This is a genomic window from Blastococcus sp. SYSU DS0510 (genome assembly GCF_054050835.1).
This window is the reverse complement of sequence record NZ_JBJHAC010000002.1, coordinates 226,078-282,319: the sequence shown is the minus strand read 5'-3', so window position 1 is coordinate 282,319 and position 56,242 is coordinate 226,078. Positions and strand designations below refer to the sequence as shown.

54 protein-coding genes, 1 tRNA gene and 1 riboswitch (2 of these 56 running past the window's edge) are annotated in these 56,242 nt (G+C 75.1%); of the genes, 30 read left to right on the top strand and 25 right to left on the bottom strand.

The genetic code is table 11. The annotated features are described in order from the left end of the window. A protein-coding gene (locus ACI79P_RS02935; RefSeq protein ID WP_456579542.1) for a UbiA family prenyltransferase crosses the window boundary here: on the bottom strand, positions 1 to 250 show its 5' end (the start). 599 nt of this gene lie to the left of the window's left edge; only the first 250 of its 849 coding nucleotides appear in the window; its start codon is at positions 248 to 250; its stop codon lies off the left edge, out of view. A gap of 130 nt (positions 251 to 380) precedes the next feature. Between ACI79P_RS02935 and ACI79P_RS02930 the strand changes: the two genes are divergently transcribed. The 6 genes from ACI79P_RS02930 (at position 381) to ACI79P_RS02905 (ending at position 5,055) form a co-directional block, all read left to right on the top strand. Then, a complete protein-coding gene (locus ACI79P_RS02930) occupies positions 381 to 863 on the top strand; it encodes a CarD family transcriptional regulator (RefSeq protein ID WP_306001742.1) in 483 nt (160 codons plus the stop codon). A 38-nt stretch (positions 864 to 901) separates the two neighbouring features. Continuing rightward, positions 902 to 1,600, top strand: a complete 699-nt coding sequence (gene ispD, locus ACI79P_RS02925) for a 2-C-methyl-D-erythritol 4-phosphate cytidylyltransferase (protein WP_456579541.1) — start codon at positions 902 to 904, stop codon at positions 1,598 to 1,600. Then, a complete protein-coding gene (ispF, locus tag ACI79P_RS02920) occupies positions 1,597 to 2,118 on the top strand; it encodes a 2-C-methyl-D-erythritol 2,4-cyclodiphosphate synthase (RefSeq protein WP_456579540.1) in 522 nt (173 codons plus the stop codon). The genes ispD and ispF overlap by 4 nt, the downstream gene beginning before the upstream one ends. Positions 2,119 to 2,160: 42 nt before the next feature. Further along, on the top strand, positions 2,161 to 3,561 hold the full coding sequence (gene cysS / locus ACI79P_RS02915; protein WP_456579539.1) for a cysteine--tRNA ligase: 1,401 nt from the start codon (positions 2,161 to 2,163) through the stop codon (positions 3,559 to 3,561). Further along, the gene (gene rlmB / locus ACI79P_RS02910; protein ID WP_456579538.1) at positions 3,561 to 4,538 is read left to right on the top strand and encodes a 23S rRNA (guanosine(2251)-2'-O)-methyltransferase RlmB; all 978 of its coding nucleotides are present in this window, start codon (positions 3,561 to 3,563) and stop codon (positions 4,536 to 4,538) included. The genes cysS and rlmB overlap by 1 nt, the downstream gene beginning before the upstream one ends. 88 nt (positions 4,539 to 4,626) lie before the next feature. Beyond that, positions 4,627 to 5,055, top strand: a complete 429-nt coding sequence (locus tag ACI79P_RS02905; protein ID WP_456579537.1) for a CBS domain-containing protein — start codon at positions 4,627 to 4,629, stop codon at positions 5,053 to 5,055. A gap of 34 nt (positions 5,056 to 5,089) precedes the next feature. Here ACI79P_RS02905 and ACI79P_RS02900 read toward each other — a convergent pair whose 3' ends face one another. From ACI79P_RS02900 to ACI79P_RS02890, 3 genes are all read right to left on the bottom strand, one after another. Further along, on the bottom strand, positions 5,090 to 6,370 hold the full coding sequence (locus ACI79P_RS02900; RefSeq protein ID WP_456579536.1) for a DUF445 domain-containing protein: 1,281 nt from the start codon (positions 6,368 to 6,370) through the stop codon (positions 5,090 to 5,092). Positions 6,371 to 6,413: 43 nt separating this feature from the next. Then, positions 6,414 to 7,670, bottom strand: a complete 1,257-nt coding sequence (locus ACI79P_RS02895) for a S1C family serine protease (RefSeq protein WP_456579535.1) — start codon at positions 7,668 to 7,670, stop codon at positions 6,414 to 6,416. 108 nt (positions 7,671 to 7,778) lie between these two features. Then, positions 7,779 to 8,552, bottom strand: coding sequence for an ABC transporter permease (locus tag ACI79P_RS02890; protein ID WP_456579534.1), 774 nt, complete (start codon positions 8,550 to 8,552; stop codon positions 7,779 to 7,781). Positions 8,553 to 8,701: 149 nt separating this feature from the next. Here ACI79P_RS02890 and ACI79P_RS02885 point away from each other — a divergent pair, with 149 nt between their 5' ends. After that, positions 8,702 to 9,382, top strand: coding sequence for a hypothetical protein (locus ACI79P_RS02885; RefSeq protein ID WP_456579533.1), 681 nt, complete (start codon positions 8,702 to 8,704; stop codon positions 9,380 to 9,382). An 88-nt stretch (positions 9,383 to 9,470) separates the two neighbouring features. Further along, positions 9,471 to 9,543 (top strand) — tRNA-Thr (locus ACI79P_RS02880). Here ACI79P_RS02880 and ACI79P_RS02875 read toward each other — a convergent pair. Beyond that, a complete protein-coding gene (locus tag ACI79P_RS02875) occupies positions 9,543 to 9,941 on the bottom strand; it encodes a DUF5313 family protein (RefSeq protein ID WP_456579532.1) in 399 nt (132 codons plus the stop codon). The genes ACI79P_RS02880 and ACI79P_RS02875 overlap by 1 nt on opposite strands. A gap of 64 nt (positions 9,942 to 10,005) precedes the next feature. Here ACI79P_RS02875 and rarD point away from each other — a divergent pair, with 64 nt between their 5' ends. The 5 genes from rarD (at position 10,006) to ACI79P_RS02850 (ending at position 16,744) form a co-directional block, all read left to right on the top strand. Continuing rightward, complete coding sequence (gene rarD, locus ACI79P_RS02870) at positions 10,006 to 10,923, top strand: EamA family transporter RarD (RefSeq protein WP_456579531.1); 918 nt, start codon at positions 10,006 to 10,008, stop codon at positions 10,921 to 10,923. A 181-nt stretch (positions 10,924 to 11,104) separates the two neighbouring features. Next, positions 11,105 to 11,380: a DUF3263 domain-containing protein gene (locus ACI79P_RS02865; protein WP_456579530.1), complete on the top strand. Its 276-nt coding sequence runs from the start codon at positions 11,105 to 11,107 to the stop codon at positions 11,378 to 11,380. A gap of 326 nt (positions 11,381 to 11,706) precedes the next feature. Continuing rightward, the gene (locus tag ACI79P_RS02860) at positions 11,707 to 12,849 is read left to right on the top strand and encodes a LytR C-terminal domain-containing protein (RefSeq protein WP_456579529.1); all 1,143 of its coding nucleotides are present in this window, start codon (positions 11,707 to 11,709) and stop codon (positions 12,847 to 12,849) included. A 101-nt stretch (positions 12,850 to 12,950) separates the two neighbouring features. Next, entirely contained in the window at positions 12,951 to 15,791 is a 2,841-nt protein-coding gene (locus ACI79P_RS02855) for an alpha/beta fold hydrolase (RefSeq protein WP_456579528.1), read from the top strand. 86 nt (positions 15,792 to 15,877) lie between these two features. Further along, positions 15,878 to 16,744 (top strand): ABC transporter permease, encoded by an 867-nt coding sequence (locus tag ACI79P_RS02850; protein WP_456579527.1) that lies wholly within the window; start codon positions 15,878 to 15,880, stop codon positions 16,742 to 16,744. A gap of 109 nt (positions 16,745 to 16,853) precedes the next feature. On the opposite strand, the gene ACI79P_RS02845 is transcribed toward ACI79P_RS02850, so the two are convergent. Then, the gene (locus tag ACI79P_RS02845; RefSeq protein ID WP_456579526.1) at positions 16,854 to 17,675 is read right to left on the bottom strand and encodes an HAD family hydrolase; all 822 of its coding nucleotides are present in this window, start codon (positions 17,673 to 17,675) and stop codon (positions 16,854 to 16,856) included. A gap of 102 nt (positions 17,676 to 17,777) precedes the next feature. Then, positions 17,778 to 17,912: riboswitch (SAM riboswitch) on the top strand. Positions 17,913 to 17,924: 12 nt separating this feature from the next. Between ACI79P_RS02845 and thrC the strand changes: the two genes are divergently transcribed. The 3 genes from thrC (at position 17,925) to groL (ending at position 21,463) form a co-directional block, all read left to right on the top strand. Beyond that, the gene (thrC, locus tag ACI79P_RS02840; protein ID WP_456579525.1) at positions 17,925 to 19,226 is read left to right on the top strand and encodes a threonine synthase; all 1,302 of its coding nucleotides are present in this window, start codon (positions 17,925 to 17,927) and stop codon (positions 19,224 to 19,226) included. 173 nt (positions 19,227 to 19,399) lie between these two features. Further along, positions 19,400 to 19,600 (top strand): cold-shock protein, encoded by a 201-nt coding sequence (locus ACI79P_RS02835; protein WP_089306482.1) that lies wholly within the window; start codon positions 19,400 to 19,402, stop codon positions 19,598 to 19,600. A gap of 237 nt (positions 19,601 to 19,837) precedes the next feature. Beyond that, positions 19,838 to 21,463, top strand: a complete 1,626-nt coding sequence (gene groL, locus ACI79P_RS02830; protein WP_456579524.1) for a chaperonin GroEL — start codon at positions 19,838 to 19,840, stop codon at positions 21,461 to 21,463. A gap of 348 nt (positions 21,464 to 21,811) precedes the next feature. Here groL and ACI79P_RS02825 read toward each other — a convergent pair whose 3' ends face one another. Beyond that, positions 21,812 to 23,887: a fibronectin type III domain-containing protein gene (locus tag ACI79P_RS02825; RefSeq protein WP_456579523.1), complete on the bottom strand. Its 2,076-nt coding sequence runs from the start codon at positions 23,885 to 23,887 to the stop codon at positions 21,812 to 21,814. 294 nt (positions 23,888 to 24,181) lie between these two features. Beyond that, on the bottom strand, positions 24,182 to 26,245 hold the full coding sequence (locus ACI79P_RS02820) for a fibronectin type III domain-containing protein (protein ID WP_456579522.1): 2,064 nt from the start codon (positions 26,243 to 26,245) through the stop codon (positions 24,182 to 24,184). 269 nt (positions 26,246 to 26,514) lie between these two features. Here ACI79P_RS02820 and ACI79P_RS02815 point away from each other — a divergent pair, with 269 nt between their 5' ends. Continuing rightward, entirely contained in the window at positions 26,515 to 27,312 is a 798-nt protein-coding gene (locus tag ACI79P_RS02815; RefSeq protein WP_456579521.1) for a DUF72 domain-containing protein, read from the top strand. A gap of 7 nt (positions 27,313 to 27,319) precedes the next feature. Here the strand turns inward: ACI79P_RS02815 and ACI79P_RS02810 are convergent, their stop codons facing one another. The 3 genes from ACI79P_RS02810 to ACI79P_RS02800 all read right to left on the bottom strand — a co-directional run bounded on the left by ACI79P_RS02810 (position 27,320) and on the right by ACI79P_RS02800 (position 29,893). Next, positions 27,320 to 27,961, bottom strand: coding sequence for a hypothetical protein (locus ACI79P_RS02810; protein ID WP_456579520.1), 642 nt, complete (start codon positions 27,959 to 27,961; stop codon positions 27,320 to 27,322). 103 nt (positions 27,962 to 28,064) lie between these two features. After that, on the bottom strand, positions 28,065 to 28,892 hold the full coding sequence (locus tag ACI79P_RS02805; protein WP_456579519.1) for an SDR family oxidoreductase: 828 nt from the start codon (positions 28,890 to 28,892) through the stop codon (positions 28,065 to 28,067). Between the two features lie 5 nt (positions 28,893 to 28,897). After that, complete coding sequence (locus ACI79P_RS02800; RefSeq protein ID WP_456579518.1) at positions 28,898 to 29,893, bottom strand: Gfo/Idh/MocA family protein; 996 nt, start codon at positions 29,891 to 29,893, stop codon at positions 28,898 to 28,900. 38 nt (positions 29,894 to 29,931) lie between these two features. Here ACI79P_RS02800 and ACI79P_RS02795 point away from each other — a divergent pair, with 38 nt between their 5' ends. Beyond that, positions 29,932 to 30,207 (top strand): DUF4031 domain-containing protein, encoded by a 276-nt coding sequence (locus ACI79P_RS02795; protein WP_456579517.1) that lies wholly within the window; start codon positions 29,932 to 29,934, stop codon positions 30,205 to 30,207. Here ACI79P_RS02795 and ACI79P_RS02790 read toward each other — a convergent pair. Together ACI79P_RS02790 and ACI79P_RS02785 are read right to left on the bottom strand one after the other, a co-directional pair. Next, positions 30,173 to 30,805 (bottom strand): HD domain-containing protein, encoded by a 633-nt coding sequence (locus tag ACI79P_RS02790; protein ID WP_456579516.1) that lies wholly within the window; start codon positions 30,803 to 30,805, stop codon positions 30,173 to 30,175. The two genes, ACI79P_RS02795 and ACI79P_RS02790, sit on opposite strands and share 35 nt — an antisense overlap. Next, the gene (locus ACI79P_RS02785) at positions 30,802 to 32,067 is read right to left on the bottom strand and encodes an ArgE/DapE family deacylase (protein ID WP_456579515.1); all 1,266 of its coding nucleotides are present in this window, start codon (positions 32,065 to 32,067) and stop codon (positions 30,802 to 30,804) included. Before ACI79P_RS02785 ends, ACI79P_RS02790 begins: the two co-directional genes overlap by 4 nt. A gap of 50 nt (positions 32,068 to 32,117) precedes the next feature. Between ACI79P_RS02785 and ACI79P_RS02780 the strand changes: the two genes are divergently transcribed. Continuing rightward, positions 32,118 to 32,837 (top strand): LURP-one-related/scramblase family protein, encoded by a 720-nt coding sequence (locus tag ACI79P_RS02780; RefSeq protein ID WP_456579514.1) that lies wholly within the window; start codon positions 32,118 to 32,120, stop codon positions 32,835 to 32,837. Between the two features lie 345 nt (positions 32,838 to 33,182). Here the strand turns inward: ACI79P_RS02780 and ACI79P_RS02775 are convergent, their stop codons facing one another. Beyond that, positions 33,183 to 33,428, bottom strand: a complete 246-nt coding sequence (locus ACI79P_RS02775; protein WP_456579513.1) for a DUF6458 family protein — start codon at positions 33,426 to 33,428, stop codon at positions 33,183 to 33,185. A gap of 422 nt (positions 33,429 to 33,850) precedes the next feature. Between ACI79P_RS02775 and ACI79P_RS02770 the strand changes: the two genes are divergently transcribed. Beyond that, a complete protein-coding gene (locus ACI79P_RS02770) occupies positions 33,851 to 36,841 on the top strand; it encodes a helix-turn-helix transcriptional regulator (protein WP_456579512.1) in 2,991 nt (996 codons plus the stop codon). Positions 36,842 to 36,949: 108 nt separating this feature from the next. Here the strand turns inward: ACI79P_RS02770 and ACI79P_RS02765 are convergent, their stop codons facing one another. Continuing rightward, positions 36,950 to 38,725 carry a DEAD/DEAH box helicase gene (locus tag ACI79P_RS02765; protein ID WP_456579511.1) on the bottom strand — a complete coding sequence of 592 codons (1,776 nt, stop codon included), beginning with the start codon at positions 38,723 to 38,725 and terminating at the stop codon, positions 36,950 to 36,952. A gap of 238 nt (positions 38,726 to 38,963) precedes the next feature. Here ACI79P_RS02765 and ACI79P_RS02760 point away from each other — a divergent pair, with 238 nt between their 5' ends. From ACI79P_RS02760 to ACI79P_RS02750, 3 genes are all read left to right on the top strand, one after another. Further along, complete coding sequence (locus ACI79P_RS02760; protein WP_456579510.1) at positions 38,964 to 39,500, top strand: N-acetyltransferase family protein; 537 nt, start codon at positions 38,964 to 38,966, stop codon at positions 39,498 to 39,500. A gap of 105 nt (positions 39,501 to 39,605) precedes the next feature. Then, the gene (locus ACI79P_RS02755; protein ID WP_456579509.1) at positions 39,606 to 41,657 is read left to right on the top strand and encodes a DUF222 domain-containing protein; all 2,052 of its coding nucleotides are present in this window, start codon (positions 39,606 to 39,608) and stop codon (positions 41,655 to 41,657) included. Positions 41,658 to 41,689: 32 nt separating this feature from the next. Continuing rightward, positions 41,690 to 42,094, top strand: a complete 405-nt coding sequence (locus tag ACI79P_RS02750) for a hypothetical protein (protein ID WP_456579508.1) — start codon at positions 41,690 to 41,692, stop codon at positions 42,092 to 42,094. A gap of 12 nt (positions 42,095 to 42,106) precedes the next feature. On the opposite strand, the gene ACI79P_RS02745 is transcribed toward ACI79P_RS02750, so the two are convergent. From ACI79P_RS02745 to ACI79P_RS02735, 3 genes are all read right to left on the bottom strand, one after another. Beyond that, positions 42,107 to 43,792 (bottom strand): DNA repair helicase XPB, encoded by a 1,686-nt coding sequence (locus tag ACI79P_RS02745; protein WP_456579507.1) that lies wholly within the window; start codon positions 43,790 to 43,792, stop codon positions 42,107 to 42,109. Between the two features lie 133 nt (positions 43,793 to 43,925). Beyond that, positions 43,926 to 44,243 carry a DUF1905 domain-containing protein gene (locus ACI79P_RS02740; RefSeq protein ID WP_456579506.1) on the bottom strand — a complete coding sequence of 106 codons (318 nt, stop codon included), beginning with the start codon at positions 44,241 to 44,243 and terminating at the stop codon, positions 43,926 to 43,928. A gap of 40 nt (positions 44,244 to 44,283) precedes the next feature. Continuing rightward, positions 44,284 to 46,530, bottom strand: a complete 2,247-nt coding sequence (locus tag ACI79P_RS02735; RefSeq protein ID WP_456579505.1) for a helicase-associated domain-containing protein — start codon at positions 46,528 to 46,530, stop codon at positions 44,284 to 44,286. A gap of 52 nt (positions 46,531 to 46,582) precedes the next feature. On the opposite strand from ACI79P_RS02735, the gene ACI79P_RS02730 reads away from it, so the two are divergent. The 3 genes from ACI79P_RS02730 to ACI79P_RS02720 all read left to right on the top strand — a co-directional run bounded on the left by ACI79P_RS02730 (position 46,583) and on the right by ACI79P_RS02720 (position 49,088). After that, positions 46,583 to 47,095: a hypothetical protein gene (locus tag ACI79P_RS02730; RefSeq protein WP_456579504.1), complete on the top strand. Its 513-nt coding sequence runs from the start codon at positions 46,583 to 46,585 to the stop codon at positions 47,093 to 47,095. A gap of 113 nt (positions 47,096 to 47,208) precedes the next feature. Beyond that, positions 47,209 to 47,436 carry a hypothetical protein gene (locus tag ACI79P_RS02725; protein WP_456579503.1) on the top strand — a complete coding sequence of 76 codons (228 nt, stop codon included), beginning with the start codon at positions 47,209 to 47,211 and terminating at the stop codon, positions 47,434 to 47,436. Next, entirely contained in the window at positions 47,433 to 49,088 is a 1,656-nt protein-coding gene (locus ACI79P_RS02720) for an AMP-binding protein (RefSeq protein WP_456579502.1), read from the top strand. Before ACI79P_RS02725 ends, ACI79P_RS02720 begins: the two co-directional genes overlap by 4 nt. Here the strand turns inward: ACI79P_RS02720 and ACI79P_RS02715 are convergent. Together ACI79P_RS02715 and ACI79P_RS02710 are read right to left on the bottom strand one after the other, a co-directional pair. Further along, positions 49,085 to 49,399 carry a hypothetical protein gene (locus ACI79P_RS02715; protein ID WP_456579501.1) on the bottom strand — a complete coding sequence of 105 codons (315 nt, stop codon included), beginning with the start codon at positions 49,397 to 49,399 and terminating at the stop codon, positions 49,085 to 49,087. The two genes, ACI79P_RS02720 and ACI79P_RS02715, sit on opposite strands and share 4 nt — an antisense overlap. A gap of 50 nt (positions 49,400 to 49,449) precedes the next feature. Next, positions 49,450 to 50,217, bottom strand: coding sequence for an endonuclease/exonuclease/phosphatase family protein (locus tag ACI79P_RS02710; RefSeq protein WP_456579500.1), 768 nt, complete (start codon positions 50,215 to 50,217; stop codon positions 49,450 to 49,452). A 76-nt stretch (positions 50,218 to 50,293) separates the two neighbouring features. Between ACI79P_RS02710 and ACI79P_RS02705 the strand changes: the two genes are divergently transcribed. Then, positions 50,294 to 50,860 carry a nucleotidyltransferase family protein gene (locus tag ACI79P_RS02705; RefSeq protein WP_456579499.1) on the top strand — a complete coding sequence of 189 codons (567 nt, stop codon included), beginning with the start codon at positions 50,294 to 50,296 and terminating at the stop codon, positions 50,858 to 50,860. On the opposite strand, the gene ACI79P_RS02700 is transcribed toward ACI79P_RS02705, so the two are convergent. Both ACI79P_RS02700 and ACI79P_RS02695 read right to left on the bottom strand, forming a co-directional pair. Continuing rightward, positions 50,847 to 51,167 (bottom strand): DUF202 domain-containing protein, encoded by a 321-nt coding sequence (locus tag ACI79P_RS02700; protein WP_456579498.1) that lies wholly within the window; start codon positions 51,165 to 51,167, stop codon positions 50,847 to 50,849. The genes ACI79P_RS02705 and ACI79P_RS02700 overlap by 14 nt on opposite strands. Then, positions 51,164 to 51,505 (bottom strand): YidH family protein, encoded by a 342-nt coding sequence (locus tag ACI79P_RS02695; protein ID WP_456579497.1) that lies wholly within the window; start codon positions 51,503 to 51,505, stop codon positions 51,164 to 51,166. The genes ACI79P_RS02700 and ACI79P_RS02695 overlap by 4 nt, the downstream gene beginning before the upstream one ends. A gap of 127 nt (positions 51,506 to 51,632) precedes the next feature. On the opposite strand from ACI79P_RS02695, the gene ACI79P_RS02690 reads away from it, so the two are divergent. Beyond that, the gene (locus ACI79P_RS02690; RefSeq protein WP_456579496.1) at positions 51,633 to 52,025 is read left to right on the top strand and encodes a cold-shock protein; all 393 of its coding nucleotides are present in this window, start codon (positions 51,633 to 51,635) and stop codon (positions 52,023 to 52,025) included. Between the two features lie 6 nt (positions 52,026 to 52,031). Here the strand turns inward: ACI79P_RS02690 and ACI79P_RS02685 are convergent, their stop codons facing one another. Together ACI79P_RS02685 and ACI79P_RS02680 are read right to left on the bottom strand one after the other, a co-directional pair. Then, positions 52,032 to 52,496 carry a DUF2771 family protein gene (locus ACI79P_RS02685; RefSeq protein ID WP_456579495.1) on the bottom strand — a complete coding sequence of 155 codons (465 nt, stop codon included), beginning with the start codon at positions 52,494 to 52,496 and terminating at the stop codon, positions 52,032 to 52,034. Further along, a complete protein-coding gene (locus ACI79P_RS02680) occupies positions 52,493 to 53,983 on the bottom strand; it encodes an MFS transporter (protein WP_456579494.1) in 1,491 nt (496 codons plus the stop codon). The genes ACI79P_RS02685 and ACI79P_RS02680 overlap by 4 nt, the downstream gene beginning before the upstream one ends. Positions 53,984 to 54,048: 65 nt before the next feature. On the opposite strand from ACI79P_RS02680, the gene ACI79P_RS02675 reads away from it, so the two are divergent. Continuing rightward, positions 54,049 to 54,849, top strand: coding sequence for a DUF3027 domain-containing protein (locus tag ACI79P_RS02675; RefSeq protein WP_456579493.1), 801 nt, complete (start codon positions 54,049 to 54,051; stop codon positions 54,847 to 54,849). Positions 54,850 to 54,863: 14 nt separating this feature from the next. Here the strand turns inward: ACI79P_RS02675 and ACI79P_RS02670 are convergent, their stop codons facing one another. Next, positions 54,864 to 55,091 (bottom strand): DUF2530 domain-containing protein, encoded by a 228-nt coding sequence (locus tag ACI79P_RS02670; protein ID WP_456579492.1) that lies wholly within the window; start codon positions 55,089 to 55,091, stop codon positions 54,864 to 54,866. A 105-nt stretch (positions 55,092 to 55,196) separates the two neighbouring features. Here ACI79P_RS02670 and ACI79P_RS02665 point away from each other — a divergent pair, with 105 nt between their 5' ends. Then, on the top strand, positions 55,197 to 56,242 hold the 5' portion of the coding sequence (locus ACI79P_RS02665) for an NCS2 family permease (RefSeq protein WP_456579491.1). It continues 514 nt past the right edge of the window; the window shows 1,046 of its 1,560 coding nt (coding positions 1–1,046); its start codon is at positions 55,197 to 55,199; its stop codon lies off the right edge, out of view.

Here is a 56,242-nt window from a genome sequence, read left to right as displayed (position 1 = left end):
CCTGGACGACGGGCTTGTCGGCCCGCGCGACGGCGCGGTCGCGGTCGGCGTCGAGCCAGTCGTTGCTCCAGCCGATGGACGCCTGACCTGCGAGGACGGCCGCGCAGAGCAGCGCCGTCCGCGCCGGGGGGACGTCCGCCGCCAGGGCGAGCAGGGTGGCCACGGTGGTGACCGCGAGAGCCGGCCCGGGGTGCGTGGCGCGGACCAGCGCGCGGGCCGTCCCACCCCGGGGAGCGGCTCCCGCAGGCACATCAATCACGCTGTGTCAACCCCTCCGACGGACTTGCCCAGGCCGCTGACCTGCAGATTTACTGCCCGGCGCCGATCCGCTGGTCAGTCTGCCGTGCTAACCTTGGGGGAGCGAAAGGGGTCACATCCACATGGGCTTCACTGTCGGCGAGACCGTCGTCTACCCGCACCACGGTGCCGCGCTCATCGAGGCGATCGAGAAGCGCACGATCAAGGGTGAAGAGAAGGCCTACCTCGTGCTGAAGGTCGCCCAGGGCGACCTCACCGTGCGTGTGCCGGCCGACAACGCAGAGATCGTCGGCGTCCGCGACGTCGTCGGTCAGGAGGGGCTCAACCGGGTGTTCGAGGTGCTGCGCGCCCCGCACACCGAGGAGCCGACGAACTGGTCGCGCCGCTACAAGGCCAACCTCGAGAAGCTGGCCTCCGGCGACGTCAACAAGGTGGCCGAGGTCGTCCGCGACCTGTGGCGCCGAGACAAGGACCGTGGCCTCTCGGCCGGCGAGAAGCGGATGCTCTCCAAGGCTCGTCAGATCCTGGTCAGCGAGCTCGCGCTCGCCGAGGGCACCAACGAGGACAAGGCCGAGATCCTGCTCGACGAGGTCCTCGCCAGCTGAGCGCTCCGCGCTTCCGCAGATCCCACCGAACCGCTCCCGTGCACGCTGTCGCCATCGTCGCAGCGGCCGGGAGCGGTTCGCGTCTGGGCGCCGAACGGGACGGGCAGGCGCTGCCGAAGGCGCTGGTCCCGCTGGCCGGGCGGCCCCTGGTCGCCTGGGCGGTCGACGGGCTGCTCGCCGGGGGCGTGGACGAGGTCGTCGTCACCGTGCCTCCCGCCGAGCGCGCCACCTTCGCCGCCGCGCTGCCCCCGGCGGTCCGGCTCGTCGACGGGGGAGCCACCCGCACGGCGTCGGTCCGCGCCGGGCTCGCCGCCGCGGGGGCGGGCGCCGACGTCGTCCTCGTGCACGACGCCGCCCGGCCGCTCACCCCGCCGGACGCCGTCGCCCGGGTGCTCGACGCCCTCGCCGGGGGTGCGCTCGCCGTCGTCCCCGTGCTGCCCGTCGTCGACACCACCGTCCTGGTGGGCGACGACGGCGTGGTCGCCCAGGCGGTGCCCCGCGCCCCGCTGCGCCGGGTGCAGACGCCGCAGGGGTTCGACCGCGTCACCCTGGTCGCCGCCTACGCCGCCCTCGACGACGCGGCCGAGCTCACCGACGACGCCGCCGTCGTCCGGGCCGCGGGCGTGCCGGTGCACACCGTCCCCGGCGACGAGCGCGCCGCGAAGATCACCGTCCCGCACGACCTCGCGCTCGCCGAGCTGAGCGTGGGCCTGGCCGCGAGCGAGGTGCGCCCGTGACCTTGCTGCCACGCGTCGGCATCGGCACCGACGTCCACCCGGTCGTCGCGGGCCGGCCGTGCCGGCTGGCCGGCCTGGACTGGCCCGACACCTACGGCTGCGCCGGGCACTCGGACGGCGACGTGGTCGCCCACGCGCTCACCGACGCCGTGCTGTCCGCCGCCGGGCTCGGTGACATCGGGGGCCTGCTGGGCACCGACGACCCGCGCTGGGCCGGGGCCGCGGGCATCGCCGTCCTCGAGTACGTGCGCGAGGTGGTCACCGGCCTCGGCTGGGAGATCGGCAACGCATCGGTGCAACTCGTCGCGAACACCCCGAAGCTGGGTCCCCGCCGGGCGGAGGCCGAGGCCGCGCTCTCGGCCGCGCTCGGCGCCCCGGTGAGCGTGGCGGCCACCACCACCGACGGTCTCGGGCTGACCGGCCGGGGAGAAGGCCGGGCCGCGGTCGCGACCGCGCTGGTGATCCGCACGGAGGAGGCGGCCTCGCCGCAGGCGGAGGGGCCCGCGGACAGTCCGTAGACTCCCGTCGGTGTCCACGCCGCGCTACGTAAACTTCGCGCGGTGAGCCTCCGCCTGTACGACACGGCCGCCCGCGCGGTCCGCGACTTCACGCCCCTGCGTGCCGGTCACGCGTCGGTCTACGTCTGCGGTCTCACCGTGCAGGGCCCGCCGCACGTCGGGCACGTCCGGGCGGCGGTCTCCTTCGACGTCCTCCGGCGCTGGCTGATCGCGCGCGGCCTCGAGGTGACCTACGTCCGCAACGTCACCGACATCGACGACAAGATCCTCGCCAAGGCCGACGAGCACGGCGTCCCCTGGTGGGCGTGGGCGTTCGACAACGAGCGGGCCAGCACCCGCGCCTACGACGTCCTCGGTGTCCTGCCGCCCACCTACGAGCCGCGCGCCACCGGGCACGTCCCCGAGATGGTCGAGCTCATGCAGCGGCTGATCGAGCGCGGGCACGCCTACGCCGTCGACGGCGACGTCTACTTCGACGTCCGCTCCTTCCCGGGGTACGGGGCGCTCACCGGTCAGCGGCTCGACGCGCTCGAACCCGCCGCCGACACCGACAGCGACGAGCGCAAGCGCGACCCCCGCGACTTCGCGCTGTGGAAGGCCGCCAAGCCCGCGGAGCCGGCGACGGCCTCGTGGCCGACCCCGTGGGGGCGCGGCCGGCCGGGCTGGCACCTGGAGTGCTCGGCGATGGCCGGGAAGTACCTCGGCGCCGAGTTCGACATCCACGGCGGCGGCCTGGACCTGCGCTTCCCGCACCACGAGAACGAGCAGGCGCAGTCCCGGGCCGCCGGCGACGGCTTCGCGCAGTACTGGCTGCACAACGGCTGGGTCACCCTCGGCGGCGAGAAGATGAGCAAGTCGCTGGGCAACACGGCGCTGGTCGACGAGGTCGTCCGGCGGGTGCGGCCGGTCGAGCTGCGCTACTACCTGGTCGCGCCGCACTACCGCTCGATGATCGAGTTCACCGACGCCGCGCTGGAAGAGGCCGGGCAGGCCTACCGCCGGATCGAGTCCTTCGTGAAGCGGGCGGCGGAGCGGGTCGGCGCGGACGCCGGGGCGCCGGTGCTCTGCGCCGACTTCAGCAACGCGCTCGACGACGACCTCGGCACCCCGGCGGCGGTCGCCGCGATCCACGACATGGTGCGCGAGGGGAACACCGCCCTGGCTGCCGGGAACGAGCAGGCGGTCGCCGGCGCGCTGGGCTCGGTGCGCGCCATGCTGGGGGTGCTCGGGCTCGACCCGCTGGACCCGCAGTGGGCCGGCGGCTCCGACGACCGGCTGGCGCAGGCCACCGACGGCCTCGTGGCACTGGCGCTGGAGCAGCGGCAGGCTGCCCGCGCCCGCAAGGACTTCACCGCCGCGGACGCGATCCGCGACCAGCTCGCCGCCCTCGGCGTGCAGGTCGAGGACACCCCGCAGGGACCCCGATGGGAGCTGACCCACTGATGGCCGGCAACAGCCAGCGCCGCGGCCGCACGACCGGTGCGGGCAAGAAGACGGCGACCGCGGGGACCGGCGGCAAGAACCGTCGGTCGCTCGCCGGCCGCGGCGCCACCCCGCCCGCCGAGATGCGCACCGGGCACCCTGCCCAGCGGCGTGCCCAGGCCGAGGCGCGGCAGCGGGCCGACCGCGCCCGCGCCCGCCAGCGCGCCGAGGAGACCCCGGAGCTGCTGCTCGGGCGGAACCCCGTCGTCGAGGCGCTCCGCGCGCAGATCCCGGCGACGGCGCTGTACGTGGTCACCGGGGACACCACGCGCGGCGGGACCGATGAACGGATCACCGAGGCGCTCGCGCTCGCGGCCGACCGCGGGCTGCCGCTCCTCGAGGTGGGCAGGGCCGAGTTCGACCGCATGTCGCAGGGCGCCCTGCACCAGGGCATCGGCCTCCAGGTGCCGCCGTACGACTACGCGCACCCCGACGACCTGCTCGACCTCGCCCGCGACTCCGGCCGGGCGCCGCTCGTCGTGGCGATGGACGGCGTCACCGACCCGCGCAACCTCGGCGCCGTCGTCCGGTCCGCGGCCGCATTCGACGCCCACGGCGTCGTCGTGCCGCAGCGCCGCGCGGTCGGGATGACGGCCTCGGCCTGGCGCACCAGCGCCGGCGCGGCGGCCCGGCTGCGCGTCGCCCGCGCGGTCAACCTGCCGCGGGCGCTCGCCGCCTACCAGGACGCCGGGCTGCAGACCGTCGGGCTGGCCGGTGACGGCGACGTCGACCTGCACCGGTACGACGGCTTCGCCGACCCGGTCGCCCTGGTCGTGGGCGCGGAGGGCACCGGGCTCTCGCGGCTGGTGCGGGAGAAGTGCGACGTCGTCGTCCGCATCCCGATCTCGCGCGACACCGAGTCGCTCAACGTCAGCGTCGCGGCCGGCATCGCGCTGTACCAGGCCGCCATGGTCCGGAGCTCGGGCGTGGCCAGGTAGCTCCCCGGCTCGCGCCGGGCGGTCCGGACACCGTTGCACCAGCGAGGAGGCAGGAGCACACTCCCGGCACCGGCCCGAGGAGGACAGCGTGCGCATCAGCCAACTGCTCCGGCGCAAGGGCTCCGAGGTCGCCACCATCGACGGGTCCGCGAGCATCCGGTCCGCCCTCGCGCTGCTGGCGGAGCAGGGGATCGGTGCGCTCGTCGTCTCCTCCGACGGTCGCCGGATCGACGGCATCATCTCCGAGCGGGACGTCGCGCGGGGGCTCCACGACCGGGGGAGCGAGCTGCTGGCGCAGGCCGTGGAGAGCGTGATGACGACCCAGGTGCACGTCTGCTCGCCCGACGCCACCGTGGACGGTCTCGCGCGGACGATGACCGAGCACCGGGTCCGGCACGTCCCCGTCGTCGCCGACGGGGCGCTGGTCGGGATCGTCTCGATCGGCGACGTCGTCAAGGCGCGGCTGGACGAGCTGGAGGCGGAGCGCCAGCAGCTGGTGGACTACATCCAGCGGTGAGGACGGAGCGCCGGGTGGGGGTCCTAAGCGCGGGTCAGCCGAGCAGCTGCGCCACCGTGTAGATCACCAGGCCGGCCAGGCCGCCGACGACGGTGCCGTTCACCCGGATCCACTGCAGGTCCCGGCCCACCTGCAGCTCGATCCGCCGGCTGGTCTCGTCGGTGTCCCAGCGGGCGACGGTGGTGCTGACCAGGTCGGCGAGGTCGCCGGAGAAGCGCTCGGCGAGGTAGCCCGCCACCTGGCCGCTGTGCCGCTGCACGAGCTCGCGCACGGTCGGGTCGGTCTGCAGCATCCGCGCGCCGTCGAGGATCAGCGCCGTCACGCGGGCGCGCAGCGGCGACGTCGGGTCGCCCGCGGCGGACAGCAGCGCGTCCTTCGCCGTCGTCCAGAGGGAACCGGACCAGTCGCGCACCGCGGGGTGGGCCAGCACCTCGTGCTTGAACTCCTCCACGCGCTCGGCGGCGGCGGGGTCGGTGCGCAGCTCGTGCACGTACAGGCGCAGCCGCGCGTCGTAGGCGCGGCGCAGCTCGTGCCGCTGATCGGCGGCCACCTCGGCGAGGAACTGGTGCACGCCGGCGAAGGCGCGGTCGAACACGCGGTCGTCCACCCAGTCCGGCACCCAGGCGGGGGAGGCGTCGCCCAGCTGCGCCCGGAGCACCAGCCGGTTCTCGTCGAGGAAGCGGGCGGTGAGCCGCAGCGCCGCCGACAGCACCTCCTGGTGCCGGTCGCCGTCCACCACGAGCTCGAGCACCCGGGCCAGAGCGGGCGCCGCCGGCGTCTCGTGCAGCTTGCGGTCCACCAGCGCGGCGACGGCGGGCTGCACGTCGTCGTCCTTGAGCAGGTGGGTGAGGCCGGTGAGCGCGGTGGCGGCGTCGCCACCCAGGCGCTCGGCGCGGCCGGGGGCGGCGAGGAACGTGCCCAGTCGGCCGGGGACGTCGATGGTGGCGAGCTTCTCCGCGACGACGGCGCGGGTCAGGAAGTTCTCCTGCACGAAGGCGCCCAGGCTCTCACCGATCTGGTCCTTCTTGCGCGGGATGATCGCGGTGTGCGGGATCGGCAGCCGCAGGGGGTGCCGGAAGAGCGCGGTGACGGCGAACCAGTCCGCGAGCGCGCCGACCATCGAGGCCTCCGCCGTCGCGCGCACGTAGCCGACCCATGCGCCGGTCTCCTCGCCCAGCAGCACGCAGACCAGGAAGACCGCGGCGGCGAGCAGGAACAGCCCGGTCGCCAGCCGCTTCATGCGGGTCAGGTCGCGGGCCCGGGCCGGGTCGTCGAGCGTCCCGGCCAGGGGGGCGGTCAGCGGGGGAGCGGCCACCCGGCCCAGCCTAGGGAGCTGGGGCGGGTGGCCTCCGGGGTGTCTAGCTCGTCTCGCCCAGGGTGACCTCGACGGTGACGTCGGCCGAGCCGCGGCGGACCGTGAGCTCCACGGTCTCGCCGGGGGCCTTGCTGCGGATCGCGGCGGTCAGCTCCGTGGAGGTGGTCACCGGCCGCTGGCCGACGGCGGTGACGACGTCGCCGGTGCGCAGCCCGGCCTCCTCGGCGGCGCTGCCGGGCTCCACGGTGATGACCTCGGCGCCGGTGCCGACCTCGCGGTTCTGGTCGTCGGCGGCGACCGTCGCGGTCACCCCCAGGAACGCGCGGGTGGCGCTGCCGGTCTGGATGATCTCCTGCGCGATCCGCTGGGCGGTGTTGCCCGGGATGGCGAAGCCGACACCGATGTTGCCGCTCTGCGCCTGCCCGCCAGGTACGCCCGACGCGACGGTGGCGATCGCGGTGTTGATGCCGATCACCTCGCCGGCGCCGTCGACGAGCGCGCCACCGGAGTTGCCCGGGTTGATCGCCGCGTCGGTCTGGATCGCGTCCAGGACCGTGGCGTCGCCCTCGGTGGAGCCGGTGGCCACCGCGCGGCCGGTCGCGCTGATGATCCCGTCGGTGACGGTGTTCGACAGGCCCAGCGGGGCGCCGATGGCGACGGCGACGTCGCCGATCTGCACCTCGTCCGAGTCGGCGAACGTGGCCGCGACCAGGTCCTCCGCGCCGTCCAGGCGCAGCACGGCCAGGTCGGACTCGGGATCGGTGCCCACGACTGCGGCGTCGTAGAGGGTGCCGTCGGCGGTGCGCACCTGGACCGCGCCGCTGCCCCTCGCGCCCTCGGCGACGACGTGGTTGTTGGTGAGGACGTAGCCGTCGGAGGTCAGGACGACGCCCGAGCCGCTGCCCGCGCCGGACCCGCTGCTCACGTAGACGGTGACGACGCTGGGTGCCGCCTTGGCCGCGGCGGCCGTGGCGGTGGTCGCCCGCTCCGGGTTCTCGATGGTGACGCTCTGGGCGGAGGCCGGCGTGCCGCTGCCGGCGGCCGGCTCGTCGAGCAGGGTCACCACGCCCGCACCGGCGCCACCGCCGATGAGCGCGCCCGCGACGAGACCGGCCAGGCCGATGCGCAGCCGGCTCGCGCGCCGGGAGGCGGGCTGCTCGACCGTCGGCGCGGGCAGCCCGCCGTACCCGGGGTAGCCGGGGACCGTCACCGGCTGCGGCGTCGTCGCCTGGTGCGGCGCCGACAGGGGCGGCTGCCAGCCGTACTGCTGGCCGGCGCCGGGGTACTGGTGCTCGCTCACGTGTCGATCCTCTCCTCGCAGCCGTGCGGCCGCTGCATCGCCACCCACTGTCGGCTCGGCCTCTGGCTCAACGCTGGAGGGTGCCTGTGAGCTTCCTGGGCGCCGCGATCAGCGGGGGACGGGCAGCAGCCTGCCCCGGGCGACCAGCTCCGTGACGGCCCAGACGGCCAGCACCTCGGTGGCGAGCAGGCCGACGAGCACCAGCAGCTGCGCCGCGCCGGCCTCCAGCGGGCTGCCGCCGCCGAGCAGCACGCCGACGAAGGCGCCGGGCAGGGTGACCAGCCCGACGGTGCGGGTCTGGTCCAGCGGGGGGACCAGCGCGGTGCCGGCCACCGGGCGGCCGACGAGCAGCACCGCGTCCCGGGGGAGCAGGCCGATGGCGAGCGCCGCCTCCACCTCGCCGCGCCGCTGCCCGAGCTCCTCGCGCAGCCGCCGGCCCGCCAGCGAGGTGGCCGTCATGGCACCGCCGATGAGGATGCCGGCGATGGGGATCAGCGCCTCCCCGCGCAGCGGCACCGTGCCGCTGGCGAGCACGAGGGCGACCACGGGGGCGGCGCCGCCGACCACGGGGACGGCGGATGCGGCCAGGCGCGGGACGGCGCCCGGCGAGCGCAGCGGACGGCCGGTGGCCCGCCCGGCCGCGGTGGCGGTCGCCACCGACACCATGAGCAGGACGAAGGCGGTGGAGAGCCACAGCGAACCGACGACGACCAGCAGGACGGCGGAGACGACGGCCAGCTGCACGGTGGCGCGGGCCGCCGCCACGAGCACGGACCGGCCCTCACCCAGGCCCGACAGCCGCCCGCTCGCGGCGGCCAGCGCGGTCAGCGTGACGAGGACGATCCCGAGGCGGAGGTCGACGTCGACCACCGAGGACCCCACGGCGCCGATCCTGCCCGGTCGCCTCCGCGGCCCGGGGTGGTGGGTGACAGTTCCGAGACACCGTGTGCAGCGGCGGCAGCAGGCGGGTAGTGGCGGTTCCTGAGCCGGGGTCCCCGCCCGCGGCCCGCCTCGCCCGTCCCGTCGGCCTCGTGGAGCTCTCCGTGCCCGTCCGTGGTCCTCTCTTCCGGTTCCTGATCGGCCTGGGTCTGGCCTGCGCCGCCGTCGTGGCGGTCGTGGGCGGCATCGCGCTCCGGGGGCCCGGGCTGGTCGCCGTCTGCGTGTCCGGCGCCCTCGCGGGGTGCGTCGCCGCCGGGGTGGCGCGCGAGGCGCCCGGGCCCGCGCACCGGTCGGTGCTCGAAGCGGCCGCGCAGGCGGCGGCCGTCACCATCGCGGTGCTGCTGGTGGTCAGCGGGACGGCGGTCCTCGCCGGTGGGGCGCTGGCGCTGCTGCTCGTCGGCGTGGGAGCCGCCGGCTGGGCCGCCCTCCGCTGGGCGCGCGACCGCCGCGAGGCCGCGGCCCGCCCGGCGCCGTCGCCGGGCCCGGTCGCCGGCGGCTGGCAGCCCACGGCCGTGGTGGCGGGCGCGTCGACGGCGGCGCTGGGGGAGGAGTGGCGGCGCACCGGCGCGGAGCTGAAGCGGCCGCTGGCCCCGGCGGCGCGACAGCGGCTGGTGGCCCGCCGGGAGCAGGTGCTCGACGAGCTGGAGCGCCGCGACCCGGCCGGGTTCGCCCGCTGGCTCGCCGCCGAGCCCCTGGGCAGCGTCGACCCCACGGGCTTCGTGCGCGGCACCCCGCCGCGGGCGGACCCCAGCGCGGAGACCGAGGCCGCCTGACCGGCGTCCGTCCGAGCCGGGTAGGACGACGCGGGAGCCGTCCCGGCGTTGTCCCTAGACTCGGGTCCGGGACCTGTCCCCGCGTCTCGCCGGCGTGGCGCAACTGGTAGCGCACCCGACTTGTAATCGGGCGGTTAGGGGTTCGAGTCCCCTCGTCGGCTCAGTCGAAGCTCCCCGCGCCGTCGCGCCGGTAGGGGGAGAGCCGCTCCACCCGCGCCCGCTCGGCGCGCTCGGCCCGCAGCTGCGCCGCCGTCCCCGGCGGGTACCCGGCCTTGGCCACGCGGTGCTCGATCGTCTCCACCATGTAGGCCAGCGAGAAGAGCAGGCCGAGCAGCAGGCCGCCGGCGGCGGCGGAGACGCGGTAGGCCAGCGGGACGGGGACGAGGAGCAGGCACGCGACGACGAGGGGCAGCAGCTGCACGACCGCCCGGGCCAGGTGGCGCCAGACCCAGGTGTTGCGCGTGGTGTCGGCCAGCACCCACGGCGCCAGCTCGCGGGGCAACCCCCCGCCGTACGCGTACCAGACCCATTGCAGGGGGCCCGGGCGCCGAGTGCTCACACCCTGACGGTAGGCCGATCCGGTCGCCTGCGGCCGGTCTCCGGCCCGGGCGTACGGTGCCGCCGTGGACGAGCGTCGCCTGGGAGTGGTCTCCGGGCTCGGCGCCTACGCGCTCTGGGGCGTCTTCCCGCTCTACTTCCCGCTGCTCGAGCCCGCCGGCGGCCTGGAGATCGTCGCCCACCGGGTGCTCTGGTCGCTGCTGTTCGTCGGGCTGCTGCTCACCGTCGTCCGCCGCTGGGGCCACGTGCGGGCCGCGGTCACCAGCCCCCGCACGGTGCTCGTCCTCGCCGGTGCCGCGGTGCTGATCGCCACGAACTGGCTGATCTACGTCTACGGGGTCAACTCCGGGCAGGTCGTGGAGACCTCGCTCGGCTACTTCATCAACCCGCTGGTCAGCGTGGTCCTGGGCGTGGCGGTGTTCACCGAGCGGCTGCGCCCCCTGCAGTGGGTCGCCGTCGGCATCGCCGCGGTCGCCGTCGCGGTGTTGACCGTCGACTACGGGCGCCCGCCGTGGATCGCCCTCGGCCTGGCGCTCTCGTTCGGCCTGTACGGCCTGATGAAGAAGCTCGTCCGGGTCGAGGCGGCGCCGGGCCTGTTCCTGGAGACGGCGCTGGTCGCCGTCCCGGCCGGCGTCGTCCTCGCCGTCCTCCACGGCGGGGGCTCGGGCACGTTCGCGAACGCGGGTGCCGGGCACGCCCTGCTGCTGGCCAGCGCCGGGGTGGCGACGGCGGTGCCGCTGCTGCTGTTCGCCGCGGCCGCCCGGCGGATCCCCCTGTCGACCGTGGGCCTGCTGCAGTACCTGACGCCGCTGATGCAGCTCGCGATCGGCGTCTTCGTCTACGACGAGCCCATGCCGCCGGCCCGGCTGGCCGGTTTCGTGATCGTCTGGGTGGCGCTGGCGGTCTTCACCGCCGACACGCTCCGACACGCCCGGGCCGGGGCCCGCAGGGCGGCCCGTGACGCGGTGGTCGCGACCCCCTGAACCGGCCGCCGGAGTCGCCACGGCGCGGTCGCCGGAATCGTCGGTGGGCGGCGCTACCGTCGTGCCCGAGCCGCCGGGAGCACCCGGTCGGCGGAGCAGCTCAGGAGATGGTCCGACCATGAACAGCGACCCAGCCCCCGTGGTCTCCCCGCCCCGGGTCGACGGGTCAGGGGAGGGATCCGTGCAGGCCGGAGCCGCAGGCCTCTCACGGCGCGAGCACGACATGCTCGGTTTCGAGCGCCAGTGGTGGCGGCGCGCGGGCGCCAAGGAGACGGCGATCCGCGACCTGTTCGGCACGACACCCACCCGGTACTACCAGGCCCTCAACGCCCTGGTCGACCGTCCCGAGGCGCTCGCGGCCGACCCGCTGGTGGTCCGCCGGCTGCGCCGGTTGCGGACGGCGCGTCAGCGGACCCGTTCCGTGCAGGTCCTGGGCAAGGGGAATGACATGGATTAGATTTGGTCACCGTGGGCAGGCACGCCGCGTCAGGCAGTGACGGACTGGTTCAGGGGAACGCGTCTGCGCCCGCTGGGCGGCGCAGGACCGACGCCCCGGACGGCGCCTTCCCGGGCGTCGGCCTGAGCGACCACCCCACCGCGCCCGGGCGCGACCGCGCCGCTCTCCGGCGCGACGTCCCGGTGGATGCGCCCGTCGACGGCCCCGGCCAGGTCTCCCGCTCCCGGCTGCCCCTGCCACCCGTGCCGGTCGGCCCGCGCGCGGGTGCCGTCCCTGCCCCCGCTCCCGTCATCGCGCCGCAGACGAGCGCCGCACCGTTCCGCGCGGTGCCCTCACCGGCTCTCGCCGCCGAGGTCCCCGCCCCGTCCCGCCCCGCCGACGCCCTCGCGCGGCCGGTCGCCGAGGCGGCTGTCCAGGCAGTCCCGCTGCCGGCGAAGCCCATCCTCCCGGCCCGCGCGGGGGTGCTCGTGGACGACGAGCCCCTGGCCTCCACCGGCCCCGCCCGCGGCGTGGGACGCAGCACCCCGGCGCCGCTCGTCCCACGCGTGCCGCGGCAGACCACCCCCTCGGGTGCGCCGGCGTCCTCCTACGGTGACTGGACCAAGCCCTCGCGCACCGACGAGACGGGCCGTTCCCGGGTCGCGCCCGAGGTGCTGCAGGCGCCGGCCACCACGGCGATCCCGGAGCGGGGCGCCGGTGCCCGCCGCGCCGAGGCGGCTGGCCTCGACGACGACCTCGACGACGGCCTCGCCCACGACGGCCTCACCCACGACGGCCTCACCCACGACGAGCCGGGCTACGACGACCAGGACCTCGAGGCGGCCGGCATCGCGCCGGGCGCCGCGGTCAAGGGCGGGCGCGCCGCCTACCGCGCCGAGCGGCAGGCCGCCGACGCCGCCCGCCGCAAGGCGGCGAAGCGCAACGGCACCCCCGAGGTCATCTTCGACGACGAGCCGGAGCGCAAGCCGCGCCGCGTGCTCATGGGCCTGGTCGCGATGGCCGTGGTGGCCGGCGCGGTCCTCGGCGTCTACACGGTCACCGCCCCGGAGAAGCAGGAGGCCTCGGCCGCCGTCCCGGCTCCGGCCAGCGTCCCCACCGTCGCCGTCCCCACCGCGGCCCTGCCGCCGCTGCCGGAGGAGCCCGTGGTCGTGGAGCCGGCGATCACCACCCCCGTGCGCGTCCCCGTGACCGTCCTCAACGCCACCAACGTCACCGGCCTGGCCGCGAAGATCTCCGGCGCCGTGGCGGCCGGCGGCTGGGAGTCGCCGGGGGTGGGCGCCTACGAGGGCACCGACGTCTCGGCGACCACCGTCTTCTTCACCGAGGGCGACGAGCAGCAGCGCCAGGCGGCGCTGCAGCTGATCGACCAGTTCCCCGAGCTCACCGGCCCCGCGCCGCGCTTCTTCGAGGTGACCGACGCCCCGGCGCCCGGGCTGGTCATCGTGGCCACCGGCAACTGGCAGCCCTGAACCGGCTCGGCCGGAACACGCGCCGCCCCTCGGCCGTTGGGGGCAGCGTGCGTCCCCTCCGAGGGCCCGTGCGTCGCCGCCCGCGCCCCGGTGCGGGCGCCGTGGCCGCCGCCCTGCTCGCCCTCGCCCTGCCCACCGGTCTGCTCGTGCTCGCGCCCCCGGCGGGCGCCGCCGAGCTGCGGACCGAGGAGGCCCGGGTGCCGTCGGGCTCCGGCGAGGACGCCGTCGAGCTCGACACGACTCTGTACCTGCCCGACACCGACGAGCCCGCCCCCGCGGTGGTGCTGGCACACGGCTTCGGCGGCAGCAAGCGGTCGGTCGCCGACGACGCCGCCGACCTCGCCGAGCGCGGCTACGTCGTCCTCACCTACTCCGCGCGCGGCTTCGGGGAGAGCACCGGGCGGATCGGGCTCAACGACCCCCGTTACGAGATCGCCGACCTCTCCACGCTGCTCGACCTGCTCGCCGAGCGCGACGACGTCCGGCTCGACGCCGACGGCGACCCGCGGGTGGGCGTCGCCGGTGGCTCCTACGGCGGCGCGCTGGCCCTGCTCGGCGCCGCCTACGACGAGCGGGTCGACGCCATCGCGCCGCAGATCACCTGGCACTCGCTGACCACCTCGCTCTTCCCCTCGCAGACCGGCGAGCTGGAGGCCGACACGGTCGCCGCGGTCCCGCAGACCGAGGGGTCGGGCGTCTACAAGCGGCTGTGGTCCGGGCTGTTCTTCGGCATCGGCTCGTCCTCCGGTGGCCTCCTCGACGCACTCGGCGGTGGTGGCGGCGGTGCGGGCGGCGCCGCGCTGCCCGCCCGGCTGCCCGACGAGCTCCTCGCGCAGGCGGCGCAGGACCCAGCGGCCGCCGAGCTGCTGCTCACCTGCGGCCGCTTCCGCATCGAGGTCTGCGAGGCCTACCAGACGGCCGCCGCCACGGGCACGCTCACGCCGGAGGTCGCCGCGGTCCTCGACCGCAGCAGCCCGGCCGGGGTGCTCGACCGCATCGACGTGCCGACGCTGCTCGTCCAGGGCACCCAGGACTCGCTCTTCGGGGTCGGCCAGGCCGACGCCAACGCGCGCGGGATCGCCGCGGACGGGACGCCGGTCAAGGTGGTCTGGTTCGCCGGCGGCCACGACGCCTCCTCGTCCGACCGGCAGGCGCAGGAGCTCCGCGACCAGGTCGCCGGCTGGTTCGACTGGCACCTGCGGGGGGAGGGCGAGGACCCCGGCACGGGCTTCCAGTACCCGGCACCGACCGGGCTCGGCGCCACCGTCGGCCGGGTGCAGGGCGGCGGCCAGACCGTCGCGGCGGCGGCCTACCCCGGCCTCGACGGCGCGGAGCCGGCCACCCGCCGCGCGGTGACCGTCTCCGGCCCCGTGCAGCCGGTCGTCACCCCGGCCGGCGGCACGCCCGCCGCGCTCACCACCGTGCCGGGGCTGGGGGCGCTGACCTCCGCGCTGGGCGGCACGACCGCGGAGATCCCCGGCCAGTACGCCGCCTTCGACAGCGCCCCGCTGGAGGCCCCGGTGGAGGTCGTCGGCGCCTCGACGGTCGACCTCGCGGTCGCCTCGCCCAGCGGCAGCGCCACCCTGTTCGCCAAGCTCTACGACGTCGGCCCGGACGGCGCGACGACCCTGCCGGGCGGGCTGGTGGCCCCCCTCTCGCTCACCGGGATCTCCACCGACCCCACCGCGCCGACGCGGGTGAGCGTCACGCTCCCGGGCATCGTTCACCGGTTCGAGACCGGCCACACCATGCGCGTGCTGGTCTCCTCCACCGACCAGGCCTTCGCGCTCCCCGACGAGGCGGCGGTCTACACCGTCGGGCTCGCCTCCGACGTCGCCCCCAACGGCGTCGCCGCGGGCGAGGCGACGCTGGCCGCTCCCGAGGTGGACGGCCGCAGCGAGGCCACGACCGGCTCCTCCCGCTGGTGGGTGCTGCTCGCCGTCCTCGCGGGCCTGGGCCTGCTCGGCTGGCTCGCCGCCCGTTGGTGGGGCGCCCGCCGGCGCCGGCAGATCTCCCAGGTCGAGCCGGACGGCGAGGACGTCCCGCTGCGGTTCACCGGCGTGACCAAGGCCTACAAGGACGGCTTCGTCGCCGTCCGTGACCTCTCGTTCGAGGTGCGGCGCGGCCAGGTGCTCGGCCTGCTCGGGCCCAACGGCGCCGGCAAGACCACGTCGTTGCGCATGCTGATGGGCCTCATCAAGCCCACCGAGGGGCGGATCAGCATCTTCGGGCACGCCGCCGGCCCCGGCGCCCCCGTGCTCTCCCGGCTCGGTTCGTTCGTGGAGGGCACCGGCCTGCAGCCGCACCTCTCCGGCCGCGACAACCTCACCCTCTACTGGGCCGCCACCGGACGTCCGGCCGAGGACGCGCACATGGCGGAGGCCATCGAGATCGCGGGGCTGGGCGCCGCCATCGACCGGCCGGTGCGCCGGTACAGCCAGGGCATGCGCCAGCGGGTCGCGATCGCCCAGGCGATGCTCGGGCTGCCCGACCTGCTGGTCCTCGACGAGCCGACCAACGGGCTGGACCCGCCGCAGATCCACGCCATGCGCGAGGTGCTGCGCTCCTACGCCGCCACCGGCCGCACGGTGATCGTCTCCAGCCACCTGCTCAGCGAGATCGAGCAGACCTGCAGCCACGTCGTCGTCATGGCGAAGGGGCAGAAGATCACGCAGGGCACCGTGGAGGAGATCGTCGGTACCGGCGGCTCGGTGCTGGTCGGCCTGGCCGACGAGGCCGACACCGACCGGGCGGTCGCCGTCCTCTCGTCGCTGCCCGGGGTGACCGCCGGGCGCACGGACGAGGGCCTCGTGGCCGAGCTCGAGGGCGCTCGGCGCGCCGACGTGCTGCAGGCGCTGGTGGCCGCGGGGGTCGCCGTCGAGCAGTTCACGCCGCGACGCCGGCTCGAGGACGCCTTCCTGGCGCTGGTGGGGGAGTCATGACGACGGGCACCCGCGAGGACGACGGTCGAGCGGGCATCGCGGGGAGCACCAGCGACCGAGGAGCGGATCGAGGCCGGAGTCGAGCCATGACACAGCACGTGCAGCCGACCGGCGCGGTCGCCGGCTACCGGCCCGAGCGCACGCTGCGGTTGTCGGTCGAGCTGCGCCGGCAGTTCAAGCGGCGGCGCACCCTCGGCGTCTTCGCGCTGATGGTCGCGCTGCCGCTGGTGCTCATCGCCGCGCTGCAGCTGGGCGCCAGCGAGGAGGCGGCGGAGAACACCCGGATCAACCTGGTGGACGTCGCGACGGCGAGCGGCCTGAACTTCACCCTGTTCGTGCTGTTCGCGACCACGGGCTTCTTCCTCGTCGTGGTCTACGCGCTCTTCTTCGGTGACACCGTGGCCGTGGAGGCGCAGTGGGGGTCGCTGCGGTACGCGCTGGCCACCCCGGTCCCGCGGATGCGGCTGCTCCGGCAGAAGTGGCTGGCCGCGCTGGTGCAGTCCGTCGCCGCGCTGCTCACGCTCGCGGCGGTGGCGGTGGTCGCCGGGGGCATCGCCTTCGGCTTCGGCGACATCACGACGCCCGTCGGCGTGGGGATCGACCAGGGCGAGGGCATGCTCCGGCTGGCCGGGATGCTCGGCTACCTCGCCGTCCACCTGCTCGTCGTGGGCGCGCTGGCGTTCTGGTTCTCCACCATCACCGACGCGCCGCTGGCCGCGGTCGGCGGCGCGGTGTTCACCATGGTCGTCTTCGCGATCCTCGACCAGGTGGAGCAGCTGGGCTCGATCCGCGACTGGTTCCCGACGGCGGAGGAGTTCGCCTGGACCGACCTGCTGCAGACGCCGGTCGACGACGGCGACCTGTTCCGCGGCGTCATCCAGTCGCTGGTCTACATCGCCGTCTTCACCGCACTGGGCTTCCGGCACTTCGCCCGCCGCGACGTCACGTCGTAGCTGTCGCCCTGCCGGGCGGCACCGCGGCCAGGTGCCGTCCCGGCCGGCGTGGAGCCGCTGCGTCGCGCCTGCGGGGACCCCTCCGGGGCCCACTCGGCACGACGAGGCGTCACAGGCTCTGCCGCACGGCCTGGGCCCAGCCCTCGCCCATCGCGGCTGCGGTGACCGAGGCGTTCGGGACGGCGGCCAGCGCGTCTGCCATGCCGTCGGCGGCGGCGCCGTTCGCGGTGATCCACAACCGGCCCACCGCGGGCGCCATCTCCAGGTCGCTGACGCTGTCCCCGATGGCCACGGCGTCGGCGGGGGAGAGGCCGCGCCGCTCCAGGTCCCAGGCGATCGCCGCGCCCTTGGAGATGCCGCGCGGCATCAGGTGGTAGACCCGCGGGGGCCCGGCGTCGGCATCCAGCCCCATCCAGGAGGCCCGCTGGATCGCGCCGTTGTCCTTGAGCGTCAGCCAGCCCGCCCCCCGCTCGGCCAGCCAGGCGTCGACGGCGAGCGGGTCCAGCCGGCCGCGCAGGAGCGCGTCCGCGGCGTGGGTGGCGTGCCACGGCGCGTGCCACTCGATCCGGCCGGGGTGCTCGGCGAACAGGTCCTCGACGATCCCGAGCTCGGCCATGACCTCCATCGGCGTCCGGTCGCCGTACTGCGGGGGCAGCGCGCCGCGGAGCCGGTGCGTGTTCCGGCCCGAGCCCCAGCCGATGGTGGCGCCCAGTTCGGCGATCGCGCCGTCGGCCGCGAAGATGCGCGCGGCCTCCACCACCTGCTCGTAGGTGCGGCCGCTGACCAGCACCAACGCCACCCCGGCGCGGTGCAGCTCGAGCAGCGCGCCGGCCGGCCCGTCGGTCAGCTCCCGCCCCTCCGTGTGCCAGAAGGAGCCCCGCGGCCCCACCATCGTGCCGTCGAGGTCGGTGTAGACGACGCGCGCGCTCACCAGGCCATCCTGTCCGGCCGTCGGGCGCCGTCCGCCACGGGGTCCGTGCGCCGGAGCCGCTCCGGTTCTGCACCAGGGGTGGGAGGTAGAGTCCACGCCGTTCACTCATCCAGAGGGGCAGAGGGACACGGCCCGATGAAGCCCCGGCAACCGCCGCCTGCAGCGCTCCGCGCGACGGGCGGGAGGTGCCAATTCCGTCCCGCGCGGCTCGACGGCCCGCAGCGGGGAAGATGAGGAGGTAGTCGTCGCATGACCCTCACCGCTCCCGGTTCCGCCCAGGCCGACTCCAGCGCAGGCGGCCCGGTGCCGCCCTGTCCGGCCCGCGGGCTGGTCTGCCGCAACTGCGGCGCCACGTTCGGCCTCATCGCCCAGCACGCCTGCGCCGAGTGCTTCGGCCCGCTGGAGGTCGACTACGACCCCGAGCTGATGAAGGCCGTCACCCGCGAGCAGATCGAGGCCGGGCCGCAGAACATCTGGCGCTACGTGGCCCTGCTCCCGGTGGGCCAGCACCCGGCCGACCGGGTCACGCTCGACCCCGGCATGACCCCGCTGGTCCGCGCCGACCGGCTCGCCGCCGAGCTCGGGCTCACCGGCGGCCTCTGGGTGAAGGACGACTCCGCCAACCCCACCCACTCCTTCAAGGACCGCGTGGTCAGCCTGGCCGCGACCGCCGCCAAGGGGCTGGGCTACACGAAGATCGCCGCCGCCTCCACCGGCAACCTGGCCAACTCGGTGGCCGCGCACGCCGCCCGCGTCGGCCTGCCGTCGTTCGTCTTCATCCCGAGCGACCTCGAGCCCGGCAAGGTGGTCCAGTCCGCGGTCTACGGCCAGACGCTGGTCGCCGTCGACGGCTCCTACGACGACGTCAACCGGCTGACCAGCGAGCTCGGCGAGACGGACGAGTTCGAGGACACCGCGTTCGTCAACCAGAACGTCCGGCCCTACTACGCCGAGGGCTCCAAGACGATGGGCTACGAGATCGCCGAGCAGCTCGGCTGGCGCATCCCCGCCCAGGTCGTCATCCCCATGGCGTCCGGCTCGCTGCTGACCAAGGTCGACAAGGCCTTCCGCGAGCTGACCGCGGCCGGCATCGTCGAGGCCTCCGAGTGGACGATCTTCGGCGCCCAGTCGGCCGGGTGCGACCCGATCGCCACCGCGTTCGACAACGGGTGGGACGTCGTCAAGCCGGTGAAGCCGACCGGGATCGCCAAATCCCTGAACATCGGCAACCCCGCCGACGGCCCCTACGCCCTGGACGCCATCCGGCGCACCGGGGGTGCGGTGGCCCGCGTCGGTGACGACGAGATCGTGCAGGGCATCCGAGACCTCGCCCGCACCACCGGCGTCTTCGCCGAGACCGCCGGCGGCGTGACCGTCGCGGTCCTGCGCAAGCTCGTCGAGGGCGGGCAGCTCGACCCGGCCAAGGAGACCGTCGTCCTCAACACCGGCGAGGGGCTCAAGACCCTCGACCCGCTCGAGCCGGTCGTCGGCCCTACCCACCGGGTGGAGCCGTCGTTGAAGTCGGTGCGGGCCGCCGGCCTCATCGGCTGATCCGCGTCGCCCGATCCGGCAACACAGCGGCGGAGAACCACGTGCACCCGGTGGGTGCTGATGTACCTTCTCGCGCGGTTCCAGTTCCATGTTCGTGATATGCGGGCGGAAGAGCTAGGCCCGGTCCCCCGATCCAGAGGGGCCGTCCGCACGCACGAAACGTGGGAGCACACGTGGCACAGGGCACCGTGAAGTGGTTCAACGCCGAGAAGGGCTTCGGCTTCATCGCCGTCGACGGCGGCCAGGACGTCTTCGTCCACTACTCGGCCATCCAGATGGACGGGTACAAGAGCCTCGACGAGGGGCAGCGCGTCGAGTTCGAGGTCGTCCAGGGCTCGAAGGGTCCGCAGGCCGACGCCGTCCGCAGCGCCTGAGACACCCACAGCACCGGAGGCCCGGTCCCCCTCGAGGGGGCCGGGCCTCCGTCCGTCCTTGCACCCGCCGGGGTCGAGTGCCAGACTCGGTTCTGGCACTCGTACCCTTTGAGTGCCAATCAGGTCGGAACGGTGAGGCACCGGTCGGTGGACCGAAGGAGCGTCCACGCCACTGGTGTCGTCCGTCGCGGGCACCAACCGGCCGTGCAGCGATCCACGCTCGGAGGACATCACCACATGGCCAAGATGATCGCGTTCAACGAAGAGGCACGCCGCGGCCTCGAGCGAGGGATGAACACCCTCGCCGACGCCGTCAAGGTGACGCTCGGCCCCCGTGGCCGGAACGTCGTCCTGGAGAAGAAGTGGGGCGCGCCCACCATCACCAACGATGGTGTGAGCATCGCCAAGGAGATCGAGCTCGAGGACCCCTGGGAGAAGATCGGGGCCGAGCTCGTCAAGGAGGTCGCCAAGAAGACCGACGACGTCGCGGGTGACGGCACCACCACCGCCACCGTGCTGGCCCAGGCGCTCGTCCGCGAGGGTCTGCGCAACGTCGCCGCCGGCGCCAACCCGATGGCCCTGAAGAAGGGCATCGAGGCCGCCGTCGCCTCGGTCAGCGAGTACCTCCTCGCCACCGCCAAGGACGTCGAGACCAAGGAGCAGATCGCCGCGACCGCGTCGATCTCCGCCGCCGACCCCGCCATCGGTGAGCTCATCGCCGAGGCGATGGACAAGGTCGGCAAGGAAGGTGTCATCACCGTCGAGGAGAGCAACACCTTCGGCCTCGAGCTCGAGCTCACCGAGGGCATGCGCTTCGACAAGGGCTACATCTCCCCCTACTTCGTCACCGACGCCGAGCGCATGGAGGCCGTCCTCGACGACCCGTACGTGCTCGTCGTCAACTCGAAGATCAGCTCGGTCAAGGACCTGCTCCCGCTGCTGGAGAAGGTCATGCAGTCGGGCAAGCCGCTGGCCATCATCTCCGAGGACGTCGAGGGCGAGGCCCTCGCGACCCTGGTCGTGAACAAGATCCGTGGCACCTTCAAGTCCGTCGCCGTCAAGGCCCCGGGCTTCGGTGACCGCCGCAAGGCCATGCTCGGCGACATCGCCATCCTCACCGGTGGCCAGGTCATCAGCGAGGAGGTCGGCCTCAAGCTCGACACCGCCGGCCTCGAGCTGCTGGGCCGCGCCCGCAAGGTCGTCGTCACCAAGGACGAGACGACGATCGTCGAGGGTGCCGGGGACACCGACCAGATCGCCGGCCGGGTCAACCAGATCCGCAGCGAGATCGAGCGGTCGGACTCCGACTACGACCGGGAGAAGCTGCAGGAGCGCCTGGCCAAGCTGGCCGGTGGCGTCGCCGTCATCAAGGCCGGCGCCGCGACCGAGGTCGAGCTCAAGGAGCGCAAGCACCGCATCGAGGACGCGGTGCGCAACGCCAAGGCCGCCGTCGAGGAGGGCATCGTCGCCGGTGGTGGCGTCGCCCTCGCGCAGGCCACGGCCGTCGCGTTCGACAAGCTCGAGCTCGAGGGTGACGAGGCGACCGGTGCCAACATCGTGCGCGTCGCGCTCGAGGCGCCGCTGAAGCAGATCGCGATCAACGCCGGCCTCGAGGGTGGCGTCGTCGCGGAGAAGGTCCGCAACTCGGAGACCGGCTGGGGCCTCAACGCCGCCACCGGCGAGTACGTGGACCTGGTCGCCGCCGGGATCATCGACCCCGCCAAGGTGACCCGCTCGGCGCTGCAGAACGCCGCCTCCATCGCGGCGCTCTTCCTCACCACCGAGGCCGTCATCGCCGACAAGCCGGAGAAGAACGCTCCGGCCATGCCGAACAGCGATGGCATGGGCGGCATGGACTTCTAAGAGGACCTCGTCCTCCTCACCCCTCGCACGCTCGGGGTGAGCCTCTGGACGAGGCCGTTCCATGGCCTCACCAGCAGGGGCGGTCCCGCTTCGGCGGGGCCGCCCCTGTCGCCGTCTCCAGCCCTTCCGCCCGGAGCCCGACTTCCCGGAAGAAGCGCCCTGCGCGGACTTCCAGGCCCCCGTCTCCCGGAAGAAGGGGGCCCGACCGGCCCGTGCTGGCGGCGCGAGGTGCGGCGGATCGGGGTGTGCAGGCGTCGGCAGAGCCCGATGTGGCGCACCTGGAGCCGGGGTCCACACAGGCCGAGGGCCCGCCACCGGCTGGTGACGGGCCCTCGGTTGGTGGAGCGGTCAGCGCACCTCGACCGGGAAGGGTCCGGAGACCCCACCCTCACTCGACTTCACCCAGATCTCGGTGGGTGCGGTCGTGGGAGCCGGGTCGACGGTGATGGCCCAGGCTCCGGAGGCCTCCGGAGCCTCGATCGGACCGACGACACCGGTCGGGTACCCGGCGATCGGGTTGAGGGCCGGCCCGGTGCCCGCGGTGTTGGTGCGGTGCACCGTGATCGTCGCCCCGGGCACGGTGCCCGAGCCGTCGATCCGGAACTCGTCGCCGGTCCGGAACTGCGCCAGCCCGATGGCGATGTCGTCACCCACGACCCGGTGGCTGACCGGCGCCGCCAAGGTGCTGTACGGCGTCGTGGCCCCCGTCCGGGACTGCACCCGGAACTGGTACCGCTCGCCGTCCGCGCTCTTGGCCAGGCCGGTGACGTCCGCCGTGGTGCCGGTGACGATGGTGTCGTGCTCGGGCATCAACGTGACCGTGGCTGCCGCCGTGGCCGTCGGGTCGGTGCGCAAGAACACCCGGACCCGGTAGGACACCGCGTCTGGCACGGGATTCCACCCGAGGCTGACCCGGCCCTGCGGCGCGGCCGGATCCGGCCCGGCGCCACCGGTGCTGGTGATCGCCAGTCCGGTCGGCGTGGCCGCCGTGGCGACCGGCTGGGGGGACACGACGCCGGAGGCGTGCGTGGCGTTCCCCGCGGCGTCGATCACCGCGATGGCGACGGGAGTGTTGTCGGCCGTGATCGAAATCGGCTGCGTGTAGAGCACCGCGGTGGTCGATGGCACGTTGCCCTCAGGCTCCGTGGTGACCGCGGAGCCGTCGACGGTGTAGTAGATCGTGCCCTCGTCGGCGGAGAGGGTCAGGGTCCGGTTGGGCGCGACCACCGCGGTGGTCCCGGTAAGCACCGGATCGGTGGTCAGCACGGGGTCGGTGGTGTCCGGCGCGCCGTCCTCACCGGGCGGCGTGATCGTCCCGGCGAGGGCGAACGGAGCCCCCATGTCGCTGCCGACCATCGAGCGGACCTCGATGGAGTACAACGAGCCGCTCGTCAGACCGTCCACGACGACCTGGGTGGCATCCGCGCCCACCCGGTAGCCCTCCTGGCGCTTGGTGGTCTCGTCGATGGCGGTGACGCTGTAGCCGGTCACCGCGTCGCCGCCCGCGACCGGGGTGGCCGCCGCCCAGGTGACCGTGGCGGAGGTCCCGTCGGCGTTCCAGACGGCGGAGTACTCGCTGACGGGCGGCCGCGCGCCGTCCGGGCCGGCGGGGCAGCCGGGAGCGCCGCCGCTGGCCAGTCCGTACTCGGCCAGGGTCAGGCCGAGCTGCTGCTCGACCGTGGTGGCGTCGGCCATCCAGCTCAGGGCCACGGCCTGGCCCTCGTACACCAGCTGCTGGTCCGACGCGGACATGTCGGCGAAGGTCACGGAGAACACGCCGTTCTCCGCGGTACCCGAGACCGTGTAGCCGGTGGGCGCCTCGTCCGGGACCTCGTTCGGGCTCCAGCCGATGGCCCGCTCGCCGATGGCGCCCTCGTCGCGCATGGTCGGGTTGACGACCTCGACGGCGAAGCGGTCGAGGCTGACATCGCTGCCGTAGGTGCCGTTGTAGGTGACGGAGTTGACGTTGCCCTCGGCCGGCTCGCTGGCGACCACCTCGGTGATCTCTGCCGAGCTGACCTGCATGCCGTCCACCAGGGGCGATGCGCTGAACGACAGCGACACCTCGTCACCGGCCTGCAGGTCGGGCGTGACGTCGGTGAAGCAGCTGGCCGAGTCGTGGTTCCACTCCCGGAAGCCCGTGGCGTCGACCTCGCCGGAGGCAGTCCCGACGACCTGGCCGCCGCGCCGGACGGTGATGTTCGCGGTCTGGCCGGCCTGGGCTGTGTAGCCCTCGATGGCGATCATGTCGCGGTCGGGGAACACCTCGATGTTGCCCGGTCCGGCTGGCGGGGTGCCGGCGCTCGCCACGCCCGAGAGGGTCGCGAGGACGCCCGCGGCCGTGACGACGGCGAGGCCGCCCGCCATCGTGCCGCGGCGGGTCCTGGTCGTGGGATGGAGGGCTCCGGTCGTGGGGGCGGTCACCGGTCCGTGCCGTCCCCTGCGACCACGCCCGGTGGTCGGTCCTGTCCTGTTCATGGCTGTCTCCGCAGTGAGCCGTGGTCGCCTCGGTCGAGGGAACGTGCTCACCGTGGTTCAGCCGGAGGGGCTGAGGCAGCCGAGGGGTGGGGGGCCGTGCACCCCCCAAAAGGAGGCATCCCGCCCGATCACCCGGAGGAGCGCGGACGCCGACGTGCCGAGGGCCCGCCACCGGAACGGTGACGGGCCCTCGGCGTCCGGTCGTGGCGGCGAATGCGGTCGCCGCCACGACCGTGGTGGTCAGCGGCGCTCCATCGGCACCCCCGTCAGGCTCCCGCCGGACGACGAGGTGACCGTGAGCGTCGCCCCCGGCGTGGCCTGCGGGCCGTTGCGGGTGCTGACCGACCACGCCCCGTCGTCGGTGACCGCGACGTTCTGGGCCACGAGCTGGCCGGTGCTGAGCCGGATGGTCACGGTGTTGACGGTCGTGTCCTGAGCCGTGCCGGTGATCCGGTACTCGTTGCGGTCGTCCCGGAACTGGGCCCTGCCGACGGTCAGCACGTCGTTCGGCACCACCGTCCCGGGGTGGCCGTCGGCGAAGGTCGCCGCCGGGCCCCTCGACTCGCCGGCCACGGCGACGACGTCGAGCCGGTAGGTGGTCCCGTTGGCCAGGCCCGAGATGGTCCCCGTGGTGACGGCGCCGACCGAGGCCGTCACCGGCTCGCCCGTGGCAGTTCCGGTGCTGTCGACCGGGGTGGCCGAGAGCTCGTAGCCGGTCACCGGGCTGGCGGAGTTCCCCGGGGTGGCTGCCAACCACTCCATCGTCACCCGCTCGTGGCCCGAGATGACCCGGCTCACCGTGGTCGAGCTCGGCGCTGCCGTGCTGAGCGTGGTGGCCTGGACGGGGCCGGCCGCTGCACTGGTGCCGATGCTGTTGGTGGCCGTGACGGTGATGTCGTACACGGTCCCCGACGCCAACCCGGTGAGCGTCGCACTGGTCGCGGGCGCCGTCACCGGCAGGGTCACCGGCTCGCCGGAAGCTGCCGTGGCGGTGACGGTGTAGCTGGTCACCGCGTCCTCCGCCGGAGATGCGGCCCAGGTGACGGTCACGCTGTCGAGGCCGGTGCCTTCGGCTGCGAGCCCGGTCGGCGCCGCCGGGGCGGTGGTCGGCTCCGTCGGGGTCGTCGGGTCGGTCGGCGTGGTCGTGCCGCCACCGGAGCCGACCACGATCGAGCCCACCGACTGTGCCGCCGACCAGCGGCCGTTGTACGCCTCGATCATGATCTCGTACGAGGCGCCGGCCTCCAGGCCGTCGAGGGACACGGCGGTGCCGGCGGTCCGTTCCGCGACCTCCTGCTCGAGGTGCGCGCCGCCGATCGCGGCCACCCGGTAGCCGGTGACCTCAGGCGCGTCGGCAGGCTGCGCCGCCGGCTCCCAGGTGACGCCCACCGAGGTGGAACCCGTGGCCGAGGACAGCTGAGCCGTGGTCGGGGCCGTCGGCACCTGACCGTCGGGGCTCGGCGGGCAGCCGCCCATCCCCGGCCCGGGGATCTCCTCGAACTCGTTCTGGGTGAGGCCGAGGGCGAGTTCACCCGACTCCGCCATCCACGAGGCGGCGACGTGGTCGCCCGCGAAGGTCCGGTCGTAGTCGGCCTTCGTGTAGAGCGTGTAGGTGCCCGACCAGGTGCCGGTCGCCGGGTCGATCGTGGCCGTGGCGTCCCACAGGCCTGGCTCGCCGTTGGGGTGCTCGGCGTCCGGGACGAGCGTGATGCCCATCGCTCGGGCGTCCACCAGCCCCGGGTCCTCGCCGGGCGGCGTCTTGTCGTCCTTGTTGTCCGGGTTGACGGTCTCGATCACGAACCGAGCCGGATCGAACCACGGGTCGGCGGGGTCGTACGTCCCGTTGATCGTGACCGTCCCGGTGCCGCGCACGCGGGTCTCCGGATCGCCCTCGACCACCTCGCCGGACGCGACGAAGTTGCTGCCGACGACGGAGGTCACCGTGGGCGACATCGTGACGGCGGAGTCCGTGAACAGCGCCCCGCTGAACGAGACCTTGACCTCGTCGCCGGGCTTGATGTTGGGGGTGACCCCGATCCAGCACTCACCGCCGGGGTGGTTGAACTCCAGGAAGCCGGTGTCGTCGATCGTCCCCCGGCCGATGCCGACGATCTCGCTCCCGCGGATGACCTCGACCGTGGCCTCCTGGCCGGCCTGGGCGGCGTAGCCCTCGAGGGCCACCATGCTGCGCTTGTTGAAGATCTCGATGTTGCCGGGGCCGGCCGGGGGTGTGCCCGCCTCGGCCACGGCGGCGAACGTGATGATGGCGCTCGTGGCCAGGGCCGCGCTGAGCCCTCCGGCCATGAGGCGCTTGCGGCTCGATCGTGGGGCAGGGGGGACCACGGCGCGGTGCGCACCCCCGCGACCACCTCTCGGGGTCGTTGCTGTACTGGTCATGTCCAACTCCGCGGTTCCCGCCGTGCCCACCCCGTCGTGGGCCAGGTCTGGTACGCCAAACGGTTGTCCGTGACCGGACACCCCGGCAGCCGAGCAGAGGGGTGCGGCCGTCCCCCAATACGGGGGGCGCGGGGGGTCGCCGCGTCAGCCACCGCGGTACGGGGTAGCGGCCGGGGATGGCGGTGATCATCGGGACGTCGGGGTGGCAGTACCGCGACTGGCGCGGGGCCTTCTACCCGCAGAAGCTGCCGCAGCGGTTGTGGCTGGAGCACTACGTCGAGCACTTCGCCACCGTTGAGAGCAACGCCGCCTTCTACCGGCTGCCGGAGCTCGAGACGTTCCAGAAGTGGCGCGCGCGCACCCCGCCGGACTTCCGGTGGGCGGTCAAGGCCAGCCGGTTCCTCACCCACATCAAGCGGCTGCGCGAGCCCCAGGAGCCGGTCGCCCGCCTGATGAGCCGCGCCGAGGGGCTCGCGGACAAGCTGGACACGGTCCTGCTGCAGCTCCCACCCACGCTCAAGGCCGACCCCGAGCTGCTGCGGGAGTGCCTGGCGCAGTTCCCGGCCGGCACCCGCGTGGCGGTGGAGCCGCGGCACGAGACGTGGTGGACCGACGAGGTCCGGGGGCTGCTGGAGCGCTACGGGGCGGCGCTGTGCTGGGCCGATCGCGACGAGCAGCCCGTGGCCCCGCTCTGGCGGACCGCCGACTGGGGTTACCTGCGGCTGCACCACGGGTTCGAGGGCTGGGGGTACCGCCCGGAGACGCTGCAGCTGTGGGCCGACCGGCTGGCCGCGGCGTACGGCGAGAGCGACGTCCTCGTCTACTTCAACAACGACCCGGGCTGCAACGCGGTGATCGACGCGGTGCGTTTCGCCGACGCCGTGCGCCGGGCCGGGTCGGCACCCACCCGGGTGCCGACCCCAGCCCAGGCGACCGGGCTGGCGTGGGAGCCCGAGCAGCAGGTTCCCGTCTGACCGGAGGTCAGTTCCCGCCGCGGCCCTGGTTCGCCCGGCCCTGGCCGGCGGGCTGGCCGGTGCTCTTCCCGACGGTCTCCGCGACCGGCTCCTCGACCGGGGTGGCGGCGTCGCGGGCGGCCTTCGCGGCGTCGGGAGCGGCCTCGTCCGCGGCCCGGGCCGCCTCGCGGGCGGCCTTCTCGGCGTCGTGGGTCGCCTGGCGGGCCTGGGCCGCGGCCAGCGCGCCCTGGGCGTGCTCGTCGGCGTGCGCGATGGCGTTGTCCAGGCCGCGGAGCCCGGCGTCCTCGCCGGCGCCCTCCTCCTCGACGACGTCGCCCTGGGTGGGTTGCTCCTCGACGGGCTCCTCCCCGAGGACGGGCTCCGCCTCGACAGGCTCCACGGGGGCGGTCTCCTCCTCGGCGTCCACCTCGTCGGGGTTGGTCCCCTCGTCGGTCGCCGTCACCTCGTCCTCCGAGCCGGAGAACTCGAACGGCGTCACCGTCTCGACCGTGCTGGCGACGGCGTCCTGCACCGGCGTGGGCAGGGCGCCGACGGCACCCGCGCCGGTGACCCCGGCGGTCGCGATGCCGACGCCGGTCGCCACCTGGGCGACCGTGCTGGCGCCGGCGAACTTCGCCGCCAGCGCGGCCAGACCTTCGAGCAGAGCCATGGATGTCGATCCCCTCGGGCGGGCGGCCGTCGGTACGGCCGTTCCGGTTCCCATCGGCACGCGCCCGCGGCCCCTGCAGCCGTGCCACCCGGTCGGGGGACGGTCAGCGGCCCGCCGGCACCCGGTCGGCGAGGTGCTCGGCGAACGCGCGCGGTGGCCGGCCGAGCAGCGCGGTCAGCACCCGCGGGCTGCCGGTGAAGCCGTGCGCCCGGTACCAGTCGAACATCGTGGTGCGGCACCGGCCGGCGTAGGTCCCGTCGTCCTCGGTGCGGACGTCGACGGCGGTGACCGGCCGCCCGGAGCGGGCGGCGAGCAGCGTGGCGACGTCGGGGGCGGTGAGCGCCTCGGGGCCCACTGCCTCGAAGGTGCCGCTGTCCAGCCCGTCCTCGGTGAGCAGCACGGCAGCCGCGTCGGCCACGTCGCGCAGGTCGACGAACGACTGCGCCCGCTCCAGGCCCCACGGGCTGCGCAGCTCGCCGGTCGCGACGGCGGTGGTGAGCGCGCCGTCGAGGTTGTCGGCGTAGGCGCAGGGCTGCAGCACCCGCCACCGCGCGGGCGTGCCGGCGACGGCGCCGTCGAGCGACTCCTCGACGCGGTCCTTGGCCGCGTGGTGCGGCATGGCGCGGGCCTGGGGGCGGAGCACCGAGTGGTAGACGAGCCGGGGGATCCCCGCGCGCGCGGCGGCGGTCAGCACGGCGGGCGCGCCGGTCGCCTCCGCCGGGTCGAAGTTCGGCCAGATCAGGTAGAGGGCGTCGGCGCCGGCGAGGGCGGGGGACAGGTCGCCGGTGAGGTCGCCGACGACCACCTCGGCGCCCAGGCCGTCCAGCTGCGGCCGCGGCTTCCGCGAGGGCACCACCGCCCGGACCCGCTCGCCGTGGGCGAGGAGCGCCCGGACGACGGCGGTGCCGGTGGCCCCGCCGGCGGCGGTCACGACGATCACAGGACGTCGACCGCCTCCGCGTGCCGCACCCCGAGCTGGTCGGCGGCCTGCCCGAGCACGTCCTGCACCACGAGCGTGTCCGCCAGCGGCATCACGGCGCTCTCCGTCCCGCCGGCGCGCAGGCACTCGGTGACCTCGATCAGCTCGTGCGCGTACCCGGCGCCGGTCTGCGGGCGGGTGATCTCCTCGGGATCGGCCCCGGCGCGGTGCAGCACGATCGTCTGCGGGTGGTGGAAGCGGGGGACGACGTCGATCCACCCCGTCGTCCCGACCACGCGAGCGGCGCCCGGCAGGGCGTACTTCAGCGACGTGGTGAGCGCGGCGTTCCGGCCGTCGTCCCAGCCGAGCAGGATCGCGGCCTCCGCGTCGGCGCCGGAGGGGAAGAGCGAGCCGGTGGCGACGACGCGGTCGGGGGAGCCGAGCAGCATCTGGGCGAAGTTCACGACGTAGACGCCGAGGTCGAGCAGGGCGCCGCCGCCGAGCTGGAGCGCGAACAGCCGGTCCACGGGGTCGTACTCGCGGGCGACGCCGAGGTCGGCCTGCACCGAGCGCACCTCGCCGATGGCACCGTCGGCCACCAGCTCGTTCAGCGCGACGACGGCCGGCTGGAACCGGGTCCACATCGCCTCCATGACGAAGGTGCCGGTCTCGCGGGCCAGATCCACGACCTCGGTGGCGCCGGCAGTGGTGGCGGTGAACGCCTTCTCCACGAGCAGCGCCTTGCCGGCGCGCAGCGCGGCCAGCGCGAACTGGTGGTGCTGCGGGTGCGGGGTGGCCACGTACACGACGTCGACGTCCGGGTCGGTGAGGATGTCGGCGTAGGAGCCGTACGCGCGCTCCAGGCCGTGACGGGCGGCGAACCCGTCGGCGCGCTCCTGCGACCGGGAGGCGACGGCCACGGCGCGGGCGCCGTCGACGACCGCGAAGTCCTCGACCACCTTCTCGGCGATCCGGCCCGGCCCGACGATGCCCCAACGAATCTCTCCGGTCACCAGGCAGACGCTAGTCGCGGCCCGGCACACTGCTCCCCGTGGCCGTGCTGATCGACAGCCCCGTGTGGCCCTGGCGCGGGCGGATGTGGTCCCACCTGGTCAGCGACGTCTCCTACGAGGAGCTTCACGCCTTCGTCGCCACCGAGCTCGGCATCCCGCGGCGGGCGTTCCAGGGGGACCACTACGACGTGCCGGCGGACCTCTACGACATCGCCGTCGCCGCGGGGGCCCTGCCGGTGGGCTCCCGGGAGCTGCTGGCGCGCCTGCTCGCCGCGGGCCTCAGGCTCCGGAAGCGCGCGCCCGCAGCAGGGTGAGCTCGGCGGTCAGGTTGGCCCGGGCGACCGGCTCCCACTCCTCGGCGGCGGGCAGCCGGTAGAGGCGGGGCAGCTCCAGCAGCCGTTCCAGGACGGCGATCCGCCCGGCGGTGAACTCCCCGTCGGAGAGGTGCCCGTACTCGGCCCGGACCGCCGAGGCGTACCCCGCGTAGGCGGCCGGCGGTGCCGCGAGCACCGCCAGGTCGGCGTCGCAGAGCGCGGCCCCGTTGGCGTCGCCGGGCTCGGGGTCGTGCCCGGCGGTGAGCAGGACCAGCCGGGCCACCTCCTCCGCACGCTCCTCGGGCACCAGCCCGCGCAGCCCGGCCCGTGCGCGCTCGGCGCTGACCTGCTCGTTGTCCGGGCGCAGCGGGTCGTAGACGACGTCGTGGTACCAGGCGGCCAGGGCGACGGCGTCCGGGTCGGGGACGCCGGCGGAGAGCCGCTCCACGAGCCCGAGGACGGCCGCCAGGTGCGCGAGGTCGTGGTAGCGGCGGTGCGGCTCGCTCCATGCGGCGACGACCGCGGCCCACTCGGTGCGCGAGATGGGGGAGTCCCCGGCCAGCGCGGCCCAGGCCTCGAACCCGACCGGGCCGCTCACCGGACCCCGCAGGTGCGCAGCGCCAGCAGCGCGAAGGCGCGGGCGGCGGTGACGAGCTCGGCGACCGGCACCTGCTCCTGCGGGCCGTGGGCCAGGTGCAGGTCGCCCGGGCCGTAGTGCAGCGTCGGGATCCCTGCGGCGGCGTAGAGGCGCAGGTCGGTGCCCGCGGGGAGGGCGCGCTCGACCGGTGGCGGCCCGCCGGCGTCGACGACCGCAGCCCGCACCGCGGGCAGCAGCGGGTGCCCGGCCGGCAGCTCCCCGCTGGCGAACGCCCCGCCGACCCAGGTGAGCCGCACCGGGTGCTCGGCCAGCCACGGGTGCGTCGCCGAGATCTCCGCCAGCCGGGTCTCCAGCGCCGCGCGCGCCGCCTCGACCGGCTCGCCGATGCGCACCCCGTACCGTCCCTCGGCCACCAGCCGGTCGGGCACCGAGCTCGCCCAGTCGCCGGCCCGCACCCGCCCGACGGAGATGCCGTAGGGGAACCGGGCGTCGCCGAAGCGGGGGTCGGCACCCCGCTGGCGCTCGGCCTCGAAGGCGAGCAGCGCGGCGTGCACGTGCGCGAACAGCTCGACGGCGCTCACCCCGCGGTCGCGCATGGCGGCGTGCGCGGCGCGGCCGCTGATCTCCAGCCGGAACGTGAGCGCGCCGGCGTGCGCGGTGACCACGGCCTGCGCGGTGGGCTCGGGGATCACGCACAGCTCGCCGGTGTGGCCGCGCCGCAGTGCGGCCCAGGCGCCCAGGCCGCCGTCCTCCTCGCCGACGACGCCGTGCAGGGCGAGCGGGCGGGCCAGGCGCACCCCCGCCGTCCGCAGGGCGTGCACCGCGGCGAGGGTGGCGACGACGCCGGCCTTCATGTCGCATGCGCCGCGGCCGTGCACCGCGCCATCGGCGAAGCGGGGGACGAAGGGGTCGCCGGACCACCGGTCGAGGTCGCCGGGCGGGACGACGTCGGTGTGCCCGGAGAGCACCAGCGCCGGGGTGCCCTCGCCGCCGACGGTGCCGACGACGCCCCACGCCTCGGTGCGCACCACCTCCTGGCCGGGGGCGTCGGCGGCGGCCGCCGCCTCGGCCAGGTCGACGGGCCAGCAGTCGACGTCGCAGCCGAGCTCGTCCAGCCACCCGGCGAGCAGGTGCTGCACCTCGCTCTCCGCCGCGCTGCCCCCGACGGAGGGGACGGCGATCATCGCCGCCAGCCGGTCCACGGCCCACCGCTCGTCGACGGCGGAGAGGACGCGGGCCTCCACGTCGGTCAGGTCGGCCACGGTCGGAGTCTGGCACGGGGCAGCAGGGGACCGGCGCTAGCGTGACGGCCGTGACGCAGCCCCCGCCGCCGCCCGGCTGGTATCCCGATCCCGCCGGCGGCGGAGGCACCCGGTGGTGGGGCGGGCAGGGGTGGACCGAGCACGCCCGGCAGGCGGCGCCCCCGGCCGCGGGCCCGTCGCTCTACGACCAGCCGGTGCTGCTGGTGAACCAGAAGACGAAGCTGATCGAGCTCACCAACGAGTACGCCGTGCTCGACGGGAGCGGGCAGCAGATCGGCGCCGTCGTCCAGGTGGGGCAGAGCTCGCTCAAGAAGGCGGTGCGGCTGGTCTCCAACCTCGACCAGTTCCTCACCCACCGGCTCGAGGTCCGCGACGCGCGCGGGCCGGTGCTGGTGCTCACCCGGCCGGCGAAGTTCGTGAGGTCGCGGGTGGTCGTGGAGCGGCCCGACGGCGCCCCGGTCGGCGAGATCGTGCAGGCGAACGTCTTCGGGAAGATCCGCTTCGACCTGGTCGCCGGTGGGCAGCCGGTCGGCGCCATCCAGGCGGAGAACTGGCGGGCCTGGGACTTCGCGATCACCGACGCGGCCGGCGTCGAGGTCGCCCGGATCACCAAGAAGTGGGAGGGCCTGGCACGGACGATGTTCACCACGGCCGACCGCTACGTCGTCCTCGTGCGCTACCGGCTGCCCGAGCCGCTGGCCAGCATGGTGATCGCCTCCGCGCTGACCGTGGACACCGCGCTGAAGCAGGACGAACGCGGCTTCAACTGATCTGCGACGCTCCGTGTCGCACCGCGGCCAGGTGCCGTCCCGACCTGCGCGGACCCCTCCGGGGCCCACTCGGAACGACCCGACCGACCGTGTCCACGGCCACGTCCTGCGACATGACGCCGGTCCGTCCGGCGCGTACGGTGGATCCCGTCCGGACCGGGTGCATCGTGCCCCCGGGTGCCATTTGGTTACGCCTTCACGGACTACCGCCCCGACCTCGGTCGGGGGCCTGGAGCCGTGTTGTGCTTTTCGCCGCGAGGCGGCCGTCATCCGGTCCGGACCTCGACGCACGAGAGCCCCCGTCCTCCGGGCGGGGGCTCTCGCGTCTTCGCCGAGCGGCTCGGCTCAGTAGGACTCCTCCGTGGTGCTCCGGCGCACCGGGGCGCCGCCCGGGTCGCCGTAGGCGTCGGTGCGGGTGACCCGGCGCTGGCGTGGGCCCCAGACGGCCAGCTCCAGGACGATGCCCAGCGCACCGGCGATCATCAGGATCCAGCCGACGACCTGCAGGTCGACGCCGCTGACGTCCACGCGCAGGGCGAAGGTGAGGATCGCGCCGAGCGCGAGCAGCACGATGGCGGTTCCGAGTCGCATGACGAACTCCTCCGGTGGCGGCCGGCGGAGCGCCGGCCTGCGGCGCTCGCCGCGGGGGCGACGGTTCCCGCGCGCCGGGCGGTGAACCGCTCCTGCGCCCGATGTCACCCCGACGGGTGGGTCTGAGGCCCCCTTAGGCGGGGCCCGGTACCGGGGACGGCGTGGTCGCCCGATGTCGCGGGTCCCCCCTCAGCACGACCGTTCTCCTCGTCCGAACCGATGAGAGGAACGACCATGACGTACCCCAACCCCGGACTCGAGGCCGAGCTCGCCTACCGCCGCGAGGTCCTCCAGGAGCTCGGTCGCGGCACGCGGACCCGGCGGGGTCCGTGGCTCCGCAGGCCCCGGCGTTCGCGCTGAGCACACCCCGGCCGGGTGGCGCCAGGCCCGATCGGTCACCCCCGCGTGCCACGATCCCTGCCGTGTCTCGCTGGGACGACGCCCCGCTCGTGGGCCGGGCCGAGGAGCTCGCCCACCTGCTCGCGCAGGTGGAGCGGGCCGTCGCCGGGCGGGCGTGCGCCACCCTGCTCGCCGGCGACGCCGGCGTCGGCAAGACCCGGCTGCTCGACGAGCTGAGCCGGCGAGCGACCGAACGGGGGCTGCGGGTGCTCACCGGGCACTGCGTCGACCTCGGCGACGTCGGGCTGCCCTACCTGCCCTTCGTCGACCTGCTGCGCCCGGTGGCGGCCGACCCGGACCTGGCGCCGGCGTCCCGCGAGAACCCGGTGCTCGCCGGTCTGATCGCAGGCCGCCCCGGTGCGGTCGTGCCGGTGCGGCCCCCGGCGGACGGCCAGGACCTCGGCAGCCCGCTCCCGCACCGGGCGGCTCCGCAGCCGGTCGAGGACGGCCGCCTGCAGCTGTTCGAGTCGGTGGCGGGCCTTCTGTGCGAGCTGGCGGCGGCCGGCCCGCTGCTGGTGCTGCTCGAGGACGTGCACTGGGCCGACCGGTCCAGCCGCGACCTCCTGCGCTACCTGCTGGCCCGGCTGTCCGACGAGCCGATCGCCGTCGTCGCCTCCTACCGCGCCGACGACCTGCACCGCCGGCACCCGCTCCGCCCGTTGCTGGCCGAGCTCGTCCGGCTGCCGGGCGTCGAGCGCCTCGACCTCGCCCCGCTGCCCGACCAGGCGCTTGGGCAGCTGGTGCGTGACCTGGCACTCCGCACCGGTGGGCTCCCCGACGACGCGATCGACGACGTCGTCGCCCGCGCGGAGGGCAACGCCTTCTACGCCGAGGAGCTGCTGGCCGCGGGGCTGCACGGCGAGGGGCTCCCGCTCGCGCTGGCCGACGTCCTGCTGGCCCGGGTGGAGCAGCGCTCCCCGGCCGTCCAGCAGGTGCTGCGGGTGGCCGCTGTGGCGGGGCGCCGGGTGCGCCACGAGCTGGTCGCGGCGATCGGTGAGCTGCCGCCGGACGAGCTGGAGCGGGCGTTCGCCGAGGCGGTGCACCACCACCTGCTCGTCGTCTCCGACGACGGTCGCTACCGCTTCCGGCACGCACTGCTCCGCGAGGCCGTGCTGGCGGACCTCCTCCCGGGCGAACGGGTGCGGCTGCACGCGGCGATCGCCGGCTACCTGGACGCGCACCCCGACGCCGGCACCGCCGCGGAGCGGGCCCACCACGCCCGGGAGAGCAACGACCTCGCCGGTGCGTTCGCCGCCTCGCTGGAGGCTGCTGTGCACGCGTGCCGCGTGGGCGCCCCCGCCGAGCAGCTGCAGCACCTCGAGGCTGCGCTCGCGCTCTGGTCGGCCGTGCCGGATGCGGGCGAGCGGGCCGGCCGGGACCAGGCGGCGCTGCTGGCCGAGACGGCGGCCGCCGCGCGCACCGTGGGGGAGCTCCACCGCGCCGTGGCCCTGCTCCGCTCAGCTCTGGAGGTGCTCGGCCCGGACGGCGACCCGGCCAGGCGCGCCCGGGTGCACTACACGCTCGCCCAGGCCATGGTGCGCGTCGAGGACGTCACCGGTGCGCACCGGGAGAGCGCCGCGGCCATGGCGCTCGTGCCCGCGCAGCCGCCGTCGGAGGAGCGCACGTGGGCGGCGGCCACGTTCGCACGGTTGAGCTACAGCAAGGGCGACCTGGCGGAGGCGGAGGCGGCGGCCGAGGAGGCGCTGGCCGCGGCCGACGTGCTGGGCCTGGAGGGTGCCTGGTCCGACATCGCGGTGACCCAGGTGCGCGCGCTGCCCGGAGCCGACCCCGTGGCGGTCCGGGCCCGGCTGGACGAGGCGCTGGCACGGGCCCGGCGGTCCGGAGACGTGGACGTCGAGATGCGGGTGCTGTTCAACCTCGCCACGGTGTCGTTCGAGGCCGGCCGCATCGGCGAGGCGCTGGAGTGGACCCGGTGCGGCACGCGGCGGGCGGGCGACCTCGGCATCGAGTGGTCGTACTACCCGGCCGAGCTCCGGCACCTGCAGGTGACGGCCCTCTACATGACCGGGGAGTGGGACGCGAGCCTGGCGGAGGCCGACCTGCTGGCCCGGGTGCCGGAGATGGCCGCGCACGTGCGCGCCGCCGGGCTCCTCGTCCTCGTCGGGCGGGGGGAGCCGGCCGCGCGCGAGCGCGTCGACTGGGCCCGCGGGCTCATCCCGCGCCTCGGCGCGCACGTGCTCCTCGACCTCGTCACGGCCGGTTCCGAGATCGATCTGGCGGCGTGGCAGGGCGACGCCCGGACGGCCGTCGACGTCGCCCTGGCCGCCAGTGGGCGGCTGCAGCGTGCGTGGACCGACCACCTGGGCGTCCTGCGGCTGGCCGGCACGGCGCTCGCTGCCGTCGCCGACGCCGCAGCCGCGGCCCGGAGGGCCGGGGACGTGGCGGAGGAGTCCCGGTGGGCCGAGGTCGGTGGGGAGCTGGTCGACGTCGCCGGTTCGGCGGTCGAGATCTACCGGCGGTGGTGGGGCGACACGATGGGCGTCGAGGCGAGGGCCTGGCAGGCCCGGGTGGCGGCCGAGGCGGCCCGGCTGCGCGGGGACGCCGCACCGGAGCTGTGGCGCGCGGCGGTCGAGGCGTTCGGGTTCGGGCACGTCTACGAGGAGGCGCGGTCCCGCCGGCGGCTCGCCGAGGCGCTCCTGGCCACCGGCGACCGGGCCGGCGCGGGGGAGCAGGCACGGGCCGCGCACGAGGTCGCCGTCCGGCTGGGGGCACGGCCGCTGCGGGAGGCGGTCGAGGCGCTGGCACGCCGCGGCAGGCTCGACGTCGCCGGCATCCGGGCGGTCGACGTCTCCGCCGTCCTCACCCCGCGGGAGGCGGAGGTGCTGCGGCTGCTGGCCCTCGGGCGCACCAACCGGCAGATCGGCGCGGAGCTCTACATCAGCGAGAAGACCGCCAGCGTCCACGTGAGCAACATCCTGGCCAAGTTCGGCGCGGGCGGCCGCACCGAGGCCGTCGCCATCGCCGCGAGCCGGGGCCTGCTACCGACACCGTGATGAATCGCGCCGAGTGGGGCCCGGAGGGCTCCGCGCAGGCGCGATGCAGCGGCTCAGTGCGTCAGGGGGACGGCACCTGGCCGCGGTGCGGTCCGGAGGATCGCAGTGTCACAGCATCGTGCGGAGGCGCTCGCGGCGGGCACGGAGGACGTCGACCGACGCCGACGCCGACGGCGGGCCGGGCACCGACTGGCGGAGCTGCGTGTGCACCACGGCCTGCGGCTGCGAGGTGCGCGCCGCCACCCGGTTGACCAGCCGGTTGATCTCCCGCCGCAGCTCCGCGGCATCGCGCCACGAGCGGCCGGCGTCGTCCTCGTCCGGGTGGTCCTCGACGACCATGAAGTCGTCGGCGTCGTCCCGGTGGCTCTGGGCGATGCGCAGCCGCAGCTCCTCGTCGCGCTTGGCCAGCAGCGACGCCGTCTGCTCGGGGGTGAGCAGGCCGGGGATGCCGAGGAAGTCCTCCTCCTCGGGGGCCACGACCGTCGCCGGGCGGCCCTCACCGGTGTGCGCCGTCCCCCCGTGCAGGACGTGCGCGAAGCGGGCGTCGGCCTCCAGGGCCTCCCACTGCTTCATGCCGTCGGGGTCCTTCTCCTTGGGTGGCAGCGGCTCGAGGTCGAGCTCGTCGCCCTGCACCGTCTTCGGCGGCGGCATGACGTGGTTCCGCTGCTCCTCCATCGAGGCGGCCAGCGTCAGCAGCGGGCGGACGGCGGGGAGGAACACCGTGGCCGACTCGTGCGCGGCCCGCGAGCGGACGACGCGGCCGACGGCCTGGGCGAAGAACAGCGGCGTCCGGTAGGAGGTCATCCACGCGAGGACGGCGGCGCGCGGCACGTCCACGCCCTCGGAGATCATCCGGACGCAGACGGCGATCCGCGCCGACCCGGTCGCGAACCGCTCGATCTTCTTCGACGCCTTCGGGTCGTCCGAGAGGATCAGCTCCGGCGCCTTGCCCGTCACCCGGCGCACGATCTTGGCGTAGTCGCGGGCGTCGTCCTGGTCGCTGGCGAGGATCAGCCCGGCGGCGTCGGGCATGCCGCCCTCCTCGCGCAGGTGCGTGATCCGGTCGTCCATCGCGGCGATGACGTGCGGCACCCACTGGCCCTTCGGGTCCAGGGCGGTGCGCCATGCCTGCATCTCCACCGACTTGGTGCCGGCCTCGCTGAGCGACGCGGCGACGACCTCGCCGGCGGAGTTCCGCCAGCGCGACGTCCCGGTGTAGGCGGCGAAGACCACCGGGCGGACCACGTTGTCGGCGAGCGCCTCCTTGTACCCGTAGGTGTAGTCGGCGCGGCTGACCAGACCGCCCGCCTCGCCCTCGAAGGTGTCCTCCTCGTAGCGGACGAAGGGGATGCGCTCGTCGGGCTTGGTGCGGAACGGCGTCCCGGTGAGGCAGAGCCGGCGCGCGGCCATGCCGTAGGCCTCCTCGACCGCCTCGCCCCAGGAGAGCCCGTCGCCGGCGTGGTGCACCTCGTCGAGGATGACCAGCGACTTGACGGCGGTGGCGCGGGCGGCGTGCAGCATCGGCTTGCCGGCGACCTGCGCGTAGGTGGTGACGTAGCCCTGCGTGCCGGCGCGCACCGGGCCCACGGCGTTGGTCAGGTTCGGGTCGAGGACGATGCCCATCGCGTCGGCCGCCTCGGCCCACTGCAGCCGCAGGTGGTCGGTGGGGGCGACCACGACCACGCGCGCCACCTCCCGCCGCGACAGCAGCCGAGCGGCCAGCGTGAGGGCGAAGGTCGTCTTCCCGGCGCCGGGCGTAGCGGTGACCAGGAAGTCCTTGGGGGAGGCCTCCTCGTACTGGCCGAGGGCGGCCTGCTGCCATGCCCGGAGCGGTCGGCTGGTCGTCTGCGGGGCCCGGGCCGCCGCTGCTGCTGCAGTCGCCATGTCGGGACCCATCTTCGCTGCCGCGCGGACGACACGCCCAACCGGTCTCCTGCCGCGCGCCCCGCCGGGCGGCACGTATGGCCGCGTGCCAACAGGCCTGTGACCTGGCCCTATGTCCATCGTTGCGAGGTCGGTGTGGCGATCGTCATGGCGTGGACGGACCGGCTCGTCACTCCCGTCGGCCCCGGGGATCCCAGGCGTCCCCGGCGGCATCGCGGTCACTTGACAGAGTCCGGCGGTGCGCTGGCTGACCGGTCCCGACCAGGTGACCTCGCGGCTGCGGGCGGAGCTCGTCGCCTGCTGGCGGGACGTCGCCAACGCCGGGGGAGCGGTCGGCTTCGCCCGGCAGGTACCGGTGGACGACGGTGTCGTGGCGCCGGTGGTCGACCGGCTGGTCGCGGGGCTCGACCCGCGGCTGTGCCGGGTCCTCGTCGCCGAGCACGAGGGAGAGGTCGCCGGCTGGCTGGTGCTGACCGGCAACGCCGACCCTGTCGCGGCGCACTGGGCGCGCGTGACGCACGTCCAGACGGCGCTGCCCTCCCGGGGTCGCGGCGTTGGTGGCGCGCTGATGACCGAGGTGGCCCGCGCGGCGCGCGACGACCTCGACCTGGACTCGTTGCGGCTCGAGGTGCGTGGCGGGATGGGGCTGGAGACGTTCTACGCGCGGTACGGCTGGGTGGTCACCGGCTGCTGGCCGGGAGCTCTGCAGGTCGCCCCGGACGACCGCCGCGACGAGGTGCTGATGGGCCTGGACGTGCGGCCGGCCGGCGGCTGATCGGCGAGAACTGTCAGAGGTCGAACGTATGTTCGATGCATGACGGACGGGTGTGCAGCCGACGACGCGCCACCGGCCGGGTGGGCGTCCGGTCCGCTCGGCGCGGTGCAGGCCGCTGACCGGGAGATCGCCCGGCAGACCGCGCTGCGGGCCCGGGCGATCGCCGAGTTCGCCGCGACCCGCCCGGCATCGGTCGACCGGCAGCCCGGCGAGCCGGGCGCCATGAGTGCCGATCGCCGGGCGTCGCGCGCTGAGGTGCTGTCCGGGGTCAGCGAGTGGGCGACGCAGGAGCTCGCCCTCGCCCTGTCCCGCACCTCGCAGTCGGCCGAGGCGCTGCTCACCCGGTCCCTCAGCCTCGTGCACCGCTTGCCAGGGACGCTGGACGCCCTCGAGTCGGGGGCGCTGCACGACGGGCATCTGTGGCCGATGCTCGGCACCGTCGCACCGATCGCCGACGCGGGGATCCGGGCGGAGGTGGAGGCCGAGCTGCTCGCCTGGGCCGCCGGCCGGGTCACCAGCCCGGCGCAGCTGGGTGACAAGGCGCGCCGGGTGGTGCTCCGGCGGGACGCCCGGGACGCCGCCGGCCGGCTGACCCGGGCGCTCCGCGAGCGCGGCGTCTCCGTCCGGCCCGGTGCCACCGACGGGACGGCGGTCCTCAGCGCGCTGCTCTCCGTGCCGGAGGCGCAAGCCCTCCTCGACGCGCTGGGTCGGTACGCCGACGCCCTGGATCCCACGCCCGACGACCGGCGCACCCGCGGGCAGAAGATGGCCGACTGCCTGCTCGATCTGGTGCTGCGGCCGGGGGAGAACGATCTCGCGCCCGTGCAGGCGCAGCTCACCCTGGTGGCCGGGGTGCGCACGATGCTGGGGGGCGACCAGCCGGGGGAGATCAACGGCCATGTCGTACCGGCCGAGATGGTGCGGGCTCTCGCTCGCGCGCTGGGCCTCCTGCCCGACTCTGCGGCACCGGCTGGAGCCGCACGGCCGGTCGACGCGGCGGCACCGGCACCCGCGGAGCCGGACGAGCCCGCGCCGCCGGAGGAGCCCGCGCCGCCGGAGGAGACCGCGCCGCCGGAAAAGACCGCGGAGCCGGACGCGACCTGGTCGCCCGGCACCCGCCCACCGGACGCGTGGGAGGAGGAGACCCTGGCCGACTGGTGGGCCGCCACCGAGGCGCGGGTGCTGGAGGAGTGGGGCGGCGCGGAGGCCCCGCCACCCGAGGAGCAGGTCCGGTTCTGGGAGGAAGCGGCCCGCTGGGAGGCGATGCCGGCCGCGGTGGACCTCCTCCCGTGGCTGGACCCTGATTGGAGCGTGGACGACGGCCCGTGGTCCGAGCCCGGCCCCGAGCGGGGCTCCGGCCCTGCCCCCGCCGGCGCACCGCCGCAAGACCCCCGGCTCACTTCTGCGCTCGCCGACGCCCCTTCGCCTGGGGCCGGTCCTTGGGCGGCCGCCGACCGTGCCGTCGAGGCGGCGGGGGCGGTCCTGCTGGATCTGGAGCGGGCGGTGGCTCGGGCGAGAGGTGCGGTGGCGGCCGCGGAGGTGGCTGACGCGGAGGACGAAGCCGATTGGCGGAGGAGCGAGGGAGGGCGGATCTCCTCGGCCTCTGATGCCCTCACCGCACTCGGAGCCGCGACCCAGGCCCAACGCACCGCGCTCGCGCAGCTGCTGGACCGGACCGGTGGCGGTGGGCTGGTCGACCGCCCGCGGATCGCGGTCGTCGACGAGCTGACGGGTGCGCTGGTGGCGCTCACCGACACGGATGAACTCCGCCGGCGGTCCCGGTGCGAGGCCAGCGCCTGCCGGCAGAACCCGGCCTGCTGCACCCACGACCTGAGCGCCTTCCCGGGCCTCGGCGCTCCGCCGCCGACCGACGGATACCGGCCGGGCGCCCGGCTCGACCGCTTCGTGCGGGCTCGCGACCGCCGGTGCCGGTTCCCCGGCTGCCGCCGGCCGGTACCCAGGAGCGGCGAGCTGGACCACGACCGGCGCTGGCCCGAGGGCGAGACGAGCGCAGAGAACCTCGTCGGCTACTGCACCCCGCACCACCGCGGCAAGCACCAGGCCCCGGGTTGGCGGCACGAGCTGGCCGCCGACGGCACGCTCACCGTGACCACCCCCAGCGGCCTGGTCGCCTCGACGTCCCCACCGCCGTACTGATGCGCCCCGCGACGCCGCTACGGTGCGGGCGCATGACGCGGTTCGTGATCGACGCACCGACGCTGCTGCACCTGGTCGCCGAGGGCATCGAGATCGCGCCAGGTCACCAGCTGGTCGCCCCGCAGGTGCTGCGCTCTCAGGCGCTGGAGCTGCTGTTCGCCGCCGTCGCCCGGGGAGAGCTGACCGAAGCCGGAGCGCTGGAACGCCATGACGCCATGACCCGCGTGAAGATCCGCTCGCTCGGTGACCGGGTGTCGCGGCGGGTCGCCTGGCAGATCGCCCGCGAGCAGGGTCTGCCCTCGACGACCGCCGCCGAGTACCTGGCTGTCACCCGGCTGCAGGCCGACGCGTTCGTCTCCGTCGACCCGGCAGCTCGGGCGCGGGCCGAGGGCGTGGTGCCGGTCCGCTCCGTCGACCAGTTGTCGACCCGCGGGTGACCGGCCCCGGGGTCAGTCGGCGGGCTCGTCCACCCAGTCGGGGCCGTTGACCTCACCGGGACCGGCCAGGTCGGCGGCGTCGACGATCGTGTACGCGTAGCCCTGCTCGGCGAGGAAGCGCTGCCGGTGGGCGGCGTACTCGCTGTCGAGGGTGTCCCGGCTGACGACGGTGTAGAAGTGCGCCTGCCGGCCGTCGGCCTTGGGCCGCAGCACACGGCCGAGGCGCTGCGCCTCCTCCTGGCGCGACCCGAAGGTCCCCGACACCTGCACCGCGACCGCGGCCTCGGGCAGGTCGATGGAGAAGTTGGCGACCTTCGAGACCACCAGCGTCTTGATCTCGCCGGTGCGGAAGGCGTCGAACAGCCGCTCCCGCTCCCTGTTCGTCGTCGACCCCTGGATCACCGGGGCGTCGAGCGCCTCACCCAGCGCCTCCAGCTGGTCGAGGTAGGCGCCGATGACCAGCTTCTGCTCGTCGGGGTGCCGGTCGAGCACCCGGCGGATCACCGGCAGCTTCGACTGCGCGGTCGCCGCGATCCGGTACCGCTCCTCGGGCTCCGCGACGGCGTAGGTCATCCGCTCCTCGTCGTCGAGCGCGACCCGCACCTCCACGCACTCGGCCGGCGCGATGTAGCCCTGCTGCTCGATGTCCTTCCACGGCGCGTCGTAGCGCTTCGGCCCGATCAGGGAGAAGACGTCGTCCTCGCGACCGTCCTCGCGCACCAGCGTCGCGGTCAGCCCCAGCCGGCGGCGGGACTGCAGGTCGGCGGTCAGCCGGAAGATCGGCGCCGGCAGCAGGTGCACCTCGTCGTACACGATCAGGCCCCAGTCCTGCGCGTCGAAGAGGTCCAGGTGCCGGTACTCGCCCTTCCGGCGGGTGGTGATCACCTGGTAGGTCGCGATGGTGACCGGCCGGATCTCCTTGCGCTCGCCGGAGTACTCGCCGATCTCCTCCTCGGTCAGCGTGGTCCGCGCGATCAGCTCGCGCTTCCACTGCCGCCCGGAGACGGTGTTGGTGACCAGGATGAGCGTGGTCGCCTTGGCCTCGGCCATCGCCGCCGCGCCGACCAGCGTCTTCCCCGCACCGCAGGGCAGCACGACGACACCCGAGCCGCCCGCCCAGAAGCCGTCCACGGCCTCCTGCTGGTAGTCGCGCAGCTGCCAGTTGTCCTGCTCCAGGAAGATCGGGTGCGCCGTGCCGTCGACGTAACCGGCGAGGTCCTCGGCCGGCCAGCCGACCTTGAGCAGCGCCTGCTTGAGCCGGCCGCGCTCGGCCGCGTGCACCACGATCGAGTCGTCGTCGATGCGGGCGCCCAACATCGGCGCGACCTTCTTCGACCGGATGACCTCCTCGAGCACCGCGCGGTCCGAGGACGTCAGCACCAGCCCGTGGATCGGGTTCTGCGCCAGGGTCAGCCGGCCGAAGCGGTCCATCGTGTCGGCGACGTCGACCAGCAGCGCGTGCGGCACGGGGTAGCGCGAGTAGCGCACCAGCGCGTCGACGACCTGCTCGGCGTCGTGGCCGGCCGCGCGGGCGTTCCACAGCGCGAGCGGGGTCACCCGGTAGGTGTGCACGTGCTCGGGGGAGCGCTCCAGCTCCGCGAACGGGGCGATGGCCGCGCGGCACTCACGGGCCAGCGGGTGGTCCACCTCGAGCAGCAAGGTCTTGTCCGACTGGACGATCAGGGGGCCGTCAGACACGCGTCAACTCTCTCCATGGGGCGGGGGCTGCCCACGGTAACGCCGGGGGGCGACACGACCTTCCCTCTCGCCGGGGTCGGGGCCGTCCTCGGGCTCTACCTGCTGGCGGTCCTCGGCCGGGTCGGCTGGATGCTCACCCGCCGCTACCAGGTCCCGGAGCCCGGCTGACGGCGAGCGCCACCCGCACTCGGTCGCCGGCGCGCAGCCCCTCGGCGTCCCGCACCGGCTTCTTCACCGGCAGCAGGTAGGAGCCGCTGCGCGCGTCCGGGAACACCGAGGTCTCCCACGAGGTGCCCCCCACCGTGACCGCCACCCGCACGGAGCCGAAACCGGCGCGGGCACCGGCGCCGAGCTCCCGCACCTCGTCGGCGACCGCCGGCGGCAGGGTGAGGAAGTGCCACCCGGCCGGGCCGTCGTGGACCCACAGGGCGGCGGTGAACGTCTCGGTCACGGCGGCACGGTAGGCCGCCCCACCGACGGAACGCCGCCGGTCAGACCGCGTCGTCGTCCTCCACCAGCGCCACGGAGGTGATCCGGTGGACGGCGAAGGTGCGGCTCTCCCCGCGTCGCTCGTCGTACCCCTGCAGGAAGCCTCCGGCCAGCGACACCGGCTGCACCACGCGCTGGCTGCCGCTGCCCTGGGCGTCCACGTAGCCCAGCCACACCGGCACCCCGTCCCGGACCGCCCGTGACAGCAGCTCCAGGGTCGACGCCGTCGTCACCCCGGGCACCTGGCGCACCGCCTCGCCGCGGCGCGCGGCGAGCGCCGCGTCGCCGGCCCGGATCTCCCGCACCGTCGTGTCCAGGTCGGCGGCGCCCAGCGGGCGTGGCGCGGCCGGCGGCTCGGTGCCGCGGCGGCCGGCGGCGCGCGGCCGGGCCGGTGGCCGGGTGAGCACCGCCCCGCCCGGGTGCTCACCGGCCGGGGCGTAGCCGGCCTCCCGCAGCACGGTCAGCACCTCGTCGGCGCCGAGCCCGCTCACCAGCACCCCGGGCGCCAGCCGGCGCAGCTCGGCGGCGGCGGTGCGCCGGTCGCTCAGCACCTGGGACAGCAGCCCGTGGTCGTCCGAGCGCACGTAGGACTCGATCGCGCCCACCCGCAGCCGCCCGTGCTGGCGGGCGACGTCGTCGACCAGGTAGTCCAGCGCCTGCGGCACGGGGGTCCGGGACGCCTTGGCGAAGAAGTCGTGCAGGTCCGAGGCCGACCAGCCAACGTCCAGGGCCCGGCGGACCGAGGACTCGGACACCCGGAACACCGTCGCCCCGCCGGAGGACTCGACGTCGGCGACGACGGAGAGCGTGTCGGCGAGCTCCGCGACCAGCGGCCCCGGCGCGATCAGCGACAGGTCGGGCTGGGCCAGGACGTGGTCGACCGGCTCGGGCAGCAGCCCGCGCATGCCGTCGGCGGCGCCGTCCACACCGAAGGCCAGCAGGCCGCGACCGCCGGTGGAGAGCACCCCACCCACGAGGACACCGAGCCGCGCGGCCTCGGCCAGCATGTCGGGCACCGGCGCCAGCCGGTCGGCCCGCCGCGGGGTGCGCCAGCGCAGCAGCCCGGTCAACTCGTCCGCCGCCAGCCCCGACCCCGGGGGCTGCTCGGCGAGCACGGCCAGCGCCGACCGGCGGATCGCCGGCGCGGTGTGCCGCACCAGGTCCGGGGAGAGCGGGTTGGCGGCCTTGCCGGCGAGGTCCCGCACGCCCACGAGGGACGGCAGCCGGACACCGCCCAGCCACCCGGCCGCCAGCGCCGCCCAGCGGTCGGCGAGGTCCTGCTCCCGCCAGACGTCGTAGGCGCGGGTGGGCAGCCACTCGTCGCGGTGCGGCCCGCCCACGTCGAGCAGCCCGGCGGCGTGGGCCAGCTCCAGCAGCCAGGCGGCGTCGGGCTCGCTCACCTTGAGCGTCCGGGCCAGCCGCTTCTGGTCGCGGACCCCCACCCCGCCGCTGCGCAGCAGCCCGGCCGGCTCGTCCTCCAGCAGCGCCAGCAGCTCGCCGACCCGGCCCACCTGCTCCAGCGCCGCACCGGCGGCCTGCCGGTCCACCACCTGCGGGTCGCGGCTGACGACGGCGGGCTCCGGTCGCCGGCGCGGCGGCCCGTAGGGGCGGTCACCCCGCAGCAGCAGGCCCAGCTCCCGGGGCAGCTCGACGTTCAGGGCGTCGATGCGCGCCAGCAGGCCCCGCTGGAGCAGCCGCCGCGCCGGGGAGGCGCTCCCGTTGGGGCTGTCGGGCAGGTGGCCGACCGGGCGGTCGCCCGCCAGCCGCTCGAGCACCTGCCGCTCCTCGGGGGTCAGCTCGCCGACGGCGGCGGCGAGGTCCGCGGGCAGCTGCAGGCGCAGGTCCACCGCCCGGCGGCCCAGCCCGGCGGGGTGCCGGACGGCGCGGCGCACCGGGTCCGGCGCGTGCAGGACGTCGTCGCCCCACAGCAGGGCCCGGGCGGTGAGCGCCTCGACCGCGCCGGCGACGACGTCCTCGGGCACCTCGGGCAGCTCGCCGAACAGCGCGTCCGGGGCCAGGCCGTCGGTGGGGGCCAGCAGCACGACGTCGAGCACCTGCAAGGTGGCGGCATCGAGCTCGTCGAGGGCCCGGTCCACCGACACCGGGACGGCGAGCCGGCTGGCCAGCGCGACGACGTCGGACGGTGCGGGGCGGGCCACGTCGGGCCGGGCCGCCAGCAGCGCGCGCAACTGCTCGTCGCTGCGGGTGCGCAACCAGGCGGCGAGCGTCGCGGGGGCTTCCGTGGACATCCGGTCCACGCTACGTCGCCGTCCCCGGGGACGCTGCTGCCAGCATGGGCGCATGCACCCGGCGAGTGACGACCCCGGCACCCGGACCTCCCTGGCCGCCCTCCAGGTCGGCGCGCTGCGCTGGCTGGGCGGCGGCGCCATCGCCGTCGTCCTGGGGGTCCTCCTGGGCGTCGCCACGGTCACGCTGGCCGGCGAGGACGGCCGGCGGGTGCCCGGCGCCGGGCTCGCGGTCATGGCCCTCGTGCTCGGCGGGGTGGCCGCCGTCGTCGTCGGCGTCGGGGCCCTGATGCGCACCAGCCGCTGGCGGCGGGCGCTGGCCGGCACCACCTGGCGCTCCGGGCGGCTCTTCGTCGCCGGGCCGGCCGTCCTGGCCTTCGAGCCCGACAGCGGGGAGGACGCCGTCCACCTGCGCCTGCTCAGCACCGCCATCTGGCGGACCCGCGCGGTGCAGGAGCTCGACGGCGCCGGCGTGCTCGCCGCGCCGGTCGGTCCGGGTCAGTGGGTGTTCACCGCCGAGGGAGCGGGCACCCTCTGGGGGGCCCGGGTGGTCTCCCGGGGCCGCTGACCGACACCACCGCCGCCACGGGGGGCGGTGGCGTGCGGTCGGCAGGTCGCTCAGGGGAAGATGTCGGCAACAGTGCACCGCGCGGTGCACCCGGTACCGCACACGGAGGCGTCATGGCCAAGCGCAACGAGAAGCACGCGCACCTGGTGGAACCCACCTGGGGCGAGTCCGACGGCGGCGGCCCGCCGGTCACCGAGCTCTCCGCCTCGGTCGCCGGCGGCCTGTCGCCGTTCGGCGAGGACCACGGGTTCCCGATCCCGGCGGAGCGCCTGCGCTACGCCCACCCGACGGACAAGCCGAACCGGGCCGGCGTCCAGACCGCAGAGGGCCGGCGGAGATGAGCGAGCTCGCGCTGCCGTCCTACAGCAGCGGGACCTCCACGGTCCCCCTGCTCGGCGACACGATCGGGGCGAACCTGGATCGGACGGCGGCGCGGGTGGGTGACCACGAGGCGCTCGTCGAGTGCGCCTCGGGTCGCCGCTGGAGCTACCCGCAGCTGGTGGCCGACGTCGACGCCTGCGCGCTCGGGCTCGACGCCCTCGGCGTCGGCAAGGGCGACCGGGTCGGCATCTGGGCGCCCAACTGCGCCGAGTGGGTCTTCGTCCAGTACGCGACGGCGAAGCTCGGCGCGATCCTGGTCAACATCAACCCGGCCTACCGCACCCACGAGCTGGCGTACGTGCTGAAGCAGGCCGGCATCTCGGTGCTGGTGAGCGCGCCGGAGTTCAAGACCAGCGACTACCGCGCCATGGTGGCGGAGGTCCGGGGGGAGTGCCCGGCGCTGCGCGAGGTCGTCTTCCTGGGATCCGGCGAGTGGGACCGGCTCATGGCGACCGGCCGGGCCGGCGACCGGGGCCGGCTGGCCGAGCGGGCCCTCGAGCTCTCGGCCGACGACCCGATCAACATCCAGTACACCTCCGGGACGACGGGCTTCCCGAAGGGCGCCACGCTCACCCACCACAACCTGCTCAACAACGGGTTCTTCGTGGGGGAGGGCTGCGGCTACACCGAGGCCGACCGCATCTGCATCCCGGTTCCCTACTACCACTGCTTCGGCATGGGCATGGGCAACCTGGCGGCCACCAGCCACGGCGCCACCATGGTCATCCCCGCGCCCGGCTTCGACCCGGCGCTCACGCTGCGCGCCGTCCAGGACGAGCGCTGCACCTCGCTGTACGGCGTGCCGACGATGTTCATCGCCGAGCTGGGCCTGCCCGACTTCGCCGACTACGACCTCTCCACCCTGCGCACCGGCATCATGGCCGGCTCACCGTGCCCGGTGGAGGTGATGAAGCGGGTCGTCGCCGAGATGGGGATGACCGAGGTGACCATCTGCTACGGCATGACGGAGACCTCGCCGGTCTCCACCCAGACCGGCGCGGACGACGACCTGGACCGCCGGACCTCCACCGTCGGCCGCGTGCACCCGCACCTCGAGGTGAAGGTCGTCGACCCGGCCACCGGGCTGACCGTGCCCCGCGGGACGCCGGGGGAGTTCTGCACCCGCGGCTACTCGGTGATGCTCGGCTACTGGGAGGAGCCGGAGAAGACCGCCGAGGCGATCGACGCCGCCCGCTGGATGCACACCGGCGACCTCGCCGTCATGGACGAGGCCGGCTACCTGAACATCGTGGGCCGGATCAAGGACATGGTGATCCGCGGCGGGGAGAACGTGTACCCGCGGGAGATCGAGGAGTTCCTCTACACGCATCCCGACGTCGTGGACGCGCAGGTCATCGGCGTCCCCGACGAGCGGTACGGGGAGGAGCTCATGGCCTGGGTGCGGCTGCGGGAGGGGGCCGAGCCGCTCACCGCCGAGTCCCTGCGGGAGTTCTGCGCCGGCAGGCTGGCCCACTACAAGGTGCCGCGGTACGTGAAGGTCGTCGACGAGTTCCCGATGACCGTCACCGGCAAGGTGCGCAAGGTCGAGATGCGCCAGGTCGCGGTCTCCGAGCTGGGGCTGGAGTCCGCCGCCGCGGTGCGGAACGCCTAGACGCGGGCACTGCTCGCGGGCGCCAGCTTGACGATCAGCTTCGACAGCAGCGAGCCCGCGACCACCCAGATCAGCGCCGCCAGCGCGGTGTTGACCGCCTCGGCGACCTCCGGGTCCGACGGCGTGAACAGGTCGCGGGTGAACCAGCCGAAGGAGTCGCGCCAGCCGGCCGCGAACTGCACCAGCACGTTCGCCGGGTTGGCCTCGAACAGGACGAACACGGCGTGGACGACGAGGACCGCGGCGATCACCGAGAAGACGGCGCGCACGATCGTGGCGACCAGCGACAGCATGCGGGCGGCTCCGGACATGCGGTCATGATCCACGGAACGGTGTGCCACCGCGACCGGCCTCCCCCCGGTCAGGCGGCCGCGACCGGCACCACGAGCGCCCGGTGGTCCGACAGCGGCAGCCGCACCGCCTCGGCCGGGCCGCTCGCGCGCAGGCCGCCGCGCACCAGGACGTGGTCGAGCTGCCGCGACGGCCGCGGCGCCGGGAAGGTGGCCGCCGTCGCGATCGGCGTCAGCCCGCTGTGCCGGGCGGCGGCGCGCTGCTGCATGTTCAGGTCGCCGAGGAGCACCAGCGGCTCCCGGGTGCCCTCCAGCGAGCGCACCAGCGTGCGCAGCTGGTGGCCGTTCCACCGCGGGATGAACGACAGGTGGGTGTTGCAGACCGTGAACTGGCCGAACGGTCCGTCCAGGACGGCCGCCACCGCCACCCGCGGCTCGTCGCGGGCCAGGAAGGGACGCCGGGACTGCGGGGACCACAGCGGCACGCTGACCCGCAGCGGGGCCATCCGCACCACCCGCCAGGAGACGACGGGGTAGCGCGACAGGAGCGAGATGCCGTAGCTCGCCGACCCGGGCTGCTCCTCGCCGGTCGCGGCCATCCAGGTGCCGCCGGGGGTCCCGTCGAGGGCCGCGACGAACTGCGAGTCGACCGCGCCCATCGCCTCGGCGGCGACCGCGGTGAGGTCCGCGCCGAACGACCGCGGCTGGTCGCGGTCGACCTCCTGCAGGCCGAGCACGTCGGCGTCCAGGGTCTTCACCGCGGCGGCCAGCCGGTCGACGTCGACCCGGCCGTCGTCGAGGGAGCGTCCGTGCAGGATGTTGAAGCTCGCGATGCGCACCCGCTCCCTGTGCCCCGCTGCCCGCCGGGTCCAACCCCGCCGTGTGCCGCGGTGACATGCGGGTAGCAGGCGGCAGGTGCAGACGTCTCCCCGCGACCAGGTGCGCGACCTGCTGAAGCGCACCGCCGTCGCGCTCAAGCAGGGCGACGTCCCGTTCGCGCTCTGCGGTGGCTACGCCGCCTGGGTGCGCGGGGCCCCCGAGCCCGACCACGACGCCGACTTCCTCGTGCCGGCCGGTGAGGCCGAGCGGGCGGCGAAGGCGCTGGCCGACGCCGGCCTGGACGTCGTCGACCCGGCGGAGGACTGGCTGCTCAAGGTGGCGCGGGACGAGGTCTTCGTCGACGTCATCTGGCGGACCTGCGGTCGGCCGGTGGAGAACGACCTGGTCGAGCGCGCGGAGGTGCTGCCGGTCCTCTCGGTGCAGATGCCGGTGATGCTGCCGACCGACATCGTCGTCTCCAAGCTGATGGCGCTGGACGAGCACTACTGCGACTTCTCCCGGCTCCTGCCGGTCGCCCGGGCGCTGCGGGAGCAGGTCGACTGGGCCCGGGTGGCCGCCGAGGTGGCGGAGAACGACTTCGCCGTCGTCTTCCTGCACCTGGTGGAGCGGCTGGGTGTCGTGCCGGACGTCACCCGGGGATGACGACGGCGACGGCGGCGGCGAGGGCGGTGAGGACGACCGCCGCCGTCGCGCCCCGCGCCGCCGCCCGGCCGACCACCGCCCGCTCCGCGGCGACCCGCCGCTGCACCTGGCGGTAGCGGACCGGCGCGAGCCCGCCCAGCACCGCCAGCCCGAGCAGCGCGGCCACCCCCGCGAGCACCAGCAGCGCCGGCCGGCCCAGGTGCACCGCCCGGTGCCCGACCAGCCCGGCCACGGCCAGCAGCCCCAGGCCCGTGCGCTGCCAGGCCAGCGCCGTGCGCTCGGGCTGGGTCTCCACCGGCGCGCTCACCCGCGCATCACCTCCAGGCCCACCAGGACCCCGACCACGACCACCACCGCCGCCACGGCGGCGACCGCCGCCGGGACGAGCACGCTCGACGGCAGCGCGCGCCCGGCCTCGATCGCCGCCTCGTTCGCCTGCCAGCGGCGGTACCCGGCCAGCGCGATGCCCAGCCCGATGAGGACCAGTGCGAGCGCGACCGCGGCGCTGCCCCAGCGCACCCCGAGGTCCGGCGCGTAGGTGGCGACGGCCACCCCGCCGGCGACCAGGGCCAGCCCGGTCCGCAGCCAGGCCAGCAGCGTGCGCTCGTTGGCGAGGGTGAAGCGGTAGTCGGGGTGGTCGGGCACCGGCCCAGCGTAGGGACACCCCCGGAATCGGCAGGTGGGCGCGACGCAGCGGCGGCTAACCTGTCAGCCAGCGGTGTCCTGCCGCCGTCGTCCCACCGCGCCAGACCGAGAGCTGAGGGAATCCACCGTGCCCACCGGCAGAGTGAAGTGGTTCAACGCGGAGAAGGGTTTCGGGTTCCTGTCCCGCGAGGACGGTCCCGACGTCTTCGTGCACAAGGACGCCCTCCCCGCCGGTACCGATCTCAAGCCCGGGCAGCGCGTGGAGTTCGGCATCGTCGCGGGTCGCCGGGGGGACCAGGCGCTGCAGGTGCGGCTGCTGGACCCGCTGCCGTCGGTGGCCGCCACCGTCGCCGCGGCCAGCCGGCGCAAGCCCGACGAGCTGGTGCCGATCGTCGAGGACCTGATCAAGCTGCTCGACGACGTCTCCGAGGGTCTGCGGCACGGCCGGTACCCCGAGCGCGGCCACGCCCGCAAGGTCGCCGCCGTGCTCCGCGCGGTGGCCGGCGACCTGGAGGGCTGAGCGCCCTCAGCTCGTCAGGTCACCTCCGGCGCGCAGGAAGCCGACCGGCCAGGCCGCGGTGAACTCCCCGCAGTCGCCGCCGGCGTCCTCGACGACGACGAGGTAGAAGGCCGGCGGCACGACGTCGGAGGAGCTGATCTCCGCGAACGTCTCCGTCCCCGCCGGGACGTCGACCTCGCCGATCAGCTCCTCCAGCGACTCGTCGAACACCTGCACCTGCCAGCCGCGCTCCGCGATCGCCTCGGGGACGGTCAGGGTGATGGTGGTGTCGGGGGAGACCTCTACCAGCGGCGGCGTCGTGCCGTAGCGCTGCCCCTCGCCGTCGAGGCAGTACTGGGTGGGCGCGGCGGTGACGTCCTGGCTGCCGGCCTGCACCCGGACGTCCTGCGGGGTGGCGGGCTCGCCGGCGCAGGCCGACAGCGAGCCGGCCGCGCAGAGGGCGAGCAGGAGCGCGGGGAGGGGGGTTCTCACGACCACGACGGTCCCACCGGCGTCGTCGGCGCATCGGAGGCCCCCGTCGCCGTCGCCGGGGGACGGCTGCGGTAGAGGCTCCACAGGATCAGCCCGACGGCGAGCACGAGCAGCGCCGCGGCGACGGTGAAGCCGAGCCAGCCCGTGGGCGGGAGCGCGATGCCCAGCGCCCCGCCGACGACCCAGGCCAGCTGCAGCACCGTCTCGGAGCGGGCGAACGCCGAGGCGCGCAGGCTCTCGGGCACCTCGCGCTGGATGATCGCGTCGAGCGACACCTTGCCCAGCGCGTTCGCCACGGCGGAGACGCCGGCGACCAGCACCGCCATGCCGAACCCGTAGAAGACCGCGGCCAGCACCGTCACCGCCGCGGCGGCCGAGGCGGCGTGCAGCACGAGGCGGTCGGGGGCCGCGGTGTGCATGCGCGAGCCGACGGCGGTCCCCGTGAAGCTCCCGAGCCCCGCGGCTGCGGCCAGCGCGCCGAGGGCGAGGGTGGCCGACCAGCCGTCGGCGAAGGTGGCCTGCACCAGGAACGCGGCGAAGATGGTGAGGAACCCGCCCAGGCCGCGCAACGCCGCGTTGGCCCGCAGCGCCAGCACCACGTGCGGGGTGACCCGCCGGCGGCGGCCGGGCAGCGGGATCTCGGTGGTGCTGAGGACGTCGGCGGGCTCCTCGCCCGTGGGGACGTCGACGTGGCGGGGGAGGCGGACGGCGAGCACCGCCCCGGCCAGGAAGACCGCCGCGGTCGCCCACAGCTCCCAGTCGAAGCCGAGCAGCGCGGCCACCCCGGCGCCGAGCCCCCCGGCGACGCCGGCGGTCACCAGGCCGAACACCGACAGCCGCGCGTTCGCGGAGGTCAGCGACATCGGACCGGGCAGCACCCGGGGGACCACCGCCGCCCGCAGCACGTTGTGCGCCTTGGAGAGCACCAGCACCCCGAGCGCCGCCGGGTAGAGCCAGAGGTCGTCGAAGTGCCCGGCCATCACCAGCGCCAGGGCGGCCCGGCCGCCGAGCGAGACCGCCAGCGCCCACCGGCGGCCGCGCTGCAGCCGGTCCAGCGCCGGGCCGATGACCGGCGCGAGGAGGGCGAACGGCGCCATGGTCACCAGCAGGTAGAGCGCCACGTTGCCGCGCTGGGCGTCGGCGGTGGCGGCGAAGAAGAGGGTCCCGGCCAGGGAGACGGCGATCATCGCGTCTCCGGCCATGTGCAGCGCGTTCACCCACAGCAGGTGGGTCAGCCCGCTCTCGCCCGCGCCGTCGGCCCGGCTGGCGGTGCGGACCCGGCGCGCGGCGGCGACGGTGAGCTCGCGGCTGCGGGCGGCGGCGACCCGGGTGACGGTGACCTTCGGTCCGGGCTGCGGCATCGGCCGGGTCTGCGGCCGGGGCACGCCCAGCGGGGTCGTGTCCACGGGCGGCGCCGCCTCCTGCCCGCCCGCCCGCGACCACCGGCGGGCACCGGAGGAGCGGCGGGGTGCGGACACGCCGCCCATGGTGCCGCACCGACCCGGGAGTGCGGTGCCGGACGCCGGGTGGCCCGTCCGCCACAATGGGGGGCGTGTCCGACTCCTCCGCGCCCGTCCGGCCCGCCTCCGCAGCGGCCGAGCCGCTGACCGCCGCGATCGGGCCGGCCCGGGCCGCCGCCGTGGAGACCGCCGGCGCCGCCGACCTGGTGGGCGAGCACCTGGGGGCGACGGCGGAAGCCGTCGGCCCCGCCGAGCTCGGCGAGGTGGTCACCCACACCTTCGCCAGCCGGCTGCCCGGCTACGTCGGCTGGCACTGGGCGGTCACGGTCGCCCGGGTGCCCGGCGAGGACCGGGTCACCGTCGACGAGGTGGTGCTGCTCCCGGGCGAGCAGGCGCTGCTCGCGCCGGCGTGGGTGCCGTGGCACGAGCGGCTGCGGCCGGGCGACCTCTCGGTCGGCGACGTCCTGCCGGCCACCGAGGACGACACCCGGCTGGTGCCGGCGTACACCGCCGACGACGACTCCGCCGACGACCCCGAGGGCCGCGTCGTCGCCCGCGAGATCGGCCTCGGCCGGGAGCGGGTCATGTCGCGGGAGGGCCGGGCCGAGGCCGTGGCCCGCTGGTCGGCCGGGGAGTACGGGCCGACGTCCGCGATGGCCCGGCAGGCGCCGGGCCCCTGCGCCACCTGCGGGTTCTACCTCCCGCTGGCCGGGTCGCTCCGGCAGATGGTGGGCGCCTGCGGCAACGCCTACGCCCCCGGGGACGGGCGGGTCGTGACGGCCGACTACGGGTGCGGCGCGCACAGCCAGGCGACGCTGGCCCTGGTCCAGGACACCGAGGTGGTCACCTCGGCCCGCTACGACACCTCCGAGTACGACGTCCTGGGCGACTGACCGCGGCTCGGCGCTCAGTCGCGGTCGCGCCGGCCCAGCTGCCCCTGCAGCTTCATGACGCCCAGGCCCAGCAGCGCCAGCCCGATCGCGGCGACGCAGGTCCAGGTCCACATCCGGTCCACCCGGTCGCCCAGCAGCAGCAGGACGACCAGGACCACCGCCCAGACCGCGATGCCGGCGATCACCACGCGCGCGGTGTCGACCTCGAGCGGCGGGGGAGCCTGCTTACCGGGACGGGCCACGACCGCACCTTAGATCGCGTCCCGGCCACGGTGGCACGTGCTGGAAACATCCGTGTGGCACGCTGTCGCCGCTCGATGGCCGCCCGCACCGCCCGGAGATCCCGCATGCCGCAGAAGTCCCGTCCCTCCGGTGGCGCCAGCGCCGCCGCCGCCGACGGCAGCACCCCCGCCGACGTCTCGGCCGGCATGCCCCCCACCACGCCCCGCCGCAGCGAGGGGCCGCGCGTGCGCCCGAAGAACGGCCTGGACCGCTACTTCGAGATCAGCGCGCGCCGGTCGACCGTCGGCCGCGAGGTGCGCGGCGGCATCACGACCTTCTTCGCGATGGCCTACATCGTGGTGCTCAACCCGATCATCCTGACCAGCATCCCCGGGCCGGACGGCGTCCCCGGCGCCGACGTCGCGGGCACCGTGCTGCCGTTCGGCTCGATCGCCGCCGTGACCGCGCTGCTCGCCGGTGCCCTGACGCTCCTCATGGGCATCGTGGGCCGCTACCCGTTCGCGCTGGCCACGGGCCTGGGCATCAACGCGATCGTCGCGGTCTTCGCGGCCACGCAGCTCACCTGGCCGGAGATCATGGGCCTGGTCGTGCTCGAGGGCCTGCTCATCACCGTGCTGGTGCTCACCGGCTTCCGCAAGGCGGTGTTCGAGGCCATCCCGGCCCAGCTCAAGGTCGCGATCGCCGTCGGCATCGGCTTCTTCCTGGCCATCATCGGCCTGGCCGACGCCGGCATCATCCGGCCGGGCAACCCGCTGATCAGCTTCGGCGTGGGTGGCCAGCTCGCCGGCTGGCCGATGCTCGTCTTCGTCGTCGGCCTGCTGCTCATGAGCCTGCTGGTGGTCCGCCGCGTCAGGGGCGCGCTCCTCATCGGCATCGTCGCGACGACGGTGCTCGCCATCGTGGTGGAGGCGATCGCCGGGGTCGGCCCCCGCTTCGGCGAGGACGGGGAGAACCCCCGCGGCTGGGCGCTGCAGGTGCCGGCGCTCCCCGACGACATCGTCGGCAGCCCCGACTTCTCGCTGCTCGGGAACTTCTCCCTCTTCGGGGGCTTCGAGCGCATCGGCGTCGTCGCCGCCCTGCTGATCGTCTTCGCGATCATGATCGCCGACTTCTTCGACACCGTGGGCACGGTGACCGCCGTCGGCGCCGA

Excerpts from the sequence above, each read along its gene's own strand:
- ACI79P_RS02815 (WP_456579521.1), top strand. The coding sequence starts at position 26,515 with ATGGCGGTGATCATCGGGACGTCGGGGTGGCAGTACCGCGACTGGCGC.
- ACI79P_RS02820 (WP_456579522.1), bottom strand. The coding sequence starts at position 26,245 with ATGGCCGGAGGGCTCAGCGCGGCCCTGGCCACGAGCGCCATCATCACG.
- groL (WP_456579524.1), top strand. The coding sequence starts at position 19,838 with ATGGCCAAGATGATCGCGTTCAACGAAGAGGCACGCCGCGGCCTCGAG.
- ACI79P_RS02930 (WP_306001742.1), top strand. The coding sequence starts at position 381 with ATGGGCTTCACTGTCGGCGAGACCGTCGTCTACCCGCACCACGGTGCC.
- ACI79P_RS02680 (WP_456579494.1), bottom strand. The coding sequence starts at position 53,983 with ATGGGCGGCGTGTCCGCACCCCGCCGCTCCTCCGGTGCCCGCCGGTGG.
- ACI79P_RS02730 (WP_456579504.1), top strand. The coding sequence starts at position 46,583 with ATGCACCCGGCGAGTGACGACCCCGGCACCCGGACCTCCCTGGCCGCC.
- ACI79P_RS02715 (WP_456579501.1), bottom strand. The coding sequence starts at position 49,399 with ATGTCCGGAGCCGCCCGCATGCTGTCGCTGGTCGCCACGATCGTGCGC.
- ACI79P_RS02850 (WP_456579527.1), top strand. The coding sequence starts at position 15,878 with ATGACACAGCACGTGCAGCCGACCGGCGCGGTCGCCGGCTACCGGCCC.
- ACI79P_RS02765 (WP_456579511.1), bottom strand. The coding sequence starts at position 38,725 with ATGGCGACTGCAGCAGCAGCGGCGGCCCGGGCCCCGCAGACGACCAGC.
- ACI79P_RS02735 (WP_456579505.1), bottom strand. The coding sequence starts at position 46,530 with ATGTCCACGGAAGCCCCCGCGACGCTCGCCGCCTGGTTGCGCACCCGC.
- ACI79P_RS02810 (WP_456579520.1), bottom strand. The coding sequence starts at position 27,961 with ATGGCTCTGCTCGAAGGTCTGGCCGCGCTGGCGGCGAAGTTCGCCGGC.
- ACI79P_RS02750 (WP_456579508.1), top strand. The coding sequence starts at position 41,690 with ATGACGCGGTTCGTGATCGACGCACCGACGCTGCTGCACCTGGTCGCC.
- ACI79P_RS02775 (WP_456579513.1), bottom strand. The coding sequence starts at position 33,428 with ATGCGACTCGGAACCGCCATCGTGCTGCTCGCGCTCGGCGCGATCCTC.
- ACI79P_RS02725 (WP_456579503.1), top strand. The coding sequence starts at position 47,209 with ATGGCCAAGCGCAACGAGAAGCACGCGCACCTGGTGGAACCCACCTGG.
- rlmB (WP_456579538.1), top strand. The coding sequence starts at position 3,561 with ATGGCCGGCAACAGCCAGCGCCGCGGCCGCACGACCGGTGCGGGCAAG.
- thrC (WP_456579525.1), top strand. The coding sequence starts at position 17,925 with ATGACCCTCACCGCTCCCGGTTCCGCCCAGGCCGACTCCAGCGCAGGC.
- ACI79P_RS02720 (WP_456579502.1), top strand. The coding sequence starts at position 47,433 with ATGAGCGAGCTCGCGCTGCCGTCCTACAGCAGCGGGACCTCCACGGTC.